This is a genomic window from Flavobacterium zepuense (genome assembly GCF_007097145.1).
Taxonomy (GTDB): Bacteria; Bacteroidota; Bacteroidia; order Flavobacteriales; family Flavobacteriaceae; genus Flavobacterium; species Flavobacterium zepuense.
Genome location: NZ_VJVZ01000001.1, coordinates 519,043 through 576,713, shown reverse-complemented (window position 1 = coordinate 576,713; position 57,671 = coordinate 519,043). Strand labels below are relative to the sequence as shown.

Genomic DNA, 57,671 nt, shown 5'->3' with positions numbered 1-57,671 from the left:
GGGGCTTTTGGTGCTGCTAACACCATCGCAAAAAGTCGTAAACGAGGTTAGCAAAGACAGTCAGAAAACATATAACTATGTTGCTGCCCAATTTAAAAAGCAATACGGCCTGGAATGGCTCAATCCTATTGGTTTTAATAATGCCTATGCCTTAATGATGCGCCGTGAACAAGCTGAAAAGCTGCATATTGTTACGATATCTGATTTAAAAGCGTACCTGAATAAAAAATAATTTGCTTACCATAGTATGGAATTTAATTTTGATGAAATAGTCAACCGCAAAAACACGAATGCCTTTAAATGGGATGCGCTTCCACCCGGCGATGTGCTGCCCATGTGGGTTGCCGATATGGATTTTAAAACCGCCTCGGCAATTATACAGGCACTTAGCGACAGGGTTGCGCACGGCGTTTTTGGCTATACCCAAACACCGCCACAGTTTTACAATGCCATAACCAACTGGTGGCAAAAAAGGCATGGCTTTACTATACAGCAGGACTGGATAGTGCCTGTTATGGGCGTGATACCTGCACTATCGGCCATTGTAAGGGCACTCACCCAAAAAGGCGATAAAGTAATAATACAGCCACCCGTATACAACCATTTTTATATAACGCTGGCCAATTGCGGCTGCGAAATTGTAGAAAATAACCTGTTGTACAATCATGGTGACTACAGTTTAGACCTCAACGATCTTGAAAATCAGGCATTCAACCCTGATGTAAAACTGCTTATACTCAGCAACCCGCATAATCCTGCGGGCAGGGTATGGACAAGGGAGGAACTGCAACAGGTTGCGGCTATCTGCCTCAAGCATAACGTAATTGTAATTTCAGATGAAATACATTCCGATCTTGTGTTAGATACTAACACCCACATTCCGTTTGCTTCGCTGGGCGAGGAACATAGTCAAAATTCTATTACACTGGCATCGCCTACAAAAACGTTTAACCTTGCGGGATTACAGGTAGGGTATTTGTTTACGCAGAACAGCGCGTTCATCAAGGCCGTAAATACCATCCTTGTTATGCAGGAAATCGAAATGCTTAGCCCCTTTGCCGTTGAGGCGCTTATTGCTGCCTACACGCAAGGAGAGGAGTGGCTTGAAGCACTAAAAACCTACCTGTATGACAACTATTTGTACCTAAAAGAGTTTGTAGCACAAAACATACCGGCGGTTACAGTAGCGCCTTTGCAGGGTACCTATCTTGTATGGGTGGATTGCAGCGCTTTGCAAAAAACATCGGTTAGCCTTGCCGAAGATTTATTGCAAAATAATAACCTTAAAGTAAATGCAGGCACCATGTATGGCGCTGCCGGAGAGGGTTTTATCAGAATAAATATTGCCTGCCCAAGGGCGCAGTTAAAAAAGGGTTTAATGAGGTTGAAAGCCGGCTTAACCTTACAGTAAATTCTTCATATCAATTTTTTTGTATACTCTTCTTTTACCGGCTTTTCTCGTGTACTTACAACAAGTAGTAACAACAAGATTTAAAGTATTAGCGATATTTCGCTAATACTTTAAATACCGCTAAATAAAAATTTTAAGCCTGTATAATTTATAATTTTTAAATAATTGTAAATTATATAGTTGTATTTTCAGTGTATTATAATTCTTACGTATTATGTTTGCGGCTTACAATTTGCATACCTAAAATTGCAGCTGCTAAACTATATTGTCAAATCATGATATTATATTTAATGTGCTAATAATTAGTAGTATATAATATATTTTTTGTTAACTTTAACACATACAACCTCCCCATCTAAAATGAAAACGTTAATCTGCCTGCTATTTATGTTTTTTGCTGCCCTGCCGGTAATGGGGCAATCTGGTATTTCTGCAGATTTAAAACAAAAGCATGCCACTCTCTTACAGGCTACGACCGATACCGCCAGGGTAAGCGCTTATGTAGATATTGGGCACAGGCATATACTTGAATCATACGATAAAAGAAATACCAAAGCATTAGACAGCGCAATTTATTATATGGGGCTGGCCGAAAAATTAAATAGTAACATAAACTTTAAAAAAGGGCAGGCTTACATTTACACTTTATCATCTCGCATTTACAAGGTAAAGGGACAGTTTGATAAGGCTGAAGAGCAGGCACAAAAAGCAGTTGATATCATTACACAAACGGGTACAAAAACAGAACAGGCAGATGCTTATACTTTTTTAGCGGCATCGGCGGTCGAGGTAAGAAAGCCTGCACAAAGTATTGTTTATTTTGAAATGGCCCGCAAGTATTACAAAGAATCAGGCAATAAGTTTGGCGAAGCTTCTGCGCTGCTGAATGTAGCTTACATGCGCAGTGCCGATGGTAAACTTGAACAAAGCATTACTGAACTGGAAGAATGCCTTGCTTTATTTAAATCTATAGATTACAAACAGATACAACGGGTTTATTCACTACTGGCTATTGCTAATAATAGACTGGGTAAATATGATAAAGCTTTAGAATATGGCTTGCAGGGTGTACGTGTTGTAGATGAACTGAATGATAAAGGTATGGCTACTGCCGAATTGTATAAGTTTATGGGCGTCATATATTCTAATCTTGGCGAACTGGATAAAACATATACATACTTCTCGAAAGCACTTGCTTTGGGAAAGAATTTTAATTACGAAGAGTTTGTTAGTGATGTAGAGGGCAGTCTTGTTACCGTACTTATACAACTTAAACGCTATAAGGAGGCGCAGGGATATCTTAAAAGCTTGGAAACTAAATATAAAAACTTGCGTCCTGGTGTAAAAGAGCAGGTAGTTGTAAACAGTATTAATGCTTACATGAACATAAAGAATTTTACTGCCGCTGCAAAATACCTGCCGGATGTGTATGAAATACTGGAAACCTTCCCAAAAACCGACTACAGGCGCTCACGTTACTATTCATTACTTTCTGATTATCACTTTAGGTCGGGTAACTACGATGAATCGCGTAAATGGATCACCGCCGACCAAAAGCTGAACGAAAAAATTAAAAACCCCGGCAGGCTACAGGAAATACACCATATGCTCTTTAGGCTCGATTCGGTAAAGTCTGATTATGAGTCATCTATCGCACACTTAAAAACACAACAGGCGTATAAAGATTCATTGTTCAGTTTAGAGAAAAGCGCTGCCATTAATAAGCTACAGATAGAATATGATACAGAAAAGAAGAATAAAGAGCTGTTAATCAAGGATAAAAGCAACCGACTACTAAAAAAGCAGGCCGAATTGCAGCAAAGCAGGCTGTCTCAGGCAACCTTAGTGCGCAATGTAAGCCTGGCAGGCATAGTGCTGCTGTTTGTAATTATAGGTTTTATTTACAGGCGCTACCTGCTTAACCAACGCATAAGGCGTGAAATCAACCTGAAAAACAGCACGTTACAAAGCCTGCTGAACGAAAAAGAGTGGCTGCTTAAGGAAATTCACCATAGGGTTAAGAACAACCTGCAAATTGTAATGAGCCTTTTAAACACCCAGTCGCATTTTTTAAGCGATGCCGCTGCAAAGGCCGCTATAAAGAATAGTCAGCACCGCATACACTCGATGTCGCTGATCCATAAAAAGTTATACCAGTCGGATAATGTGGTGAGCATCAACATGCAAGTGTATATAAATGAGCTTATTGAATACTTTAAGCAGTCGTTTGATACGGGTCAACGCATTCGTTTTGAGGCTGATATAGAGCCTATTGAGCTTAAAACATCTCAGGCGGTTCCGCTTGGGCTTATACTTAATGAGGCCATTATTAATGCTATTAAGCACGCTTTTCCTGCTGACAGAGAGGGGCTTATATCAATTACACTTAAAAATACATCGTTAAACAATGCAGTGCTAACCATTAAAGATAATGGTGTGGGTATGGATAGCAACCCGGATGATAAAACGCTGTCATCCCTGGGGTTAAAGCTTATAAATGGCTTTAGCGGAGAGCTTGATGGGCACCTGGCCTTTGTAAACAACAGCGGACTTACCATTTGCCTTGAATTTGGTATAAATAAAACGTTGGTTAAAGAGAATCTGGCCAAAGAAAGTGCATAAATAAAAGAACTTAACTATAAATATTATGAAAATTGCACTACAGATATTTTTAGTTTGCCTGTTTGCTACAGGTGCATGCAATGCACAGGCTACAGCGGAAAAATTGCTGAAAGAACTGCATGAAGAACTTCGTACAACGCAATCAGATACAGCAAAGGCAATGACACTTGTATATTTAGGTACACACCACATTCAGGATGCTTATTTTAAAAAAACACCCAATGCGCTGGATAGCGCTATGTTTTATGCTAAAAAAGCCGAAACGCTTGCAAATACTGTCAACTATAAAAAAGCGGTTGGTAAATGCTATATCATTTTTACCTGGGCACATAAAATAAAAGCAGAATATAACGCAGCTGAAAGCTATGCTAAAATGGCTGTTAGCTTATTTAATTCTATAGGCGACAAGGAGGCGCTTGGCGAAGCATATATGGCGCTTGCATTTAGCAAAGAGAGCATACGGCCTAAAGAAGAAAATATCCCTATCTATGAAAAGGCATACAACCGGTTTATGGAGGCAAACAGCTTTAGGCATGCGGGCGAGGCACAGCTTAGTATAGGTTATATTCATAATTTTCAGGGCAGGAAAGATGCTGCCTTAGTGGCATTTAATAAAGTTATTGAGCTATACGATAAAGCGGGTCATGGAGTAACCCAGCACGTTTACTCTCAAATAAGCGGTATTTACCAGGGTCAGGGTAACTACGAAAAAGCCTTAGAATACGGACTTAAAGGTATACGTATAGCCGAAAGCCTAAACGACAGGTCGGCCGCTACGGCCAATATATATTACCGTATGGGCACGATATATACCGAAGGTATTGACAGGCCGGAGGAAGCCTGCTTTTACCTTAAAAAGGCGCACGAAATTTTTAAGGAGCTTAATGAATCTATACTAAGCTGTAGCATAGAGGGTTGCCTGGCACAAACGCTTTTAGAGCTTAAGCGTAATAAGGAGGCACTTTATTATATAAAATTATTGGAGGATAAATGTAACCATTCTGATGAACAGGTAGCAATAGTAGCTGTTTTACGATGCCTGCAAACCTACACAGTCCTTAAAGATTTTAAAAATGCCGAAAAGTTTTTACCCAAGGCAGAGCAACTATTTAATCATCAATATTTTAAGCCTGTTGTGTGTTCCAGTCTGGCACAGTATTATCTATCTTCAAAAAATTATGACAAAGCCAGGTTTTATGCTAATGCTGAAATAGAAATATATACAACCATGAATAACCCGCTGGCGCTTGAGTATGCACACACCAGGCTCCATAAAATAGATTCTATACAGTCGCACTACCAGGCATCTTTATATCATTTAAAGAAGCAATATGCTTATGCTGATACAGTTAATAAAAAAACGGCGGGCAAAGAGATCGATCGTTTGTATGTTCAGCATGCGGCTGAAAAGAAAAAAACAGCACTCCTTTTACAGGATAAAAAGCAGCAGCTACTAAAAAGCCAGGCGCAATTGCAGGAAAGCAACCTTACTAAAGCTACCATTGTTAATGCCACCGGGTTTGGCTTGCTTGTGCTGCTTTTAATTATTGCCGGGTTAATTTACAGGCGATACCAGCTTAACCAACGAATTAGAGCCGAAATTAACCTGAAAAACAGTACGTTACAAAGCTTGCTGAATGAAAAAGAATGGCTGCTTAAAGAGATTCACCATAGGGTTAAGAACAACCTGCAAATTGTAATGAGCCTTTTAAATACCCAGTCGCATTTTTTAAGCGATGCCGCTGCAAAGGCCGCCATAAAGAACAGCCAGCACCGTATATATTCTATGTCGCTGATCCATAAAAAGTTATACCAGTCGGATAATGTGGTTAGCATCAATATGCAGGTGTATATAAATGAACTTATTGAATACTTTAAGCAGTCGTTTGATACCGGCCAACGCATTCGTTTTGAGGCTGATATAGAGCCTGTTGAGCTTAAAACATCTCAGGCAGTGCCATTAGGGCTTATACTAAATGAGGCCATAATAAATGCTATTAAGCATGCTTTTCCTGCTGATAGAGAGGGGCTTATATCTATTACCCTTAAAAATACATCGTTAAATAATGCGGTGCTAACCATTAAGGACAATGGTGTGGGAATGAGCGCTAACCCTGATGATAAAACACTGTCCTCCTTAGGTTTAAAACTTATAAGGGGCTTTAGCGGAAAGCTTAACGGGCACTTGGCCTTTGCAAACAATAACGGGCTTGCCATTTGCCTTAAATTTAGTATTTACAGCAAAATACCGGTTGAAGAAATACCACCGGAAAAGGTAAGTGCGTAACGAATTTTAACATTGATATTTCACTTTCGGACTTTAAGATTACACTAATTTAAACAATCAGCGCATGATAACCACCACTAACACATCTACCATGAAAGTGCTTATTGTAGAAGACCAGTTTATTGAGGCTTACGACCTGCAGCTCATCCTGGAAAAAGCAGGTTACCTTGTTACGGGTATAGCGCACTCGGTACTACAGGCAGAGGAAGCCATTGCCCGCGAAAGGCCGGATATTGTGTGCCTCGATATTTTTTTAGATGATAAAGAAACCGGTATAGACCTTGCTAAACGTTTAAAGGAAAAGCATATAGGATTTATTTACATTTCGGCAAACTCAGGTAAAAGCATATTAGATGAGGTTAAGATAACCCAGCCCTATGGTTTTATAATCAAACCGTTCAGGGATCAGGATGTGCTAACAACTTTAGAGATTGCAAGTTACAGGCACAGCCATAACGAAGCTATATTACAGCACGGGGCCGATGCGGTTAAGCAAAAAATAGCAGAGATTATTGCGGCAGGTACCACTAAGTGGGAAGATGCCCTGTTACAACTGGGATGTGCCCTGCAAACCCACATACCTTTTGATTATATGGATGCGGGTCATGCCACGGCAGTAAACAGCACGTATGATGTTACAGGCATCTTTAGGCGTAATGTTAGTGACTACACTATTATTGATGCCAAACGTTTTGCAGAGATAAGTATCTTTAGCCTTAACGAACTCGCGGATCTTAAAGAACAATCGGCAATGCTACAGGAACCAGCCTATTACAATGATAATGCTCTTATTGCGTTTTGCGCGCAGTCGCACATCCATAAGGTTATTATGCAGTCTTTCGGGTTAAAGTCGGCGTTGATGCTGCCTGTAACCTTGCCCAATGGTAAACACTATGCATTTACCTTTTATAGCAAACAACCTGATAGCTATACCCAGGCACATCTTGTAATTGCCGGCCAGCTTAAGGAAGCATTGGCTGGTTTTGCCGATGCCCGTTATACCGTTACCAATCATAAGCCAACCACCCTCCGCAAAATGACACCGCTTGTTGCTCCATCGTATCCCAAGCTGTTTGAAGAGATGGTGGGCAATAGTAAAAAAATGCTCTCGGTGTTTGATTATATTAAAAGGGTAGCCCCTTGCGATACATCGGTACTTATTTTGGGCGAAAGCGGTACAGGTAAAGAAAAAGTAGCCCACAGCATACACAAGCTTTCTACACGTATCGATAAGCCTTTTGTAGTGGTAAACTGCGGTGCGATACCTGATAACCTGGCCGAATCGATACTCTTTGGTCATGAAAAGGGTGCTTTTACCGGTGCGATAGATAGGAAAATAGGCAAGTTTGAAATGGCCAGTAACGGCACTATTTTTTTAGACGAAATTGCCGAAATGCCATTGAGCCTCCAGGTTAAACTATTGCGGGTGCTTCAGGAAAATGAGATTGAGCGGGTAGGAGGGCATTCGCCCATAAAAATAAACGCCAGGATTATTGCGGCTACCAATAAAAACCTGGAAGCTGAGGTTGCCGCAGGCCGTTTCAGGATGGATCTGTACTACCGCCTGCACGTTTTCCCTATTACCACACCTCCTTTAAGGGAACGTAAAGAGGATATACCCGATCTTACTTATCATTTTGTGGAAATGTACCGCAAAAAAATAGGCAGGAAGGAAATTACGCTTGCAGATAGTGTGCTGGAGCAGATAATGGCTTACGACTGGCCCGGTAACATAAGGCAATTGGAACACGTTATAGAGCGCAGCATATTGCTAACAGAAGGCACCCACATTAAAGAGGTGTACCTGCCCAAGCCCTATAAACCGGAAGTGGCCGAGAGTGCCGACCAGAAGTTTGAAACCAACGGATTGGTTAAAACAATTTACGAGAACGAGCGCGATTATATATGCTTCATCCTTAAAAAATGCAAAGGCAAAGTTTATGGTGCGGGTGGTGCGGCTGAATTGTTAGACCTGCCGCCATCCACATTAAATTCTAAAATTAAAAAGCTTGGTATCAAAATAAAAGCCTTTTAAATAGTGCCAATTGTAAAAAGTGAAATGCCCGCTACTACTGCGGGCATTTCGGGGGTAGAAAAGCAATTACAACTATAGGAACTATGATACTTTATTAAGCCAGTTGCTAATGTAACGGGCAACATTTTCCCAACCGGGCTGTGTAAGGGTGGCGTGGTTGCGGTTGGCCATCTCTACATACTCCAGCACCGATGCATTCTTTTTATACCGCTTATAAATACGGTTAATTAAATGCGGCGGTATGAGGTTATCCAGACTGCCGGATAGTAGTAGCAAAGGCGCGTGCTCTTTATCAAAATCTACTTTGGCAGCTGCTGTTAAACCTCCGCGTGCCACTCGTTTTGATTCCGGTATCGCATATTTTTCATACGCAATAAGCTGCTCATGTATGGGCATCTCATTCACGAACGAGTACTGAAAATCTTTAAAAGACATCAGCAGCGTGTTGTGCAGCGATGAGAACAGCCCCAATACCTTCCAGGTAGATTTTAAAAATGTAAACTCGTAGGGTATTATGCCCACTGGCGGTATGGGGTGCACCCCAACACCCGCCGAGCCCAGGCCGCGGTTTATTAATATCTGGGCAATAAGCCCACCCAGCGAGTGCCCTATTATAATAGGCTTTTCGGGTAGGTTTATAGCAAAGTTAGCATAGTGGTCTACCAGGTCTGTAAGGGTAAGATCTGCCAGGTCTACATCATAAGGCTGCCTTTCGCGCAGTACACGTGGCAGGTCATCTTTATAAGGCCAGGGAGGTGCGATGGCATGATAGCCCCGCTGCTCAAAATAATCAACCCAGCTGTCCCAGCAAATATGGCTTACAAAAGCCCCGGTTATAAATAGTATGGTTTTATTATTGGTAAGTTTCATGTTGTAGTAAATTATATCGGCTATTAACCGGGTTATTAGTACTATTTAACCGTGTAGGGTAATGAAAGGTTGCCGCTGGCAACCGAGTATACTTTGTAAACCCCAAGCATAGGCTTATCTCCACTGCCCATAGCTTCGCCCGCAGGGGCATCGCCGGTATCAACCATCATGTAGCAGGCAACGGCATCAAATTTAAAATCGGTCTTGTTGCTAATCCTGTAATCGGGCACTATAACCCTTATGCTGTTCTCTTTAGTAACTACATTATAACCGGGGCTGTCCATATACATTTCCATACCGGGATTGTTGGCAGGTAGTGTAACCTTTGGGTCGCCCTTTTTAAACTGTTTTACCGATAGCCCTCCACCCACACGTTTGTCTTCGTTAAGCACCACCCAATGCGGATGCCATATAACGCCATCGTTACTAAAGTTCCTGTCAAAATTTTCATCCCACATGGGGGTGTCATCAAAATCAGGGTGGGAGGTAAGTGCAAGCGCAACAATGCCTTCGGTATCACTAAACCCCACATCACCGGGTTTTAAGGTAGTAGGAAAAACATAGCCCAGTACCGGTGCTCCGTTTAATTTACCAACGCCCTTAGGGGTTGTAGCTCCGGCCTTGCCTTTAACTTTCATTTCCCAAACCGTTATGCCCAGCTCTTTGTTGCGTGTTATGGTAGCCGATTTTATCTGGAAATCTTCGTTATCATAACATTTGTCGCATGGCGGGATAGTGCTGTCAGAAGTAAGACTTAACGCTATATAGGCGATCATTATAAATAAGGTTTTCATAAGCAGGTGTTTAAGGTTAATTATCCCAGGTATTTTTTAAGTTCTGCCGCGGCCTGGTTAAACAATGCCTTGGTTTGCGGTATGTGTGCAAGGCCATTTAGTAGCCCAAAATCGTGTATTACATCATTATAGCGCACTGTTGTTACCTCAACCCCTGCTTCGCTAAGCTTGCGGCCATACGCCTCGCCTTCATCCCTTAAAATATCATTCTCGGCAACCTGTATCAACGTAGGCGGAAGCCCTTTTAGCTTTTTAAGGCTGGCCTGCAACGGCGATGCATACATCTGGTCCCTCTTTTCGGGCTCAATGTATTGGTTCCACATCCATTTCATTAGCGATGCCGTTAAAAAACGCTGCTCACCAAAAAGCTTGTATGATTCGGTTTCAAAATTGGCATTGGTAACCGGCCAAAAAAGTACCTGCACTTTAAACTCCGGCCCACAGTTTTCTTTAGCCATAAGCGCCGTTGCAGTAGCCAGGTTGCCACCGGCACTGTTGCCCACAATGCCCAGTTTGCTGCCATCTATATTAATTTCGGCGCCATGCAGCGCAAGCCATCGGGCCGCGGCATACACCTCGTTAAGGGGCTGTGGGTATTTAACCTCGGGGGCACGGCTGTACTCTACAAATACGCCGGTGTAGCCGGTAAGCACAGTAAGGTCGCGTACCATGCGTTTATGGGTAGGGTAGTCGCCCAGCACCCAGCCGCCGCCGTGTATAAACATAAAGGCGGGTGTAATACCGGTTTCGCCTTCCGGGCGAACAATATTAAGTTTAATGGTGTGCCCTTCAAACTCTATGGTTTTTTCAGATTCTTCAATGCCCGAAAGGTCTACCTCAGAGGCAGCCTGGGCACCTACAAGCACGTTTCGGGCATCAGGAACAGGTAACGACTCCAAAGGGGCACCGCCCGAATTAAGCGGTTTTAAAAATTCTTTTACCGCTGCCGACAAGTTAGGGTCGGAAGCATAATCTACAGTAGATTGTACAGTTGCACTCATAAATATGTGGTTTTAATAGTTATTACCGGTATTGGCTTAGCGCCGATAACAGTGCAGACTAAAAAAATGCCACATATTTAAGTGGTTGAAAATAAGTTATTTGTGGTGTTTTAGTGTAAAACTACCACAGTCAAATATCGCTAATTAGCGAATTTTTATTACTTTAAAACAGGGTAATAGTTATAGTGTAGAAGCGCTCAGCAACTTTTTATGGAGGATATAGCATGATACGCCCGCGCCCACACCAATAATACCCATAAACAGCCAGTTGGTGGCATAACCCCACCCGGAAATTATTTCCATGCCCACCTTTGCGCTCATAATATGCGCAAGGCTAAACGTCATGGTATACAGCGCCATGTACTGGCCTTCCTGCCCGCGTGGGGCACGCCCCAAAGCAAAGGAGTTAGAGAACGGAAAGCTGAACATCTCTGCCACAGTAAGCAGCAGCATGTTTATGGCCAGCACGCCCACCCAATTATTAATTAAAAGCACAAAAAACGAAAGTGCCATTAAGAAAGCGCCCCACATGATAATTTGCACTTTGGGTACATTTTTGCGTTCTAAGTACCCCACAATAGGCATCTCAAGGAAAAATATCATGATACCGTTAAACGACATAAGCAGCCCGGTGTGTACCTCGGTAAGGCTGTACCACTCTTTATGGTAAAGCGGCAGCGTAGTAAACAATTGAAAGAACACCATAGCGATGGTAAAACTGCTGAACAGGAACAGCATGAATGGCCCATCCTTAAATGGCGATGCCGGTAGCAGTTTTTCGGTAAGGTGTGGGTTTACCGGCTCCGGCTTTTTTTCTTTTACTAAGAGCCAAAAGATGATGATGGCTATAATGCAGGAGCCGCCGTCTATCCAAAAAAGGCCTTTGTAGCCTATGCCAACAATAATGAGTCCGCCCAGTGCCGGCCCGGCTGAAACCCCAAGGTTAATAGCCAGCCTAATAAGCGTCATGGCGCGGGTACGGTTTTCCGGCTTTGCATAGGTGCGTATGGATACGAACATGGCGGGTCGGAACATATCGGCTACCACCATGATACAGAACATGGCAATGCACAAACCGGTAAATGACGTTATTTGCTGAATCACGAAAAACATCAACCCGCTGGTAAACAGGCTAAAGACCATGATTTTGTAAAAGCCTATTTTATCTGATAATTTGCCGCCTATCCAGGAGCCTGCCATAGAACCGAAACCAAAGCATACCATTATCCATCCAACTTGTCCGTAGGTAAAGCCTAAATTTTCCTTTAAATATTTAGACAGGAACGGCAGCACCATAGTGCCCGACCTATTTATGAAGGTAATGATGGTAAGTATCCATACCTCGCGAGAAAATCCCCTGAAATTGTTTAAATAACGGTTAATGGCCTGCTGAAACATGGCGGTAGATTGGTTTTTTTACAAAGATAGTTATTAGGTTGCCTTATAGGTATAGTGTGTAATAGTTATTGCTATTTTTGTAAGATATACAACTCTATATTATGAATAAGATTATCACCACCCTTGCGCTTTTACTTTCGATAGTTACACAGGCGCAGGAATGCAGCCCCGAAGCCGCCAAAGCAGCACAGGACAAGCTGAACAGCGAATATGCCGATCCAATAGAATCGCCGCTTACCAAAGAAGACCTTAAAAAGTTTAAGCACCTTAACTTTTACGAACTGGATATGGATTTTTGCGTAACCGCCAAACTGGAGCGTACGCCAAACGAAAAGCCTTTCCAAATGGCTACTACTACGGCTCGTACTGCTACATCAAAAAAATATGGTACGCTGCATTTTACGTTAGAGGGTAAAGATTATAAACTGGATGTTTTTCAGGACCTTGACCTTATAAAAAAGGACGGGTTTAAAGATTACCTGTTCCTGCCGTTTACGGATGCGTCGTCCGGGCATGGCAGTTATTCGGGCGGGCGTTATATAGACCTGTGCGAACCTAAAGATAATGGCAAATTGATTACGATCGACTTTAACCAATCGTACAACCCGTACTGTGCCTATAATAAAAAGTATTCGTGCCCTATACCGCCGGAGCAAAATTATGTAGATGTTTTTATAAGGGCAGGGGTAAAAGCCTACCACGATTAAATTCAGTTACTTAGTAAAAGCAATAGCTACGGGCGTAAATGTTTGCAGCTATTTTTCTTTTTATTTGGTGCTTAATTTCTTTAATAGTTTGGTTATTATGTTTTTAGGTAGTTTTTTGCTTACAGAAAACTTAACATTGGCGCATCTTTTAAATGATTAAATTTGATGATGTTAATTTTACAATTATTTAATACTAACGAAAGGCGTATAGATACTTTTCAGTAGTATTTTGTATATAATCAAATTAAAAATATAAATACACAACTATGAATCAGCCCCAAAAAAGCGAACAGGAAGTCACTCCGGAAACTCCTGAAACAAACGCAACCACGGAAACTACTACAACTGAAACCACTCCTGCTCCCGAAGCTGCTAAACCGGCTCCTGCACGTACCCGTACAAGAACTGCTGCCACTACAGCTAAGGCCCCTGCTGCACCAAAAGCTCCTGTAACTAAGGCGGCCCCTGCGGCTAAAGCCCCTGCAAGAAAGCCTGCTACGCCTAAAGCTGCACCTGCTGCTGCAGAGCAAACTGCGCCTGTAACTGAAGCTAAAGAAGAAGCTCCGGTAAATGAAGCGCCTGCTACTGCTGAGGTTAAAGCCGACAAGAAAGACAAAAAGTCTAAAGAAAAAGATAAAGCAAAGGCTAAAGCGCTAAAAGAAAAAGACAGGAAAAAAGCCAAAGCTAAAAAGGAGAAAGATAAAGAAAAGGCTAAAAAAGCTAAAGCTAAAAGAAAGGATAAAGCCAAAAAGCAAAAAGCTAAAGATAAAGCCAAAGCTAAAAAAACAGCTAAAGCCAAAAAGAAAAAACAGGCTAAAAAGAAAGCTACTAAAAAGAAAAAATAAGAATTTGTCCTGACTTTTCTGAAAAGGAAAAGTTACAATACATTCTACAAAAACAAAACCCCAAAGCATCACAAACTTTGGGGTTTATTGTTTCCTGTTTAGAGGACAAAGTATTTGAATAACAATTATAAATCCGTAATTATTATACTGCCAGGGCAGTGGCATCCTTTTCGGTAAGTACGTTTATTAAAATAAACGAACGTTCTCCCTGGTTGCCTTCTTCTAATGCTTTTAGGTTGGCAAGGGTAATGTTACCGGTAAGGTAGCCCGAATCGTGATTGGTATAAGCTTCTTCAATAGTATTAAAGTGGAGCTTTAACGCTTCCGATTCTTCTTTTTTATGGCGAAGTAAAACTTTAAGTTCTACATCATTGGTAAGGGTAAGGTTCTCTTCCCTGTATATCTTTTTGTACTCGTAACGGTAATCATAGCTTAGCGCCGAAATATCCGACAGTACTGCCGATGCCGTAGGATACGAGCCTGCACCGCGCCCCACAAAAAAGTGGGTATCGGCAAAGCTGGTCTTGGTTATCATGCCGTTAAACACATCGTCTACATTAAATAAACGGTCTTCTGGCGTTACAAACTTTGGTATTACAAAAGCCGAGAGTGTACCATCGGTACCTTTATAAGCCTGGGCAACCAGTTTTATCTTAAGGCCTTTTTCCTTTGCATATTTCAATTCAAGGTCACCAATATTATTGATGCCAATGTTAAACAGCTCCTCCGGCCTGGCAATGTAACCAAAGGCGTGCGCCAGTAGTATCAGCAGCTTGTATTTGGCATCAAAACCACCCGTATCTAATATTGGGTTGCTTTCGGCAAAACCAAGATCCTGCGCCTGTTTAAGGGCCTGCTCGTAGCTAAGGTTCTCGGCAAAAGTTTTGGTAAGTATGTAATTGGTACTACCGTTTACAATACCTTCTATAGACTCCAGCAAATCGTTATCATAATACTCTTCCAGGTTACGTATAATTGGCATACTGGCACAGGCCGCCGCCTCATACAATAACGGAACGTTGTATTCTTTTTGCAGTTGCAGCAGCTCGGTAAAATGCTCTGCAACCATTTTTTTATTGGCAGATACTACCGCTTTACCTTTTTTAAGTGCCGCAGATACTATCTCAAAAGCCGCATCGGCATCATCAATAAGTTCTACAACCACATTAATTTCGGGGTCGTTTAGTATATCATCTTTATCAAAGGTAAAATTCTCGGCACCTATGGTGCGTTCCTTATTTTTATCCCTAACACAAATATTCTTAATGTTTGCCCTTAGGGCAGGTGTTTTTTGCAGTACTTCATACAGGCCATGCCCCACTACGCCAAACCCAAAGAGGCCTATATTTAAATTTTTTCTCGACATTGTAAATCTACTTAAACAGTTACAGAAGTTTTATCAGCATTGGCAGTTACAGCGGCAGCAATAGCCTGTTGTAAGTCTGCAATAAGGTCATCGGCATCCTCAAGGCCTACAGAAAGGCGGATAAGGCTATCGGTAACACCGGCTGAGTAACGTTTTTCTGCCGGGATAGATTTATGGGTCATTTCGCATGGCAGGCAGCAAAGGCTCTTAACACCGCCAAGGCTCTCGGCAAGTTTAAATAATTTAGTACCCGATACTATTTGAGAAGCAAGGTCTTTATCATCAATAACAAGGTCAAACGTTACAACACCGCCAAAGTATTTTTGCTGTTTTTTAGCAATTTCGTGGTTGTGGTGCGTAGGTAGCCCTGGGTAATAAACGTTTTTGATCAGTTTTTCTGTAAGAAGGTATTCAGCAACTTTCTGGGCATTTTCGGCATGTTGCTTAATACGAAGTACAAGGGTTTCGATACCGCGGATAACCAACCAGCTATCAAATGGCCCAAGTATAGCGCCCGATGCGTTTTGTATAAATTTTATCTTGTCGCCAAGTTCTTGTGTAGATGTTACTACAAGGCCGGCAATAAGGTCGCTGTGTCCTGATATGTATTTAGTAGCGCTGTGTACCACAATATCGGCACCAAGGTCAAGCGGTTTTTGTGCAATTGGCGATGCGAATGTGTTATCTACGCAAAGCAGTATATCGTTAGCTTTTGCAATTTGAGCAATAGCCCTGATGTCAGATATTTTAAGGGTAGGGTTGGTTGGGCTCTCTATCCAGATAAGTTTGGTTTTATCGGTAACAGCGTCAGCCACGTTTTGTGCATTGGTGGTATCTACATATTTAATGCTGATGCCAAATTTTTGGTACACATGGGTAAACAAACGGAAAGCACCGCCGTAAATATCATCTACCGCAATAACTTCGTCGCCCGATGATAGTAGTTTAATAACAGCATCTATAGCTGCAAGTCCGCTTGCAAACGCATAACCGTTTGTACCGTTCTCTAATTGGGCAATAGTATCTTCTAATACTTTACGGGTAGGGTTGTTGCTTCGTGCATAATCGTATCCTTTGTGTACGCCCGGAGCATCCTGTACAAATGTAGATGTTTGGTAAATAGGCACCGAAATACTTCCGGTTAATGGATCGATAGGTAGGTTGTTCAGGATTTTTGTAGACTCTTGCATTTCTTTTTGTGATTTAAAATTGTTAAACTTTCATTCAGTTAAAAACTATCCTAAACCAGGCATCGGGAAATGCATAAAAACAAAATGCCTTCCCGACAAGTCAGAAAGGCATATAATATATTTTGATGTATTATAAACTTTTTCTAAACTTATCTATCCTTTGCTTTCGCAAAGGTTGAATGTGGCACCTTACTCCGGGTTAGCGGGCAGGTTGCCAAGACGTCATAGGGTCAATTCCCTCGGTCTTTCTGGATAAGAATAATCTTTTAAAGAACTTGCAGCAAAGGTACGGTACAATAAATTTAATTTCCAAATAAAATTTTATAATTATTTAAAATAATTTTTAAGTAGCTTTTATTCAGTGTTTTAAAAAGGTTGAAATTTCAGATTAAAATGGTTTAGCTAACGTATATCTGTGATATTGTAATGATAACAATGGCGCAAAGAGCTAAAATAATCCCAACGTAATTTAGCTTGCTAAGCTTTTCTTTAAAGATAAAAATGCCCGCCATGCTGCCCAAAACAATTACCCCCATATTCATTGATGCAAACACTGTAGACGGATTTTCAGCGAAAGCCTGATGCGCTTTTAGGTAAAAAAAGATGTTACCAAAATTAAAGATGCCCACAAGCGCGCCGAAGGCAAAGTTGATAGTGCTGACCTTTATCTGCTTAAAAACAACCTCATAAATAACAGCAAGAAGCATTATTACCAATGCACCCGAAAAAACTATGAACAGCGAGGTAGCAAAACCTATAGTACTTGTTATAGCTATTTCTTTAAATAAAACATCTATAGTGCCAAAACCAAAGAGTACAAGGGCGGGGTACAGCCAGTCGCGGCCTTCTTCTTTAGTTCCTTTTTTGTAAAGTATCAGCAAAATGGCAGGGAAACCCACGGCAAGCCCGGCAAGCTTAATAGCATTAAAATCTTCTTTAAAAATAAACCATGCAGCAAGTATCGGGATAAAAAGTGATAGCCTTTGGGCGGCATCGGTACGTACAATACCTACATGCTTAATAGATTGGGCAAGTAAAAGAAAAATGGATGGCAGCAATACCATTAGCGGTACATATACTACCCACGGCGCACCGGCGTTAAGTTGCGAGATCTCGGTTAACAGCTGCGGGCTAAAAAACAGGTAGCAAAGCAGTATCGTAAAAACGTAATTCCACATTACAATTTGCGTAGTGCAGGCGGCAAACTTACGGGTGGTTTTAAAGAGCACTCCTACTGCAACACTGCATATTATGCTTAAAATAAGATAGATCATTTTATAAAATTATGATGCAAAAATAAATGTTTTGTGGTAGCTTTCTTATTTAATGTTGAGTAAACGGAGCAGAAATCTGTGAATAATCGATAAACGGTACAACAAACTTTAGTAAACTTAAATACCCATTGCCCCATATTACGTAAATTTGGATAGTTTTACGATTTACATTGCTATTATGAAAAAGATTTTACTACTTGTTATAGTATTTACCTGCGGCGTTGCCAATGCGCAGCAGGATGCGTGGGTGTATTTTACCGATAAGCCTGATGCAGCCTTTTACCTTGCCAATCCGCTTGAGATGCTTACCCAAAAAGCGCTAAACAGGCGTGCGGCCCAAAATATTGCTTTAGATGATAAAGATGTGCCCATACACCAGGATTATATAGATGGTGTAACCAATGCTACGGGTATAGAGGTTATGGCAAAAAGCAAGTGGCTTAATGCCCTGCACGTGCGCGGAACGCAGTCAAATATAGCTGCATTAAGCAATCTGTCATTTGTTCAAAGTATCGATTTTGCCAGTAATACGATTGCTGATGTTAACCTGAGGCCTGCTGCCCCGCATAAAATATCTGAAACTGCTAAAACAGCCGATACCCAGGCAAATTTTGCTTACGGGCAATCGTCTACTCAGGTGCAAATGCTTAACGGCCACCTGTTGCACCAGGATGATTATACCGGTACCGGAATGACCATTGCGGTATTGGATGCCGGTTTTCCTGGAGTTGATACGGCTTTTCCTTTCCAGAGGCTGCATGATAACAACCTGATATTAGGGGGTTATAACTATGTGAGCCAAAATGAGAATTTTTATAGCGGTGGCGATCATGGTACATCGGTACTTTCTACCATGGGAGGTTATGTGGAAGACCAACTGGTGGGCAGCGCACCCGATGCTTTTTACTACCTGTTTGTAACCGAAGATGTGTTTGGCGAAAACCCTGTTGAAGAATCGTATTGGGTGGAGGCCGCCGAAGCTGCCGACAGCCTGGGGGTTGATGTTATAAATACCTCACTTGGCTATTTTGCGTATGATAATCCTAACTACAGCTACAGTTATAGCGACATGGACGGGCAAACTGCCTTTATAAGCCGCGGTATGAATGTTGCCTTTAGCCGTGGTATGATATGTGTAACATCGGCAGGTAATTCTGGGGGTACAAGCGAGCCCCATATTGCTGCCCCGGGCGATGCTCCCGGTAGTTTTACCATAGGCGCGGTTACCAGTTCTGAACAAATTACAGGGTTTAGCTCTATAGGCCCGTCGTTTGATGGCCGCATTAAACCCGATGTTATGGCTATGGGCCAAAGTGCCGTAATATCTACCACCGGCGGAACCATTAGTACTGCTAACGGTACCTCGTTTTCCAGCCCTATAACAGCAGGGTTGGTGGCCTGTTTTTGGCAGGCAGTGCCAAACAAGACCAATGCCGAGATAGTGCAACTTATAAAAGAATCGGCCGATAGGTATAACAACCCTGATAACCAGTACGGCTATGGTATCCCTGATTTTGCACTGGCACTTGCTTTGCAAATTCCTAATGTGGTTAAGCCATCTTTTGTTTTATATCCTAACCCTTCTCAAAACCTTGTTAATATTGTTTTCCCTGATGCTGCCGTGCAAAATGCCACAGTAACCCTTTTTAATAATTTAGGGCAGGTAGTATGGGAGCAAACGGTTACTGCTGCAAAGCCTGACTTTTCGTTGCAAAACCTTGCAGAGGGGATTTACAGTTACACCATAAGTGGTGCTAACCAATCGCAATCAGGCAGGCTGGTAAAGGAGTAAATCCTACTTCATTTTTTAGACAATCATATAATTTTAGATGAACAAAATTACCCAACTTTTTAATATACAATACCCTGTTATACAGGCCGGAATGATATGGGCCAGCGGCTACAAACTGGCAAGTGCCGTGAGCAACGCGGGCGGGCTGGGCATTATTGGTGCCGGCTCTATGTACCCTGATGTGTTAAGGGAACACATACAAAAATGTAAAAAAGCAACCGATAAACCTTTTGGGGTTAACGTACCCATGCTGTACCCCAACATTGAAGAAATAATGCAGATTATTGTTGATGAGGGGGTGAAAATTGTATTTACATCGGCGGGGAACCCTAAAACGTGGACCTCCTTTTTAAAAGAAAAAGGTATTACCGTGGTGCATGTGGTTAGCAGCGTTAAATTTGCCCTAAAGGCCCAGGAGGCCGGCGTAGATGCCGTAGTGGCCGAGGGGTTTGAAGCCGGTGGGCACAACGGCCGCGAGGAAACCACCACCTTTACCCTGATACCTATGGTTAAAGAAAAGCTTACGGTTCCGCTTATTGCTGCTGGTGGTATTGCTACCGGCAGGGGCATGCTGGCGGCGATGGTGCTGGGTGCTGATGGCGTGCAGATAGGGAGCAGGTTTGCAGCTTCGGTAGAGTCGTCATCACATGAAAAGTTTAAGCAGGCAATTGTTAATGCGCAAGATGGCGATACCCACGTAACGCTAAAAGAACTCGCCCCGGTGCGCCTGATTAAAAATAAGTTCTTTCATGATGTGGTTGCGTTATATGCAACATCGCCCACACCGGATGACCTTAAAGCGCTCTTAGGGCGTGCCCGCGCTAAAAAAGGTATGTTTGAAGGCGACCTTGAAGAAGGTGAGCTTGAGATAGGCCAGATTGCTGGACTTATAAACGACATTAAACCGGCAGGAGATATTTTACGCGAAATTATTGCCGACTTTGAAGCGGCTAAGCAGGAGGTACCTGCATTGTGAGTTTAGGGTTAGGAGTTACTCTTCTACAACAGTTATCAGCAAGTCGCTGTTAAACATTGCAGCAGGCGATATTACCTTTTCATTTTTTGGGATGTTGTTGCCGTAACGCTCCTTGAGTTTTTGCTGTACTGCCGGATGCGAAAGGTCAAATTCGCCAAGGGTTTGCAGGTGTCCAATTGCTACACCCGCGCCTTCTTTATAGATTTTCCATATCAGTTCAGAGCAATAAATCTTATCATCGCTCCATTCAAAATACAGGTCGTAGTCTTTATCTGCAAAGGTTTTGCCTACGACCTTCATTTTTTGTAGGGTGGCTTCAGTAAGTGTTTTATCAGCATCTTTAAGGCGCTTTACAACGTAGTGACCGTCTTTACCACGTGCTATCCATTGGTTTAGCGGTGTAGCTTTAACGGGCTGTATGGCTTCAAAAACAAAATAATCGTTACCCTCTTTATATACAATTCCGCAATGCGAGTACTTACTTTTGGTAGCCAGTTGTATGGCCTGGCTTTGCGCCGATGTTGAGGTTTGGAAGATAAGGTCGCCATTATGTAGCGCCGTTGTATCTAACGCCGGTGCTTGCTTACAGCCAATCAGGCAATAAATAACCAGTAAGAATATTGAAACTTTCATGGTGTTATTTTAATGTGTTGATATACTCCTTATAACCGCTTTTTTCATATACCTCTTTAATAGGCATTGTGTAAATGTCCTTCCATGAATCTTTGCCATGCTTCTGCACATAAAAGTCGATTATCCTGTACCCCAGCCAGTAATTAAGTGATTGGGGTGCATCGGGGAATAATTTAAACTTCTCGTTTCGAAGTAATGGGTTATCTCCGCTTTCATCCATAAAATAGGGCAGGCATTTGGTAAAGATTTCCTTTTCGTGCTGCATGTACCAATCCCAGTCTGCCTTCGTCATATTCTCTACCGCTTCTTCGGGAGTAATCGTGTTATCAAAAAATACGCGTGTAAAATAGCAGGCGAAGCCTTCATCTATGGTTTGTGCCAATGCTGTGTTAGTAAGCGGGTCTTTTTTGCGGTGAGGCTCATACGCCAGGTGGTTTAACTCATGCGGAATACCTTTTTCAATCGCATACTTTATATCATAATCGGTGTTGTTGAGCTCTAAGGCAAACTCGTCGGCTTCGCAGCCCCCAAACCCTATACCCTGAATGGGAGTAAATAAGATACTCATTTTTGCCGCAGGCTTATACGGAACCAGTGCGCTGAATTTTTTGAGGTTAGTGGTAAGAAGTGAATCGAGGTTTAGCGCCATGATTATAGCTGCCCGTTCGTCTAAAAACTTTTTGTTTTGAGGGTACAACGTTTTATTCCACTCTACCATGCCATTGACCGTATTAAATTTAGAAGCATTTTCATCGCCAAAGATCATCCCGTAGCAATTATCCCATAACGCCTGATGCGGTTTGTAGACTTTATTAATAATGGTCAGGCTGTCGTATTTACCATTTTGGTGGGCCAATATCTGGTTTTTAAAGGCAAAATATATGGTGATGCCGTCTGCCTTAATACTGTCCGGCAGCTTGCTAACCTTTTCTGTAAATGCTATGGGTTTTTTTAGTGACTGACCTTTGCAGGAAGCGAAAGCCACAATTAGGGCCAATGATAAGAGAACCAATTTCATTTATAGTAATTTGACCACAAGATATAAAAAAAGCACCTGATGTACAGGTGCCTCAAAATATTTTAGGTTTGCTGTTTAAAATTTGTTTTCAACCTCTGCTGCCTGTAGCATCAGGTAATGCAAATCGGTGTTTTTTACAAAAGGCTTAAGCAATTCGCTGCCGGGGCCAAACATGGCAAGGTTAACATAATCAGCGCTATGCTCCATGCTTATCCACCCAATCGAATTGTTTTTTTGCTGAATTTGGGCAAATGCCTTAAACGGAACTTTTTTATAATTATAGAGTCCGCCCTCGTCTTTATGAAGCCCGTCATAATAACTTAAAACGGTTTTAGCATCCTCTTCGGATAGTGTTTTGCCGTTAGCCATTTCCACCAGTTCGCGCACTTTAGCAACGGTAAAATCAGGCTTAATGGTATTTAGTATCCACTCGTTAGTATGGGTATATTTCTGGATGCTGTCAAAATTATCATTGGCATCTTTACCGTATATAATGCCGGGGTTGGCGTTACCATGATCGGTAGTAATAATTACAAGCGTTTCTTTGTCTTTTTCGGCAAAATCTATGGCTACCTTAACGGCTTCATCAAAAGCCACCTGATCGTATAGCAAAGCGCCAACATCGTTAGCGTGTGCGCCCCAGTCTACCTTACCGCCCTCTATTTGCAATACAAAACCGTTCTTGCTGCCTATCATGTGGTCGATAGCTTTTTGAGCCATTTCGGCAAGGGTAGGGGTAGCACTTTCCAGCGCTGCATCGTTTTTACGGTCGATGCTATAGGGTAGGGCATCTTCGCCAAAAACACCTAAAACCGGCTTATTGGCAGTAGATGATAGCATTTCCTGCCTTGTTTTAACCACTTGCCACCCTTTAGCCTTGTAGGCGGCATACATATCGGTTTTATCTTTGCGGGATTGTGCATTAAAATATTTATCGCCGCCGCCCATCATAATATCAAAACCAAGGGCCAGATAGTCCTGGGCAATGTCTTCCTGCGCGTTACGGCTGTCGTTAGTTACACAAAAGCCTGCCGGCGTAGCGTGGGTAATGGGTACTGTAGTAACGCAGCCCGCCATCTTGCCTGCCTTTTTAAACTTTTGCCATATGGGCATGTGCTTTTCGCCGTTAGGGCCTATGTTGAGCACGCCGTTTTTTACACGAACACCGCCACCCCAAGATGAACTCCCTGCCGATGAATCGGTTACTATAGAGCTGGCCGAAGCGGTATCCATAAGGGCATGCGTAACTTTTTGGTCTTTATACAACTGAAGCCAGTTAGAGCCTTTACCATTTTTGCGGTTAAGATACAGGTCGGCCATGTTAAGCGTGCCGGTGCTCATACCATCGCTAACCATAAAGATTATGTTCTTTGCTTTTTTATTCTTGTTTAGGTCGGTAGCATTTAAAATCGCGGCACTGCCCTCAAAAGGGTTAAGCAGGCCTGCGCCTAAAGTAAAAAGCGACCCGTTGCGGAAAAACTTTCTCCTGTTCATTAGTAATTATAGTTTGCCCAAAGTTAAAAACTATAATTGTTTTACATGTTAACGGATCATTATAAATATTAACTCCAGTCCTTAAATCTTCTTATAAATCAAAAAATGTAATCAACAAAAAACCCGCTTATTGCTAAGCGGGTTATTTTATGTAAGTAAGATATAAATATATTGTTTGACGAACGTTTTTTTATTTAACCTGGTTTACGATAGCTTCAAAAGCTGTAGGGTGGTTAGCAGCAAGATCGGCAAGAACTTTACGGTTCAATTCGATGTTTGCAGCTTTAACTTTACCCATAAACTGAGAGTAGCTCATACCATACTGCCTTGCACCAGCGTTGATACGCATGATCCATAAAGCACGGAAGTTTCTCTTTTTTTGTTTTCTATCGCGGTAAGCATAAACCATTGCTTTTTCTACCGCATTTTTGGCTACTGTCCAAACGTTTTTACGTCTTCCAAAGAAACCTTTGGCTTGCTTCATTACCTTTTTTCTTCGGGCTCTTGAAGCTACTGAATTTACTGATCTTGGCATAATTTTAATGTGTTTTGTAGCAGGCGCTCTGCATTTTGCAAAGACTTATTGGCCGTACTCCAGGGTTATTAATTTGTTTTAACCGAAACAGCTTCCCGGTTAAGGGTAAAGAATTATATAATCCTTAATTGCTGTTTAACGCTCTTCTCATCTGTTGGGTGTACCAATGTAGAGTGTGTTAGAGCTAATTTACGCTTTTTAGATTTTTTAGTCAGGATGTGACTTTTAAAAGCGTGTTTTCTTTTAATCTTTCCTGAGCCAGTAACTTTAAAACGTTTCTTGGCGCTGGATTTGGTTTTCATTTTAGGCATTTTCTTCCTGTATTTAATTTATTCTTACTTACTTTTATTTTTAGTCATAAAGTCTAAAGTCGTAAAGTGGCAGGCCCGCTGTGGGACTTTTAACTTTAAGACCTTAGACTTTAAAGACTTTGCAATCTCTGTTATGCTTTCTTTTTCTTAGGGGCAATGAACATAATCATCCTTTTACCCTCAAGAACCGGCATTGCCTCTACTTTGCCCCACTCTTCAAGATCAGTAGCAAGTTTTAGCAATAATATCTGGCCTTGCTCTTTATAGATGATAGAGCGTCCTTTAAAGAATACAAAAGCTTTTAGCTTAGAGCCTTCTTTAAGGAATTTCTCTGCATTTTTACGTTTAAAGTCGTAATCGTGCTCATCGGTCTGAGGGCCAAAACGAATTTCTTTAACCACAATTTGAGTAGACTTTGCCTTAAGCATCTTGTCTCTTTTCTTTTGCTCGTAAAGAAACTTTTTGTAATCCATGATTTTGCAAACAGGCGGCTCGGCATTGGGAGAGATCTCCACAAGGTCCAGCTCAAATCCTTCTGCCATTTGCAGTGCCTGCGAAGTTTTGTAAACTCCGGGCTCTACGTTTTCTCCCACAAGCCTTACTTCGGGTACGCGGATGGCATTGTTAGTCCTGTGCGCATCTTTTTTTTCTACTCGAGGCTGAAAGCCTCTGTTGTTTCTTATAGCTATGGCTTTAAAATTTTAAGTTAAACTTGAAATGTTTTTAATGTTTTGTCTATTTCTTCCTGTACAAGTACAGCAAATTCTTCAACGGTCATGTTTTGGTTGCTCTTACCTGCATCGCCATGACGACGTACAGAAATCGTACCATTTTTCTCTTCTTCCTCACCCACAATAAGCATAAACGGGGTTTTTTGCACTTCGGCTTCCCTGATTTTTTTGCCTATTGTTTCGTTTCGGTTATCAATTGTGGCGCGAATTTCGTGATTTTCCAGCAACTGTAAAACTTTTTTAGCATAATTTTCATATTTCTCACTAAGAGACAGTATGATAGCCTGCTCCGGCATTAGCCAAAGCGGAAAGTTTCCGGCTGTGTTTTCCAGCAAAATCGCTATAAAGCGCTCCATAGAACCAAACGGTGCACGGTGAATCATTACCGGGCGGTGCAGCTCGTTATCAGAGCCTTTGTATGTTAAATCAAAACGCTCCGGCAGGTTATAATCTACCTGAATGGTACCCAGCTGCCATTGGCGGCCCAGGGCATCCTTAACCATAAAGTCTAACTTAGGGCCGTAAAAAGCCGCTTCGCCATACTCTACCACTGTGTTGAGGCCTTTATCGCGGGCAGCGTTAATAATGGCATTCTCTGCTTTTTCCCAGTTTTCGTCGCTCCCTATGTATTTATCGCGGTTTTCTTTGTCGCGAAGCGATACCTGTGCACTAAAGTTATCAAAACCAAGCGAGCCAAATACATACAGTACAAGGTCGATCACTTTTTTAAACTCTTCGTCTAACTGATCGGGCGTACAAAAAATGTGCGCATCATCCTGAGTAAACCCACGAACGCGGGTAAGCCCGTGAAGCTCACCACTTTGCTCATAACGGTAAACGGTACCAAACTCGGCATAACGTTTAGGCAGGTCTTTATAAGACCACGGCTTGGTATTGTAAATTTCGCAGTGGTGCGGACAGTTCATTGGCTTTAGCAAAAACTCCTCGCCCTCGTTAGGGGTATGGATGGGCTGAAAACTATCAGCGCCGTATTTAGCATAGTGGCCTGATGTTACATATAATTCTTTCTGGCCTATGTGCGGTGTAACCACCTGCTCATACCCGGCTTTCTTTTGTGCTTTTTTCAAGAACTGCTCCAGGCGGTCGCGAAGTGCAGCACCCTTAGGCAGCCATAACGGAAGGCCCTGACCCACTTTTTGCGAAAACGCAAACAAGTCAAGCTCCTTGCCCAACTTACGGTGATCGCGGCGTTTAGCTTCTTCCAAAAGCTCCAGGTATTCGGTTAAGTCCTTTTGTTTAGGGAAGGTAATACCGTACACGCGGGTAAGCTGCTTGTTCTTTTCGTCACCGCGCCAGTAGGCACCGGCAACGCTCATAACCTTCATTGCTTTGATGATACCGGTGTTAGGTATGTGCCCACCGCGGCAAAGATCGGTAAAGGTAGCGTGGTCGCAGAAGGTGATAGTACCATCTTCAAGGTTCTCGATCAACTCTACTTTATAAGGATTGTTTTCGGCCTTGTACATAGCAAGCGCCTCAGCCTTAGAGGCCGATCGCATGGTGAATTCATATTTTCCGCGGGCAATTTCCAGCACACGGTCTTCAATAGCTTTAAAATCTTTATCGGTAATTACGTTGTCGCCAAAATCAACGTCGTAATAAAAACCATTTTCAATCGCGGGGCCAATAGTTAGCTTAACGCCCGGGTACAGCTCCTGAAGGGCCTGTGCCAAAACGTGCGAACTGCTGTGCCAAAATGCTTTTTTGCCCTCTTTATCGTTCCAGGTAAATAGTACTAAAGCGCCGTCGGTAGTAAGTGGGGTTTTCGTTTCAACTGTGGTACCATTAAAAGATGCAGAAATCACGTTTCTTGCTAATCCTTCACTAATGCTCATGGCAACGTCATGGGGAGTAACCCCAGAGTCAAACTGTTTAACCGAACCGTCCGGCAATGTAATATTTATCATTATTAAAAATTTATAGTGTGCAAAGATACGCTATTAACCCTACACAAACAAGGGCATTTACAGGCAAAATTTTGCTTGTTTTTTGTTGCGGGTTTTGGGTTGGGAGTTGCGGGTTTTGGAGGGTTGCGGGTTGCCAGTTGCGAGTTGTCTATTGTTTTTTTTGGGAGATGCGACCGTGCTATCGATTTTAGAGCTTTTGTTTATTTTTAAACCCGATAATTGGAATTGTACTCTGTGATATCGGGTTTATAAGTGTTTTATTATCAATGCATTACAATTATTCGCTTGATATGACTTTCAAATCGATGTTGGCCATGATTTTCAAATGGTTTGCAGTGACCGCTAATAAATCCAAGATAGAGTTAGAAACATGTTGTTTCGAAAAACCTGGTTGAACAATAAATATTCTAAATTTAATGGGTTTATGGTTTTTTACAATGTTTAAAATGTTTTCTAATTCATTAATATCTCCCTTTTCTAATCTTGTTTGGCCTACTGATTGTTTCTTCAATTCTCTTTTCAGTAAATGATTTATAAGTTCTTTATTTTCTCTAAAATACCAATTCAGCGATTTTTGTGTTTGTCCACAAACCTGATATAAATTATTTATATCATTTGAAACAACACCATTTATTGCGAATTTGAGATGGTATAAGTCAACTTCAATTTCATTTATATTATTTTTTATTGCTACAATATCGGCAATTTCTCCTTTGTTATCATCATTATATATAATGTCAAATTTGTTATTATCATTTTTTAAATATGTGACAAATGCATATTGTATTGAGGTTAATACTCTTGGGTGAAATCCAATTGACTCACGATTTAAATCAACTCCATCCCATGAAATTGTTGAGATATTTTCTTTTGGGAATCTAAGTATATCTTCGTTAAATTCAATATATTCATCGCCATCTAGGATTGAATTATTGACAAATCCAATTCTAGGAGGGAATTGATGAAAAAATTCTGTTGCATCGATAGTTTTATTACCATATGTAACCCTGCAAAGTACATTTGATAACTTTTCAATTGCAAAATCTTCGTCCGTAAGGTTAATCTTAAATAATATATCTGAATTTTCGGTAGATAAAGAAAATTTCAACTCTCCATTATCTGTCGGGTTCACTAAAGCCAATTCGCAATTAGCCAAATCAAATTTATCGCCAGAAATTTGAAATTCAAATCTACTTTCTATTTCTTTATACATTAATGGAGCCCAATCAACATAATATGGGAAAAATAATGGTCTCGTTGAAATTTTTTTTGGTTCTAAAGTACCTTTCAATACTTCATTTGGATCGATGCTTTCATCAATTAATTTCTTTCCTATATCCTTAAACCATACTGTGAGCTCTTGCATATTGCCTCTTAAATATGACCATATTCTGCCCTTACGAGAGCAGCCAATTGAGATTTTTTCTCCATCTCTGTGTCCTACACCAAAGATGTTGTTTTTTATATTAGAATTTATATCTGCTGAACTTAGTGAAGCACGGATATTGCCACCATAGTACGATTGGAAGCTAATGTCTTTACCTTGACCTCTTCGTAATCCAACGTTGTAAAGCATTAATCTTTTAACTTCATAAAACACTCTAAATACATTAATGCCTGATAATAGTGTGGCGTCATTATCAGTTACCGCACTTGCTAACTTTTCGTAATTACCATTTTTTTCAGATGAATGTATAAAGAGCAGGTTTTGTACTGTATCCCAATGGATAATAAAGATGTCCCATTCAATATTATAAATATCACTAAAAGTTCCCCAGTTGACGTTATGCCTACTACCCAACAGAATTACCAATGTTTTATTCTCTCTGTTAAGACTGAAAAATTTATGATCATATTGATCATAATTACTTATCCCTGCTTCAAAGTTATTAGGAAACCATGTATTACTCTCTTTTTTATATACAACAGTACTAAAAGGAGGAGAAATATTCTGAAAAGGAATTTTCGACTCTTCTAAATCGGAAAATCCATGTAAAAAAGTTTGAAGGTCCACCTGCTGTTGTGTTGCTTGTAAACTTAAAGAAGGTAATATAGTATTCCAATTTGAATCTTTTGAATAAAGTAAACTTAATTCATCATTAATACCGTCTTGAACTAGATTGGCGATAAAACTTGCATTTCCTAAATTGCTATCTCTACTAGTTCTGGTAAAGCGTCCTGCGAACTGTAGCGTAATTGGTAGACTTTTTCTAATATCGTGAAATGCTGCTATTTTAAGTTCGGGTAAATCAAAGCCCTCTCCTAACATATCTACACATACTATTATTCTGTGTTTCTTATTAACTATGTCTTCTCTTACAACATTTAAATTGGGAATTTTAGAATGGATTAGTACAGGTTCTAAATCTGGAAATTGAGAATATATACTAAAAACCCTTTCTGCTCTTTTATGATTTAGGCATCTAGCCATTAGTATATGATTATAACCATTTGCTATGTCTGCTCTCAATTTTTCGACAGCCTTATCCGCAATTTTTATATCAGCTAAGGTCCTGTCATATTCTCTGATTGGTAAAAAATCAATTTCTTTAAAATAGCCTTGATCTTGGGCGTCCTTTAGAGAAAAATTATAAATTATTTTGCCGTCTAATATTTTGCCGTCATTTCTAAACGGTGTAGCAGTAAATTGTATTACTTTATTTTTATCAAAATAGCTTATAAGTTTATTCCATTCTGTAGCTTTTGAATGATGGGCTTCATCAATAAAAAGATGTGAACATAAATCAGACATAACAATTTTTTCCTCATGAAAGCTACCAGAGACAATATCCATTGTGCTTACTATTACATTACATTTTTGGAAAAAAGAATTTAAATGGTTAGCATCGCTAAACTTTTTATTCAATATACCAACAATAGGATTTATTGTATCGTTCGAGACATTGCCATTTTGTTTTAATAATCCTAAACTTATAAATTTATTAGCCAATTGAGTTCTAAGGGAATCCGAAGGAACCGTTATTAGAAGCTTCGAACATTTGTTTGCGATTAGCACTGATAACATTGTTTCAGTTTTACCCGTACCAGTTGGCAAAACAATAGTACCAATATCATCTGCATTTGTAAAGTGGCCTAGAATTTTATGGATAGCACCAATCTGAGGTTTTCTCAATCCGCGTATATTTTCCGCTAAATCTTCTTCCTTGAAATTAAAGCAGCCATTCCAATTATTAACTATATCTTGAGGTAGATAACTGCTAAGTTTTGGATGCTTTATCCATTGTTTAATATGAAGAATGTTATTATTAATGTCTTCCTGTGATGGAAGCCTTTTAGATAGTAAGATATAATCGCCATCAGGAGTAATATCTTTATTTTTGATTATTATATAAGTTAAGCCATTCGCCTCAATATTTACTTGGCTCCGGCTCCTGCTAACAGTATATGATTCTAAGATTAATTTATTATCAATTAGGTGAACAATATTGTTTCCATGAAATTTTTCTTCAATTCTTAGAGCAGGTAATTCAATCATCATAAAATATTTAGCTCAATAAAATTACCCATTTTAAAGCATCAATCAATACCCATTAGTGGGTATTTTTTAGTAAATTTTAACAAATATAAAATCTATCCTTATACCTTGTATCTTGCAATGACAAGCGTTACGCAGCATCAGCGAAAATCCATAACTTTGTTATGCACTAACAAAACACAATGCCACAACCGCACCCCACCATACTACCCTCTGCATTAGATTTTTTAAAACAACTGCAACAAAACAACAACCGCGACTGGTTTAATGCCCATAAGGATACGTTTATTATTGCTCAGGATAGCATTGGCGCCTTTGCCGAGGCCGTGCTTGCCGAACTTAACACTACCGATGTGATTGAGACGCCCAGCGGCAAAAAGAGCCAGCAGCGCATATACCGCGACACACGCTTTTCGGGCGATAAAACGCCCTACAAACACTACTGGGGTGGCGGTTTTACAAGGGCTACGCCGCAGCGCAGGGGCGGGTACTACTACCATATAGAGGGTGGGGGCAATACGTTTGTGGCAGGGGCATTTTGGTCGCCCAGTGCGGCCGACCTGAAGCTCATCCGCAAAGATATTGACTATGATGCCCAGCCGTTGCGCGATATTATTAACAGCAAGGTGTTTAAGGATAACTTTGGCACCCTGCAGGGCGAACAGCTTAAAAGCATGCCCAAAGGCTATCCGGTTACGCACCCGGCTATCGACCTGCTGCGGTATAAGCAGTTCTTAGTTATAAAACGCTTTACCGACGCCGAGGTGCTGAGCCCTAACTTTGTTGCCCTCGCCAGCCAGGCATACAGGGATATGCGTCCGTTTTTAGATTATATGAGCGAGGTGCTTTATAATGGCGGCGATTTGGGGTAGAGGAAGGGCTGCGTTTTTCCATTTCGACCGTAGGGAGAAATCTCAATCTAAATTCTCCTAAAATTTAGAGATGCTTCCTTCGTCAGCATGACAAAAAAATTGCCTGAAAAACTTTCTCAAATTTTAAGAGCGCTCAAAATTAAAATTGAGGTTTGGGTCAGTAAAAATATACCGATCGGTATAAAATGCGAATTTTCAAAAATCAGTTTTTTAAAATATACCGACCGGTATAAAACAAGGGTATTATGCCATCTGCAAATGCAAAAATGCGCTACAAATGAGCGCATTTTTTTGGTAAAATTATAGCGTAACTCAAAGTCCAAAAGTGAAATATTAAGCACTTTTTTGCCTAAAAAGCTACTTTTTAAACACACTATCGGGATTTTCTAAATTATCCAGTTTTTGGATGAATTCGGCAGGCAATAAACTAAGCCCATACTGGTAGGAAGCGTTCATCCAACCAAAGCCGCTCATCGTAATGTACGCAAAATCAGTACCTACGTTGCCGTATTCGGCTGTAACCTTCTGTGTTGCGTTAACCACGTCGTACTTTTCGGGTATGGTACCGTTATAGTCAACCGCGTTTTGGGTAATTGTCCATAACCATCTGTAAATTAGCTCTCTGGCTTCAGTTTCGTAGCCGTAATCTATGAGGCCTTTCCATAAAAGCATCTGGTGCGGGGCCCAGCCATTGGGGTAATCCCACTGACGCTGCACGTTATTTAGGGCATATTTTTCTAACGATGCCTTGCTGCTGCCCAGTATACCGCCCTGTGCCTTAAGGTCTTGCATTAATATAGGCACCATGCAAGCCGCCTCCTGCTGTGTTGCCAGGCCTGCCCACAGCACAAAAAAGTTAGTAGCCGACATAAAATCGGTCCGCTCGCCGGTTTTAACGTTATAATCAAAGAAACAGCCTGCTTTTTCATCCCATAAGTATTTGCGCATGAGTAGTTTACGGGTTTCAGCCTTCTCATGAAAGTAGGCAGCGGTGTATGTTTTGCCATTGGCAGTAAAGCCCTGCTTAAAATAGGTGCTAATTAAGAACTCAAAGTCACGTTCATACTTGTATAACAGGGAGTTAACATCGACACAATTCAAGTCCGCCGCCTTATTATCAAGCCTCCAGGAGGTGTCGTGGCCGCTTTCGCGAAGGGTACGGTCGTGCACAAAATAACGGTCTAATGATGCACTTTTAATGGTACCGGTTTTATATTTCGACTCAAATTCTGCTTCGGTAACACCATGTTTATCAGCGTGTTCCTGTAGTATTTCCTTAAAGTGGCCGGCCTCAGTTTCGGGCGGAATGCCAATACCATCGGCGTAATAGCGATTAAGGCCGGTTTCCGGCGTGTAGCGTTTGCCCTGCATCCATACCTGTTCATACTCTTTAATGCTAACTGCCAGGTTTTCAGCCAGCCAGTCTTTATCTTTAACCGGCATGGCGTGGTACACCTCGCGCACAAAGCTGGACATAAATGGCGGCTGCGTGCGGGTTAGGTAGTAGGAACGGTTGGCATTCAGTATCTTACCATAGTATTTTATCTGGTAAGCAAAGTTATCTACCATGCCTTTAGCAAGGTCGTAGCGGTGGTCTAACAGCAGGCCAATGCCTTCAAAATAGCTATCCCACCCGTACATTTCGTTAAAGCGCCCACCAGGTACTACAAAAGGCACACCTTTGCCGTTTTCTATCCTAAGTGACAGTATACCAGGCTTATCATTAATAGATTTTACATATTCTGATGTGATCTCCCTGGGTAAAACAACCACGTCAAGCCCCGGGAATTTGGCTTTCAACCCATTAAAGTAGGCCTGGCCCACGGCATCATCATAAGGTACGTAAATGCGCTCCTGCTTGTCGTGCATCTTGTCGTCGCCCATAATGCGGGCAAGGCCATCTTCGTCTATCGTACGGGTAAGGTCGTCCCAAAACTGCGTGTGTATACGGCGTGTAATTCGCTCAGCAGGAGGCTCCTGTATTTGCCTGAGGCTTATAAGCAGCGATTCGTTATTGGCATTTTTGGCGATGGCCAGCTCTTGTAAAAGGTTGCTTATGTAATAGGTGTTGCGCAGTATAACCGTGTCACCCTTAGTACTTAACAAAAAATAATCCTTGTTAGGTGGAGCATCGTCTTTGGTTATCCGTTTATCGCCATCGGTGTCAAACCCAACAAGCAGGTCGTGCATTGTGGCTTCTACAGGGAGTTCAAATACTATCTGGCTTTCTATAAATTTGTTGCTGCAACTCATAAGCATTGTACCTGAAATGACTGTAATCAGCAGTATAACAGGCTTTTTTATTTTGGGGTTAACTGTAAACATCTTCTTCGAGGTGTGGTAACTTAATCATAAAAATACTACTTTATGTTTATTTTAGATGCAGCAATGGCGGGGGTTAACATTAGTTTAGCATGGCTGACTTACATTTCATACCTTAGCATTATGAACCCAACCTTTTTTAAAACCCAGGCCGACTTTAGGCAATGGCTAACCCATAACCATAACAAAGATAAAGAGTTACTGGTGGGCTTTTATAAAACGGGTACAGGTAAGGAGAGCATTACGTGGCCACAATCGGTAGATCAGGCGTTGTGCTTTGGCTGGATAGACGGAGTGCGAAAATCAATAGATGCCGAAAGCTACACCATACGCTTTACACCCAGAAAAACTAATAGTATGTGGAGTGCAATAAACATTGATAAGATGGAGAGCCTGATTGCCCTAAAACTTGTTAAGCCTGAGGGGCTTGCGGCTTTTGAAAAGCGCACCGAGAACAAATCACGCATCTACTCGCACGAGCAAAAGGATGTTGCAAAGCTGCCGCCTGATATGGAGGCTGAGTTTAAAGCCAATACCATTGCATGGGATTTTTTCACCACGCAGGCACCATCGTATCAAAAGGTTATACTGCATTGGATAACATCAGCCAAGCAGGAAAAGACTCGTTTACAGCGCTTTGAAAAACTAATACATGCCAGTACAGAAGGTAAAAGAATTCAATAATTAATAAAAGTAGCGTAAAGCTTACAATTTATTTACTTATATTTGAGTTATACCTTATAACAACCAATTAAATTACAATCATTTATGAAGAAGCCATTCAGAGTTTTAGCACTGGCAGCCATTGCAGCCAGCTTTGCATTTACCATGCCGTTTAAAAAAGATGCCAAACAAATTAATGTGGTTATAGATGCCGGCCACGGCGCTAAAGATCATGGTGCAAATATTGATGGCTTTACCGAAAAACAGCTTACTGATGCTGTTGCCGAGAAGATAAGCCAACTTAATAACAGCGAGGACGTTGTAATACATTTTACACGTGTTGAAGACAACTTTGTATCGTTAGAGGATAGGGTAAAGGCAATTAACGCGCTAAACCCTGACCTAATGCTTTCGCTTCATGTTAATTATGCTAAAGGTGATACAAAGTCAGGTATGGAATTTTTTGTAAGTGAGCAGTCTAATGCTTATCAAAAATCGGCTGAGTATGCCGAGATATTATCTGATAAATTTGAAAATCAGAAGTTTAAAGTAAGTGAAGTGCTTAAGGCACCTTTCTTTATACTTAAAAAAGTTAATGCTCCCGCTGTACATTTTGAGATGGGCTACCTTAGCAATGCAACCGACAGGAATTACCTAACCAGCGAGAAAGGGCAGGAGCAAATTGCTGCTACAGTGCTTGATTTTATTAAGGAAATTAAATAACCCCCGATGGCAAAAGAGCAAAACTATAAAAACCACATACGGTTTTACCCACCACACCACTTTATTTTTTACCCGGTAATGCTGCTTTGCATGGTAGGTTGTGCTATACATGCCTGGCAAACAGGCTATAACCCGGTATGGATTGCCCTTGGTATTGCCTTTGCCTGTATTACCTGGGTGGCGTATATGCTGCGCCAGCATTATGCATTAACGCTTCAAAACCGCATTGTACTTATGGAGTTGCGGTACCGGTATTTTGTTGTTACCGGCCAGCGTTTGGAACCTCTTGAAGCACAACTTGCCGAAGGCCAGCTTTTTGCACTGCGATTTGCGCCTGATGATGAGTTACCCGCTTTAGCCCAAAAGGCCATTGCAGAAAATTTATCGCCCAATGCCATAAAGCGTTCTGTACAGACTTGGAAAGCCGACCATAGGAGGGTTTAGCTGGATAACATTCTGATTTAGAAACAAAAGAGGGATAGCATATTTGCTATCCCTCTTAATTTGGATTAGGTTCTGAACTAAGAATAATTCGTACGTCTAACCCATTTATTCGTCATCTCCGGGGTCGCTCCACCTAAAGCGGCTGTCGCCCCTGTTATATTCGCTATGGTCGCTATCAATATAGTCGCCTGCTGCCGCGTCGCGGTGCTCATCATAAAAATCATATCGTGATGATGATTTATAGTCTAACGTATCATCAAAATATCTGCTTGATGTGCCACGAAGTACAGAGTCATTAGCATCCCAGTCGTTATCATCGGTTCCCTGGTTAGTTGTAGGTGCAATGTCTTCGTCACCAGTCCAGCTATCTTCATCGCCGGTATAATTTTTAGCGTTGTTCCTGTCGTCGCTGTAACGGGCAGGGTCGCGGTCTTCAATACGGTTAGCGTTGCTTTTGGCAAAACTTTGGTTAACATTCCAGTTAGAGTCCATCTCATCTACATTATTATCATCATGGCGGCTATTTTTTGTAAAATTGCCGGCCTTTGGGTTTCTATCTGTGTGCATAATATAGTAGTTTTTAGTTGAGTCAATAAATTAATACTCGCGCTTCTTTTCAGAAGTATCACCATCCTGAATTTTCTGCGGTGTTTTTGTAGCCGATGTTTTCTTGGCGGCACCTGCCTCAGCAGTATGCATTGATTTTTTCAGCTCTTTACTATCGCCATCTTTCAGGTCCTTACCGCTTGTTGCCTTGGGGGCAGGGGTTTGTTTTTTATCTAATGCCATTGTGTTTATGGTTGGTTATAATACAAAGGTCGGGCATGTTAAAGGCTGAGGCATAGCCAATTAACACGGTTTTAATAAGGAGAGTACTATAATTGATAATTTTATTTATAAATAATTGATTATTAGGTTTTTATGTATGGTTGTTACTATTGTTTTGTAAAAGTTTAACAAATAATTCACGTTCCCGGCTTTTACAAAAGCACCAATACTCACTAAATTAGAGGAGGCTTAATAAGTGATTACTCATAAAAATTAGCTTAATACGCTTAAACACAATTAAATATTTACACACTACCAAAATTATGGCAACAAGACACTGGGTACTGGATCCCGCACACTCCGATATACAATTTAAGATAAGGCATCTTGTAATTTCTACCGTATCAGGAACATTTAATGTATTTTCTGGAAGGTTTGTAACACCGCAGCACGACGATTTTAGTGAGGCTTACTTTACTTTGCTTATAGATGTTTACAGTATTGATACCAATAACCGCGACAGGGATGAGCACTTAAAATCGCCCGACTTTTTTAATGCCGATGCATTTCCGCAAATTGAGTTTCTCTCTACATCATTTGTACATATTGAAGGCGACAAGCATGAACTTACGGGCGACCTTACCATTAAAGGAATTACGAGGCAGGTAACACTCGAAGCGCTTTTTGGCGGAGAGGCAAAAGACGGTTTTGGCATACAAAGGGCGGGTTTTGAGATTACCGGTACCATAAACCGTAACGATTTTGGAATTCATGCCAGCGATGTTACCGAGGCCGGTGGCCTTGTTTTAGGGGAAGATATTAAACTGCATGCTAATTTGCAGTTTACTAATGAAGTAGATTAGACTGAAAGACTGAAAGTCGAAAGGCTAAAGAGATTCTTGGTAAAGAATTTAAATGCGGATTTTAACTCCGTTTTTCACGTCCTGTCATTGCGAGCGAAATGCAATGTAGCGCGGCAATCTCATCATTTGTATTGATGTAGGAATACTTCGTCAATTCGGGCAAAGTTTTAGTGTGATGTGCTTCTCAAGCTCCACCCGTAATGACAGTACTGGAAAATTGTTTTGAAGATTATTCCGAATCCCCAAAATGCGTATTGCCACGCACTTTTTTATTGTCCGGGTTATCGTTATCATATCGGCCTTTCTCGGTATCCGAATTAAAATCACGGTTCTCGGCAGTTTCTATATCCTCAGCTTCGCTGGTGGTACCGCGGCTTTTGCTTTTGCCATCGCTGCTTTCGCCCGAAAGGCTGTCAACTGCCGGTGCTTTCTTTTCATCAACATCGCGGGCACGCTGCTCGGTTGCTACGCTGCCGTCTTTTCTTTTTTCCAGTTCGGCGTCAAGTTTATCTTTACTTGGGTCGTAGTTTTTAGGCAGGTTCTCGCCGCTAAAACCCTCGTTCTTAGAACTGGTTTTTTCGGCGTTATTAATTTTTTTATCACCTAAGTCTTTTGGGTCGTCTGTTCCTGATGCCATAATATATTGTTTTATTACCTAAAGTTTAAAATAAAATTGTAGTGCGAATTCACAATGCTGTTTACCGTTGCCTCTAAAGAGGTATCAAGCCCCGTGTAGCCCTCCTTAAGTTTCCCTTCGGATGTAAAATAGTCCGGCAGCTTATATTGTAGCAGCGAGTTACTATCACCATAAATATCATTAACCGTAAAAACCAGCGTGTAGCGGTTTTGGCTAAAGGTTATCTTCATACTGTAACGTATACGGTGTTCAAAAGCCTCACCCCGCTCACGGTAGTAAAAGGCATTCTTTTTAAATGCCGAAATGGTTATGGAGTTTTCGGTGATATCGCTGGCATCAAAGCCCCTGTCTTCTTTTAAGCCCCGGTTGTTGTACTCTGATGCCCATGCTTTTGTAACCTCAATAAGTTTCTCGTTTGGTGTAGCGGGTATACTTACTTCAATAGGGTTAAAGCCACGCGGGGTTAGCTCAATCTTAGGAGGCTGTGCCCGGGCAAGGGTGGTAAACAGCAGTAAAAAAGCGTATAGTTTAAGCATGGTTACGCTTTTTTAAGGGCTTTTTCAAATTCCTCCTGTATGCGGCCGTTGCTAACCAAAAATGGCTTTTTATCAATGGTAATATTAATATCGTCGCCATTAATGGTATACGAACCCTCAAAGCTGCCCACGGGGGTACTGCCTTCAAATTTACCCTGTTGTTCATTACCATCAAGTTTGCCTTTAGTACCTACGGTGCTTCTTATTTTATCAAGTAATTCGGCCTTATTGCCGGGATAGCTTACTTTAAACTGATTGCTCATAACGTATTATTTTATTGTTGTATAGTAAATATACCCACTATAAAATAAAATGATGTTTAGCTTTTGTTAAAGGTATTATGGTTTTACTACAAACCCGCCCTTATCTTTATCAAAAACTATATTGGCATCGTTAAAAAGAGTGTCGAACACATTGTTGTTTATAAGGTTTTGAGGGGTGTCCTGCACAACAGTTTGCGGTGTCATTACAATAATTTGGTCACTTAGTTGTAATGCCAAATCCAGATCGTGGGTAGAGTATAGTATGCATTTATTAGCCTCCTGGGCCAGTTTTTTAAGCAGGCGCAGCAGGTTTACCTTATGCAGCAGGTCTAAATGAGTGGTAGGTTCGTCTAATATTATAAGCGGGGTATCCTGAGCGAGGGCACGGGCTATCAGCACCTTTTGCAGCTGGCCGTCGCTTATTTCAAAGTGCTTTTTATGTGAAAGATGCGCCGTTTGTGTAAGCTCCAGCGCCCGGTTTACTTTTGCTAAGTCTTCATCGGATAAACTCCCCAGCCAGTTAGTATACGGCTGCCTACCCAGTGCTACCAACTCAAAAACCGTCAGGTTACTTGGCGGAAGGCTTTCTGTTAAAACGATGCTGAGGTTTTGCGCAAGGTCTGCCGCGCTGTACTCGGCTACAGCCTTATTATTTAAAAGTACGCTGCCGCTTAAAGGCTGTTGGATTCCCGTTAACGTTCGCAATAGTGTGGATTTACCAATGCCATTGGCACCAATAAGTGCAGTAAGGCTCCCGGTTTTTAAGTCGATGTTTATGCCGCTTGCAATGGCAGATGCCTGCTTTTTAGCCGTGTAGCCTATGCTGAGGTTGGTTGCCTGTAGTAATGTGGTGCGGTTTTGCATAGCCGGTTAATTAAAAATTCCTTTACGTTTGCCAAGTAAAAGTGCAATAACCACGGGTGCACCTACAATACTGGTTATTGCATTTATTGGTAGTACAAAAGAGCTGCCGGGTAATTGTGTAAAAATATCACACAGCAGCAGCAATACCCCGCCACACAGCAGCGTTGCCCAAAACAACAACCTGTGATTACTGGTTTTAAACAATAATTTTGCCATGTGCGGCACTACGAGGCCTACAAAGGCAATGGGGCCAGCAAAAGCCGTTATACAGCCTGTAAGCAGGCTGGTTGCCAGGATTATGATAAAACGCGTTTGAGTAAAATTGATACCCATGCTTTTGGCATAGCGTTCGCCCAATAGTAGCGCATCTAAAGGTTTTATGCAGAGTGCCGAAAGCACCAGCCCCACAAGCGTTACCAGCGCTAAGATTATGATGTTGCCCCAACTCAGGTTGCCTAAGCTGCCTAACGACCAAAAGGTATACTTTTGTAACTGTTCGGCGGTGCTAAAGTAAGTAAGCACCCCAACAATGGCACCGGCAAAGCTCGTAAACATAAGGCCGATTATAAGTATCGCCATAGTGTCGCGCAGGCGTTGTGCAACCGCTAAAACGGCCATTAATACAATAAAACTGCCAATGGTAGATGCCAGTACTATACCGTAAGACGACAGGAAAAAGCCTGCCATAGCACCCGGTAGCACAGCCGACCCTAATATTAAAAAAGCCACACCCAGGCTTGCGCCAGATGATAACCCCAATACATCGGGCCCGGCAAGCGGGTTGCGGAAAAGCGTTTGCATCAATAGCCCGCTAACCGATAGCCCCATGCCTACCAGCAACGCTGTAATGGCTTTAGGCAGCCTGTAGTTTAGGATGATGTACTGCCAGGTGGTTTTAGAGGCTTCTTCGCCGGTAAGGCTTTGCAATACATCCTGCAACGGTATTTTAACCGATCCTAAACTAATATTAGCCAGAAACAGCAACACAAGGGTAATGCCTAACAGGATAAAAAGCGCTATGTTGCGTTGCGTGTACTGCACGTTTATTGTAGTTTTTGAAAGTAATTTAATTGGTAACCCGGCAGTAATTCCGGGTGGAAAATGTAGATCAGGTCTTTTAAAACAAGGTCGGGGCGGTTGGGTGCCATCTCAAAATAAATAAGCCCGCCGGTTTTGCCTTTCTTAACACTGTACGAATATACCTCTTTGTTTTTAAACGATTTAAACTGCGCATAATGAGGGTTGGCATCGGTCATTTCTTTTAACGATGTAAACTGGCTTGGGCCTATCCAGATATCGGCGTTCTGGGCTTTATCCAAAACTGTTTCTAAAGACAGGCTCAGGCTGCCTATACCTACCGCATCAGCCCATAGGTAGTTAGCACCGGCATCTTTTAAAAATAACGAACCCCAACTGCCGCCCTGCGGCATAAACCACTGGTCCTGGTAAATGGCCCCGGCCATAGCCGTAGGCTTTTTTGTAACGCTTTTGGTTAGTGCAAGCGCATCATTATAGTCTTTTTCTATTTGAGAGAACAGTTTGTCAGCCTCGGCATCCTTTGCGTAAAGCGCACCAAAGAATTTTATCCACTCGGCTTTACCAAGCGGCGATTGCTCTGTCCAGTCGCCATTGTACAATACTTTTAGTCGGCTTTGCTCTAACGCGGTAAGTGTTTTGTTAGTACTATTAATGCCAAAAGCCACCACGGCACCGGGGTTAATGTCTATAACTATCTCGGTATTTAGGCTTTCGTTAGCACCGGCTTCTTTAACTTTGCCGCTGTCAATCAGTACTCGTGTTTTTTCAGATGATATATACTCCGTACCCGGAAAACCCACCAACGTGCTCTCTACGCCCAGCATTTCCAGCGAGGGTATGTGCGTGGTTGAGGTTACAATAACCGATGTTAACGGAACCGGAATTATAGTAAACTGCTTTAAACTATCAGGCACAACAGCGCCTTTTTGCTGCATTACATACGTAAAGCTTTGCTTGGCATCGGGCCATGGCTCGGTAACTTTAACCACGGTAATACCATCATACTTAAATATTTGCAGGCCTTTAGCGTGCTTAACCGCATTGAGTACCGGTTGGGCCTTTGCCTGTGGTGCCTGCGGGTCATTTTTACACCCTGCAACTGCCAATAGTGCAATAAAAAGAATGAAATAGAGCTTTCTCATAAATAAAATTCAGCAGATGCAAATGTATAAATTAAATAATTCAATATATCTTTGTGCCTCACTTAAGGTTGTGCTGCGCGCGTTGCGCCACACATTAAAAGGGAATCGGGTGTAAATGCCCGGGCTGTTCCCGCAACTGTAAGCTTATCCCTTTTGGGAGGCTGTTGTTAACTGCATGCCACTGCGGCGTTTAGCGCGCGGGAAGGTAAACAACAGTACGCAAGCCAGGAGACCTGCCTTAAGCGGTAACTAATAACAAACCCTCGGGAAAAGGGTTTAGTGATTATGACGCTGAAAAAACTGCTCTTACCGCTATTGCTGATGCTGTGCCAAACCCTTTTGGCGCAAAAGGATAGTATTGTACAGCTTAAAGAAGTTATTATTACCGATACTCAATTACAAAACTTTTCGGGCACGCAATCGGTGCAAACCATAAACGATTCGGTCATCAATACCAACGCCGCATCGTTAACCTCACTTTTAAACTACAACACCGTTATTTATTTTAAAGAGAACGGTTTGGGCATGGTATCGTCGCCATCTTTTAGAGGCACTACGGCACAGCAAACTGCCGTGATATGGAACGGCATCAACATTAACTCACAGCTTAACGGCCAAACCGACTTTAACACCATTACCACCCGTGATTTTAATTCGGTTACGGTTAGGGCAGGGGGCGGCAGCGTTATTTACGGCAGCAGCGCTATAGGGGGCAGCATCCATTTAAATAACCAGGTTAGCTTTGGGCAAAAGTTTACCAATGAGTTCAGGATTAACTACGGCAGCTATAACACACATGGATATCACTACAATACCAATATCGCGACAGATGACTTCAGCGCCTCGGTTAGCGTTACCCGCAACAGCTCGGACAATGATTACGGTTATGCCGATGGCGGTACCAACCTTAACGGGCAGTACTACAACACCAGCGTTAACGCCGTGGCCGCTTATAAGCTTAACGACAAGAATCGGCTGACGTTGTACAGCTACCTTTTTGATGGCGAAAGACACTTTTCGCTCATATTCCCGTCGGAAGTTAAAACCAAATACCGCGATGCCAACAACCGTAACATGCTGGAGTGGGCGGCTAACTACGGTAAATTTACCTCTAAACTTAAAGCAGCCTTTTTACAAGAAGAGTATAAGTACTATCCAAATATAGAGAACCCCGGCTTTACTTACGGTAGGGTAGAATCGGTTATCGCTAAGTACGACCTGCTTTTTAAGACCGGGGAGAAATTTAAGATCAATACCGTTTTTGATTTTATGCAAAACAAGGGCTTTGGCAGCGACATTATAAACAAAACACGCCATATAGGTGGTGCGAGCGTTCTTGCTACCCACAACCTGACCGACAGGTTTATGTATGAAGCCGGGCTTAGAAAAGAAGCGACGGGTAATTATGAGAGTCCGTTATTGTATTCCGCAGGTGTAAAGTTTAAAGCAGCCGATTTTTACACGGTAAAGCTCAATACCTCTAAAAACTTCAGGATACCTACGTTTAACGACCTGTACTGGCAGGATGGAGGTAATAGTGAGCTAAAACCGGAAACCTCCTGGCAAGCTGAGTTAGGCAATGCTTTTAGCTTCGGCAACCTGAATTTTAGCCTCACAGGATATTACATAAAACTGACCGATATGCTGCGCTGGGTACCTACCGGCGGCGTGTGGCGCCCCATGAATACCGATAAAGTTACCACCAGCGGGGTTGAGGTTATAGCAGCCTACAAAAAAGTCTTCGGCAGGCATGTGGTTGAGGTAAACGGAACCTATGGCTACACCAGCTCTAAGGATGAAACTACCGATAAGCAGCTCATTTATGTACCGTACCATAAAGGTACAGCAGGGTTGTCGTATGGGTTTAAAAAGTTTTCGGCGTATGCCCAGCTGTTGTATAACGGCGAGGTTTTTACCCGTACCGATAATGATTCCCGCTACAATATAGATAGTTACACTACGGCCAATGCCGGTGTGGCTTATAACTTTGGAAAAACCAACACCTACACCTACACCCTGGGCGCACAGGTTTTAAACCTTGCCGATACCGATTGTGTAAGTGTAGACAGCAGGCCTTTGCCCGGCCGCAATTATAGTATGTACTTAACAATTAAATTTTAATATATGAATTTTAAAAAATACCTGATAGCCCTTACAGCCTCGGCAGTGTTAGTATCGTGTAGCAGCGATGATGACAGCGGCACACCTGCGGTAAGCCAGGCTTTTGATAATGGTACTTTTGTATTGAACGAGGGTAACAGTAATGTATCGTCGGCATCGGTAACCTTTATTGCCGATGACGGTACGGTACAGCAGGATATTTACAACACCGTAAATCCGGGAAAACCGGGGTTAGGGTCGTACTTACAGTCGATGTTTTTTACCGATGACCTTGCGTTTATTATCTCAGGATCGGCAAATAAAGTAACTGTGGTAAACCGCCATACGTTTGAGTTTGTGGCCAATGTAGATACTAATTTTAGCAGCCCGCGGTATGGTGTGGTTGCCAATGGTAAAGCATATATTACCAATTATGCCGACTTCAATATAGGTAACGATGATTTCCTTACGGTTATAAACCTAACAGATTATTCTACAAGTAAAATACCGCTTAACAACTGGTCGGAAAAAATAACCGAAGAGAACGGCAAGCTGTATATTTTTAATGGCTTTTACGGTAACGGTACATCGGTAACTGTGTTTAACCCGACAAATAATTCGGTTGAGAATACTATTGCATTGGGCGACTCTCCCAACTCTTTTGATGAGGAAGATGGTATACTGTATGTTTTAGGCGATAGCAAACTCATCAAAATTAACCTTGGTACAAACAGCGTTACCTCTGCTATCAATCTGCCGGAAAATTTACAAGGTTCAGCCCATCTTACAGTAGAAGATAACAAGATCTACTTTACAAACGGAACATCGGTTTACAGCATGGCTTTAAATGCTACTGCTGCACCTGCTGCGCCGTTGTTTAGTTATACATCAACATCTCCTTATGGCGGTATGTATGGCTTTAATGTGGAAGATGATAAAATTTACGTAGCAGAAGGTGGTGATTTTGCTTCCGACAGCGAAGTATACACCTATTCACTAACAGGTACACTTTTAAATACTTATGAGGCCGGTGTAGGGCCTAACGGATTTTACTTTAACTAACTTTAAACTTAATATATAATGAAAAAAATTACTTTTCTGGCCATCGCACTAACGGCCTTTGGGTTTGGTGCAAAAGCACAAACATTCTCTGAAGGTGTATTTGTACTGAATGAAGGCGCTTTTGGCGCTAACAATGCATCCCTGTCATATATATCTGAAGCAGGAGTACTTCAAAATGATGTATATGCAGGTGCAAATGGTAATGCTGTTTTAGGCGACACGGCTCAAAGTATGGGCTTTAATGGCGAGTATGCTTATGTGGTGCTTAACGCCTCCAATAAAGTAGAAATTGTAAATGCCTCTACATTAGTACACGTTGCTGCTGTAACCACGGGCCTTGATAACCCACGTTATATTGCTTTTTACGGTACTAACGCCTACGTTACTTGTTGGGGTGATGCTTTAGATACTACCGATGATTATGTTGCAGTAATAAGCCTTGCTGATAACACGGTAACTTCTACCATTCCGGTTGTTGAAGGCCCTGAAAAAATTATTGAAGAAGATGGTGTACTTTATGTAGCCCACAAAGGCGGCTATGGTTTTGGTAATTCGGTTTCGGTAATCAATGCAGAAACCAATACAGTTACCCAATCGCTTGAGGTTGGTTTTGTACCATCATCTATAGTTGAAGAAGACGGTTATTTATACGTTTTATGTGAGGGTAAACCGTCTTGGGCCGATGAAGAAACACCGGGCGTATTTTATGTGTTTGATATAGAAGACGACTATTTATCATTACTTGTGTCTAATTTCTCGGGTACAGAGCACCCTTCTAACCTGCAGGTAGATGGCAATAACTTTTATTATACGCTCGATTCAAATATTTACCATGCAACGGCTGCTGATACAACACCACCAACCGAGCCTTTTATTGTTCTTGAAGAGCAGGGAGTATATGGTGTATACGGTTTTGCTCTAATTGATGATAAGATATATGTGGGCGATGCAGGCGATTTTGTATCTGCCGGTAAGGTATATATATATGATACTGATGGCGAACTGCTTGACGATTATACTGTAGGCCTTTTACCTAATGGCTTTTACGAAGCTCCTGAGGCTACTACAGGCGTTAAAGATATTGCTGCTTTAAACGTAAGCGTTTATCCTAATCCAACATCAGATGTGCTATATGTTAACACAACCGATGCTGCGGATGTAACTATTTACGACCTTGCTGGCAGAACGGTTACGTCGGTAAATTACACCAACAGCGGCATCAACGTTTCCGGCCTGCAAAAAGGCACTTACCTTGTTGAGGTAGTTGCGGGCAACGCTAAAACGGTTAAAAAGGTAGTGATACAATAATACCATGAGGCAATTACTATTTATACTGCTTGCTTCGGCTACGGCCAGCGCACAGCTATCCTATCCGCCGGATGCCGATACTGCGGGTACTACGGCCATACCGCAGGACAGCAACACGTTTGTAGCGTGGGCTACGGAAGTAACGGTGCAAAGAGGCTATGTGCAAATATCAGACCCTACAATAGAGTTTGAAGGGAGCAACATGGCTACTTATGGCACACCCGATGATGCCATAGGTATACCGGGCAGTGGCGCTTTAAGCCTGGGCGACGCAGGTACTGCTATTGCTACTTTTGCAGCCCCCATTACTAACGGCGACGGTTTTGATTTTGCCGTGTTTGAAAATGGCAGCAATACCTTCTTAGAACTGGCTTTTGTTGAGGTAAGTTCTGATGGGGTTAACTACTTTAGGTTTCCGGCACACAGCGAAACGCAAACCAATACATCTTTGGGTGGCTTTGGCCTGCTGGATGCCCGTAACCTAAACAATCTTGCCGGTAAATACAGAGTGGGGTACGGCACTCCGTTTGACCTAAGCGATGTACCCGATAATGCCCTGCTTAACAAAAACCAGGTAACCCATATTAAGATAGTAGATGTTGTGGGTAGTTTAGATCCTGCCTATGCCACGTATGATAGCTTAGGCAACAAAGTTAACGATCCGTACCCAACGCCGTTTAATACCAGCGGATTCGACCTTACGGGTATCGGTGTTATTAACGAGGGTGTTTTGGCTGTAAAAGAGGTTGAGGGAATGCAATTAAGTGTTTATCCCATCCCTGCCAGTACGGTGCTAAACATTAAAACCAATCTTACTGATACGGTATACGTAACCATTTATGATGTTGCTTCCCGATTGGTGTACAGTGCCCAAATGCAGGGCAGTACGCAGATAGACCTTACCGCATTTACTGCCGGGGTTTACTTTGTACATAGCACAGCTAACGGTAAAACAGCGGTAAAGCAAATTGTAGTTAACAGGTAAATTATTATTTTTTTAGATAGAAGCAGCTCCGTATTTCGGAGCTGTTTTTGTTTATGATGATAGGAAAATGATCGTTTATCAAACGCTTTCTCATTTAGGCTAACTAAACCCTCGTTTAGGCTAAACGCAGTATAGAGTATATCCTGACCTTTGTTATGTTATTAATTTAAAACAAAAATTATGTCAGATACAAATGCAAAATCAGGTTCTAAGGTATGGTTTATAACAGGTTCTTCGAGAGGTTTTGGCCGCGTTTGGGCCGATGCCGCACTAAAGCGTGGCGATAGAGTTGCCGCTACCGCGCGCAACCTGGATAGTATTGCCGACCTTAAAGAAAAATACGGTGACAATGTACTAACACTGGAGCTTGACGTTACAAATACAACACAGGTTAAATCGGCGGTAGAGCAGGCCCATGCACACTTCGGCAGGCTTGATATTGTTCTAAACAACGCGGGGTATTCGCTTGTAGCCACTATAGAGGAGGCCACCTCAGATGATGTAAAAGCAATGTACGAAACTAATATTTTTGGACCACTTGCCGTTATACAGGCAGCATTGCCGTTGCTACGCAAACAGGGCTACGGTCACATATTGGGTACATCCAGTAACCTGGGCCATGTAACGCTGCCCGTTATTGGGTATTATGCATCATCTAAATGGGCGTTTGAGGCCATACACGAAAGCCTTGCAATAGAGGTTGCCGCTTTTGGCATTAAAGTAACTATTATAGAGCCCGGCGCTTATGCAACCGAGTTCGGTAGCCAGGAGTCGTTGAAATTCTCTGAAGGTATGGATATTTATACCGACTTTAAAAACCAGTTTTTTGGCAGCCTTGGCGAATTAAAACGTGGCGACCCGAATGCCACGCCTGATGCTGTATTTAAAGTTGTAGATGCAGAAAATCCGCCTTTGCGTTTCTTTTTAGGTAGTGAATGCCTGCCATGGGTAAAGAAAGCTTATGGCGAGCGCCTGGCAGAGTGGGAACAGTGGGGTGATGTATCTAATTCAGCACAAGGTAACTAAATATTAAATAACAGGATAACCGGTAAAGCATTATCGGTTATCTTTGTAATAAATCTTTCAATATGAAAAAGGAAGAAACCATCCCTCAAAATTTTGGCTCGCTAACAGAGGCTGCACGTGCGTTTGGCCTTGCACAGCCCCAGCATCCGTTAATAACCCTTATTGATAGTGAAAGCAATAAGGTTGTAGAAAGTATGGTGCATGAGGCCCACGTGCTTAACTTTTACAAAATTTCTTATAAGCCTATGCTTAGTGGCAGGGTAAAATATGGGCAGGACTACTACGATTTTGATCAGGGAGGGCTATTGTTTGCAGCTCCCAACCAAATTATTGGCCCCGATGTAGGTGGTAACGGGAAGGTTTGTTCGCTTTATACGCTGCTTATTCACCCCGATTTTTTATTGTCTTACCCTTTAGCCATTAAAATCAAACAGTACGGTTTCTTTTCGTACTCGGCTAACGAGGCGCTGCATTTATCAGATAAGGAAAAGGAAACCATCATCTCGCTATTCAAAATAATAGAAGAAGAGTTAAACAGCAGGATAGACGATTTTAGCCAGGATGTTGTTATTTCTCAAATAGAACTATTGCTTAACTATGCCAACAGGTTTTACAAGCGGCAGTTTATTACCCGCAAAGCGGTAAACCATAGCCTGCTTCAAAACATGGAAGAAATACTTGATGAGCATTTTAATAGCGAAAAATATTCGGGGCAGGGAATACCCACCGTGCAGTACCTCGCCGAAAGATTAAATATCTCATCAAGCTATCTTAGCGATATGTTACGCTCCCTTACCGGGCAAAATGCACAGCAGCACATACATAATAAATTGGTTGAAAAAGCTAAGGAAAAATTATCGGCCACAAATTTATCTGTAAGCGAAGTTGCTTATGAGTTAGGTTTTGAGCATCCCCAGTCTTTTAGCAAGTTCTTTAAAACAAAAACAAAACTGTCGCCTTTAGAGTTTAGGCAGTCTTTTAATTAATTTATGCGCCAATACGTTCTTTTTGCAACATGATAACCTTACCGGGGTGTTTTTGTACATAGCTGTAAATTAACTGCATAATGTATTGGTTGCTCCTGTATTGGGTAACATAACTTTTAACGTCTGACAGATTCGTAAAACCAATATTACCTTCAATATAGCCCATACCATAAAAGTGGCCGTCTTCTACCCATATACAGCTGCGCTCATCGGTATAGCGGCCCTTATCTACAATAGCAAAACTGGGTTTATTAGTTTGGATAAAATCAATAGCCTTTTCAACTTTGCTGTTATGATGCGCAACATCAGGTATATTAGCGAAGTCAGTGTTTTTCACGGCTTCTGTCTCTGCAGATGTACAGTATTTACAAAAACGCTGGTCAATTTCAAATTGTTGGGCCAGGCTTCGTAATAAATCTATACCATCGTTTAAATTACTAAAAACCTCTATACCCGCCTGAAATTTATTTAGTTTGCCAACGGCCAGATAACGGTAACCGTTGCGGGCTTCATACTCATAAATGCCAAATTTTGCCTCAAACCGTTTTAAGGCCCTGTTATATGTTGGCCACAGCTTTTTAATTTCAGTACATTCCAGCAATAGTGCTATTAGCTCGGTTGCACAAACTTCAAAAGAGATGCTGTGTATATCGCGTAAAAAATGCTGCCGTTGTGGTGTAATTTTATGCCCGCTAAAATGCGATGCCACACGCTTTTTTAAGTTAACAGCCTTGCCCACATAAACAACCTTTTTTACCTGGTTGTAAAAGTAATATACACCTGGTTTTTCGGGCAATTGTTCAAAATCTTCAGGCGGAAGGTTAGGCGGCAGGCGCTGGTCATGCGCTGTTTTCTTAACCATTTTTATTAAGTGCCCTTCAGTATCCCACTCTAATAATCGCGAAAATAATATAGCAGTAGCATCGGCATCGCCGCCTGCACGGTGGCGTTGTTCTAAAACAATATCTAACGATTTGCAAAGATTGCCAAGGCTGTAGGATGCAAAGCCCGGCTTTATTTTTCTTGATGCGCGAACGGTGCAAAGTTTTGGTGCGGTCCATTTAAAACCCGCTTCTTCAAGCTGATGGCGTACAAAGGAGTAATCAAAGTTAACGTTGTGTGCTACAAAAACACGCCCTGTAAGCATCGCTACTATTTTTTCAGCTACGTCATCAAAAATGGGGGCACTGCGCACCATCTCATTATTAATGCCGGTAAGTGCGGATATGGGCAGCGGGATATCTTTTTGCGGATTAACAAGCGTTTCCCAACGTTCGGTAACACACATTCCGTTGTGGATTATGATGCAAATTTCGGTAATGCGGCTGCCACTGGCATTGCCGCCTGTTGTTTCAATATCTACTATTGCATACTCCTGGTTTCTCATCAATTATATAACGTTGCCGGTACAGCTATATTTTTTATTTTGATGCAAAGTTAAGGAGATATTTGTGCTGTTTACAAGAAGATATGCTTATAAATTATACCCATAAATGATACTACAGTATTGCCTTACAGTAATGTAAGCGGTTATTAACGGTTAGATTCCAGTTTTTTTATTTCGTCGTTTATAGCTTTTAATGAGAGTAATATTGGCATCCAAACTATGGGTAAGACAAATACGGGTACAAACAAAATGGGTTTTGCTTTAAGATAAACCAGTGTGCAAATTGCTAAAAGCATTAATACACCAAAACCAATTATAACGCCTTTTAGCAGCGATTTTTTTTTGTTTAGCTCAGGCAGGCTTAATTCAGATAGTTTCTTCATATTAATAATTTTAAGAGCAATATTAATCATTATTTATTGGGAAAGAAAGGCCAAATGCCGCCGCTCCTGAAAATTGATCTACAGCATCATGATAGTAATATGTAAATTTAACCTCTACTTTGTGCCTACGGCCTAAAGCAAGACCTACTGTAAACGGAATATGTAAGAGCACACCATCTTTTTTTAAATTGGTATATTCAGTATGAGTTTCAAATGAGCCTATAGACATACCAACACCAGACTCAATAAATGGGGCTACGTAAGGTATAGGTGCTACTAAACGAATTTTTGCGCCCAGTAAGGCAGCGTTAGATTTAATGCTTAAGCCTTGTATCTCGTCTTCATCAGATTCTCCCGAAGCTATTATCAACCCCGCATACGGCCTTACGCCAAACCAGGTACGCGGTGCCCAAACATATTCTGCCTGTGCGTAAAAACCGGAGCCGTCTATCTCAGATTCGTCGTTTGGCGCTACTATGCCCAATCCCACAGATGCATTTATAAACTCACCGGTGTTGGGTTGTGCATAAATACGGTTAAATACTGTTCCTGAAAATAAAATTACAAATAAATAAAAATACAGTCTGCTCATTTGATATTGATTTAGCAGCAAACATACTACTTATAGATAAATATTTTTTGTTTTTGATATTAAATTGGCTTAACCAACGGAGGTACACTTTTCGATGAAGATTTTGATTGCGAAATAACAACTGTTTAGCAATAATTGCCGCCATTGTTGGTGACTACAAATATGCAGGAAGAGCCTGCTCAAAATTAAATAGGATGAAAACCAATAAAAAATCCAGAAGTAGTTTCAGCTACTTCTGGATAAAACTTACTAACCTCTGTATTAATTTAGGGTTATAGGTTATTTAGCTTAAGCTAATTCTGGCGGTTTATATATACCCATCCGGTTTTAGCTTCGCCATTATTACGGTTTACTACATAATAATAGGTTCCGGTAGGCAGTTCATCGCCGTTTGATGCCTGTCCGTGCCACTGGTTAGTATAATTAGCTGCATTATATACCTCTTTGCCATAACGGTTAAAGATGCTTACCCTTTTAACGTCTAACCCTGTAAGGTCAAAATCGTCATTAAAGCCATCTCCATTAGGTGAAATACCTTTTGGTATATCGCAGGTTGTAGAAAGCACTTCGTACTGCTTAGTGCCGGTGCATCCTTCTGCGGTAGTAACTGTAACGGTGTACGTACCCGGTTCAATAACCTCAAATTTATTTTCTGAAGCTGTAAAGCCCTGAGGCCCAGTCCATGAATAGGCAGCGGTTTCCAAATCAAAAGATCCGTTTTCATCAATGGCTGCGAGCATGTATATATCGTCTTCACAACCCTCGGTAAAGGCAATTGCCACAGCATCATTGTTTTTTACAACCACGATGTTTTTAGTAACACTACAACCATTAAGGGTTACGGTAACGGCATAGGTACCAAAGTCGATACCTTCAAGCACAGGCCCGCTGCCATCTACAGGTGTGCCGTTAAGCGACCATGAATAGGTTGCGGCAGCCTGGTCAAAATTCTGGGCAACTACTGTTACATCTATCATTGCGGCGCTACATGCATTTACAGGTGCGCTCAGCGAAAATTGCGGTAACGGATTAATGGTAACTATAAAATTGCTTTCGGCAGTACAGCCTGCTGCGTTTTGTGCCAACACATAAATGGTTTGACTGCTGCTGATAGTTTCACCGGCGTTGAGGGTTATACCTCCGCCATTTGGCAGGGTATGGTACGTATTGCCGGCAGAAAGTGCCGGTAAAATATAACTTTCGCAAGCGGTAGCGTCGGCAATTTCATCTACAGGCGGTGCCGGTATTGCCGTAACGGTTACAGTTTTGGTAGTAACACAGCCATGATTGTTTACGGTAACGGTATAGACACCTGCACTTGTAATTGTAAGGTTAGCTGTGGTATCGGTAAGCGGCTGGCTGTCTCTTGTCCATGTGTAGGTAACATCAAGCGGGTCATAATTTACAGGAACAACGGTAATTGTACCCGTAGCAGCGGTACACAGCCCTGTAATATCGTTAACGGTAAACTCAGGTATATTGTGTACGGATATTGTAAACGACTTAATACCGTAACACTGTATAGTTGTATCATAGATCCTTACGTAAATGGTTTGCACCCCCTGCGTAGCATTTTGATAGGTTAGCGGTAGTGCTCCCGTGTTGTTTTGTGCGGCATCATGTGTAAGGTGGTAAGACACCTCATAAGGGCCTGTGGTAGTACCCTGAACGATTGCAATAGTGCTTACCGAAAAGTCAAACTGGGCAAAGCCGTCGTTATCGCAGGCAGTTAGGTTTTCAGGGTTACCTGTAACGCTTTCTACCGAAGGGTAGAATTCTATAACAACACTATCCTGTGCCAAGGCACAAGTATCGCCTTCGGCTATTACCTGCACGGCATAGGTGCCCGGCTGCGTTATGGTAAGTGTGGCATTGGTTTCGCCGGTAAGGATTTCGCCATCGCGTGTCCATATAAAATCATAGTCATCTGCATTCAGGCCTGTAGTAATGGTATGTTCGCCATTGGCACAAACTGCAGTGTTAGTGCTCACTAAAAGGTCAGGGCCTAAATCAACCTCTACGCTAATTTCTGCCTTGCCTATAAATACCCCCGAATCGCCATAGCTACCCCCGGTCCAGTCGGCAACTACCAGTTTAAGGTGGTATTGTTCGTTAGGATTTAAATCGGCCTTTGCTTTAAGCGGCACGGTATGGCCGTTAAAATTGATAGGAGTATTGTTTTCTAAACCATTGCCTTCATTGTATTCATCAAAATAGCCTTCGTTTTGGGCATCGCAAATAAAATTACCTACGGCAGCATTCCTTATCGAAGTTACGCCTACAGGAGTGTTGGTATCGGGTACCACGGCCATGTTAGTCGTGTTGCCGTTGCTATCGGTAAGTAAAAAGGCAAATGCGAACGAGTTAAAACATTGTACTGAGCCCGGCCCGTACTGTTCTGATGCGAAAATAAAATCAAAGCTCAGTTGCGTGCCTTTAGGTACAAAATCAAACTCCAGCGTTGTTGCCATATAGGATGGCCCTACAGATCCCGATGTTCCCTGAAAACCCGCCTGAGCCATGCTGGTATTAAGATCGGCATCGCCATCCCACAACCACCATTCGTGCAGTAAATTGCCATAACCATCGCCATAATTAGGGCCTACAGTTTTAGTAACATCCCCGGTTGTTAATGCGATACCTTCCGGCAGCATAAAATCAGATTGATTCTGGCTAAAATAACCTATCCCGGTTGTACTTAAGCCATGCTCCGGGCCCGATGATGCTACTACATTGCTTATATCGGTGCACGCAGTATCCATAAACAGGTCAGTAATTAGTTGTGTATTTGTATATTGTGTGGTACTCACAGCAATTGGCTGATCTGGTGTTCTTATGCATACATTAAATGATGTATCCTGAGGTGCAGCGGTATATGGGGTAAACACCCTTATCCAATAGGTTTGCCCTATAACAAGCTCACGCAGCACTTTTGGTACAGCGCCTGCATAATAACATTCCCCTAATTGGACTAAATTGCTGCAATTTCCGCTATATAGGCCATACATTAATGAGGTTTCCGACCCCACAATATCGGTGATAAACAGGGTATGCGTGGTAGCCGTGGCTGTAAACTTAAACCATACATCATCATTATCTGCCTGTGTGTCGGATATGTTACAGTCGGATACAGATGACGATGCTGTTGCTCCTTTTACGGTCCCTGCTGTCGAATTTGTACACAATGCTGTGGTATTTACGGGTACATTTAATGCACCTGCACAATTGTCGTTAACGGGAAGCGTAACAAAGTTGCCGGGATCTGACCAGATGCTGCTATCGGTACTGCTACACACCGCTTTTACATAGACCTGGTAGTTAGTAGAGGGCTGTAACGGGCTGCCATCGGGCAATTGTGTAATAGTAAAAGGATTTGTATTTGCAGGGATCCCGCTACCGGTAGGTATTGCTCCGCCTGCCGGCTGAACAAAAATTTCCCAGTTTGTTTCGTTACCGCCCTGCGGCCAGGATAGCGTTACAGCGCCCTGGTTTATACTTGTTGTTACAGGTATGCCGGGTTCAGAACAGGTAGGTATATTTTCTACCACAATATTATCTATGGTAATGTCCGGGCCAAAATCAAGCCCGGGTGTAACCTGCCATGCCAGGTATACTGTGCCGGTGTAATTGGCTAACGATACAATTTCTTTAACATAGGCTGTATTGGTATAATTTTGGCCAGGCACGATAACCTCTGTAAAATCTTCAGGGTCTTTTTGTGTGGTAGACAGCATTACTTTAAAACCTGCCGAACCATAATTAACCTTGTGATGATATTTTAACCTTTGGTTACCGTTTAATGTTATTGGCGGAGAAATAAGCCAGTCATTAGGTAATGCACTTGTTGAAAGCGTGGCCGCCTGATCGCCTTCATAGGGGCCTGACCACGGATAATCAGTATTCCATGAATTCCAGTCAAAGTTGGCATTTACAATTTGCCAGCAGTCTTCTGTCGTAGACTGGCTGTTGAAGCCTTCATAAAAAGGTATTGAGTTAGGCCCACAGCCAGTTGTAAAACGGTAAGGCCCTGCCCATGTACTGCTGTTTAGCGCATCGCACACCGAACGTACATAATATTCATATTGGGTTGAAGTTAAAAGCCCAGTTTTATTGAATGATGTTGCCGATGCTGTTTCGCCCACTGTAGCTGCCGTAGGTACTGGGCCATTTGCAGGCTGAACTACTACCTGCCATGAACTTTCGGTATCGCCCTGCAGCCATGATAATATGGCAGCATTCCAAGATATATTATTAGCGGTCAGGTCAATTGGCTCAGCACACGCAACCTGTGTATTAATGCGTACGTTATCTATAATTAACTGGTCGGCGGCTACAGTACCCTGTGGTATGTACCAGGCTATGTACGTAGTGCCGGCAGGTAAATTAGAAAGATTAATTGTTTTTTCTACAAAAGTGGTGTTGTAATAGGTGGTTAGCGGCGCTAATTCTGTAGTAAAATCCTCGGGGGCTATACCCGTGGTAGATACCATTATTTTAAACGGGACAGGATTATTGGCTGTTTTAAAATGGAATTTTAAATACTCATTACCCGTTAATATTATACCGGGAGAGATAAGCATATCGTTATTTGCAAAGGCGTAGCCGGAGTCAAAGCGTGCGGCTTCATCTCCCTCAAACGTATCATATATATAATCAAGGTTCCATGTAAAGCTGTCGTTATTTGAGTTTAGTACCGTCCAGCAATTTTGTGTGGAAGAGTTGGAGTTAAAGCCCTCATAAAACGGCGCCGGAAGCGCATCGCACAGGGTGGTAAAATAAAGTGGCCCTTCCCATTCGCTGCCCAGGCCGGTATCGCAATTTGCCCTTACATAAAATTTGTACTGGGTATTTGGCTGTAAGCCGCCCGCAATATAAGGTAGTGTACCGGTATAATTTTGGCCGGTTCCTGTAAACCCTTCCTCTAAGGGCAGCACTGCAACATCCCATGAGGCAGGTGCAACAGTACTTTCCCAACTTAGTTTAGATGATGTAGTGGTGTAGGGCTGGGCGCTTAAATTTGCAGGAGGTAAGCATTGCTCTGCAACGAGTACATTATCTATATCCCAGCGGTCGCCCTGATTGCCCTGCATTACAAAAGCTATATAAACTGTTTCGCCTTCATAAATTGTTGGTAGGGTTATTATCTTTTCCGTCCAGTTTAACTGTGTAGGGTTCATTTCCAGTTCGGTAAATGATGCAAGCTCAGTATAGTTTTCAACAGCAGTCTGGGCAGTGGTACCTATAGTTGTAGATATCATTACTTTATACTGTGTACCCTGGTCGGCATTAAAAAACAGTTTAGAAAAAAACCGCAGCTGGCCATTTTGTGGCACTACGAATGATTTTGTTACCAGCCAGTCGCTGGTGGTAGTTTCAGGAGCAACAGCTTCACGGTCCAGGTAAGCGGCGTGTGTGCCCAGGTAAGCCGGCTGTGCATCGCTGCCGCTGGCATGTAACCATGTTTTAGCCGGGCCTGCAAGGTTAATAATAGCCCAGCCATCAGGGCCACCGCTGCCAGGATTTGTAGCAGGCGTTGTCCAGGAACCTTCAAAGGTTTCAAGAGGCAATCCCTGCGCATTACCATTTAAGGATAGCAATGCCAAAAGAATTAGTGAATAGATTTTTTTCATGTTCTGCATTTAGTTTTTGACCAATAATCTGGAGTAGGAATTATTGGGTTAGTGAAGCGATTTTAATGCAACATTAACTAAAAATTAAAGCAAAATTTTTATTGTGTAGTTAAAGTGAGGAGCAAATAACGTGACAAATAGAGACAATTTGTACGACATTTAATATTTAAATGCTTGATATATAGTCAAATAATTCCACATCTTTAGGAATTTCCATTTTTGCGGTAATACGCTCTTTTCTCTTGCGTGCAGCAACCAATGTTATGTTAAGTATGTATGCAATCTCCTTAGTGCTCAGGTTCATGTACACATAAGCAATAAAGCGAGTATCGTTTGCGCTGAGGCCGGGATGCAGCTCTTTTA

49 protein-coding genes and 2 riboswitches (2 of these 51 only partly in view) are annotated in these 57,671 nt (G+C 41.9%); of the genes, 20 read left to right on the top strand and 29 right to left on the bottom strand.

From position 1 onward, the window contains the following. From FMM05_RS02470 to FMM05_RS02450, 5 genes are all read left to right on the top strand, one after another. A protein-coding gene (locus FMM05_RS02470) for an ABC transporter permease/substrate-binding protein (RefSeq protein WP_143371753.1) crosses the window boundary here: on the top strand, nucleotides 1-232 show its 3' portion. Its footprint begins 1,337 nt before the window's first position; 232 of the gene's 1,569 nt are visible here — the last part of the coding sequence; the start codon falls outside the window, past its left edge; it ends in the stop codon at nucleotides 230-232. Between the two features lie 15 nt (nucleotides 233-247). Further along, nucleotides 248-1,411 (top strand): MalY/PatB family protein, encoded by a 1,164-nt coding sequence (locus FMM05_RS02465; protein WP_143371752.1) that lies wholly within the window; start codon nucleotides 248-250, stop codon nucleotides 1,409-1,411. A 360-nt stretch (nucleotides 1,412-1,771) separates the two neighbouring features. Next, nucleotides 1,772-4,033 (top strand): tetratricopeptide repeat-containing sensor histidine kinase, encoded by a 2,262-nt coding sequence (locus tag FMM05_RS02460; protein ID WP_143371751.1) that lies wholly within the window; start codon nucleotides 1,772-1,774, stop codon nucleotides 4,031-4,033. Between the two features lie 25 nt (nucleotides 4,034-4,058). Then, complete coding sequence (locus FMM05_RS02455) at nucleotides 4,059-6,320, top strand: tetratricopeptide repeat-containing sensor histidine kinase (RefSeq protein ID WP_143371750.1); 2,262 nt, start codon at nucleotides 4,059-4,061, stop codon at nucleotides 6,318-6,320. Between the two features lie 64 nt (nucleotides 6,321-6,384). Then, on the top strand, nucleotides 6,385-8,355 hold the full coding sequence (locus FMM05_RS02450) for a sigma 54-interacting response regulator (RefSeq protein ID WP_235894342.1): 1,971 nt from the start codon (nucleotides 6,385-6,387) through the stop codon (nucleotides 8,353-8,355). An 81-nt stretch (nucleotides 8,356-8,436) separates the two neighbouring features. Here the strand turns inward: FMM05_RS02450 and FMM05_RS02445 are convergent, their stop codons facing one another. From FMM05_RS02445 to FMM05_RS02430, 4 genes are all read right to left on the bottom strand, one after another. After that, nucleotides 8,437-9,225 (bottom strand): alpha/beta hydrolase, encoded by a 789-nt coding sequence (locus FMM05_RS02445; RefSeq protein ID WP_143371749.1) that lies wholly within the window; start codon nucleotides 9,223-9,225, stop codon nucleotides 8,437-8,439. Between the two features lie 41 nt (nucleotides 9,226-9,266). Further along, nucleotides 9,267-10,019, bottom strand: coding sequence for a hypothetical protein (locus FMM05_RS02440; RefSeq protein WP_143371748.1), 753 nt, complete (start codon nucleotides 10,017-10,019; stop codon nucleotides 9,267-9,269). 20 nt (nucleotides 10,020-10,039) lie between these two features. Beyond that, entirely contained in the window at nucleotides 10,040-11,020 is a 981-nt protein-coding gene (locus FMM05_RS02435; protein ID WP_143371747.1) for an alpha/beta hydrolase, read from the bottom strand. Between the two features lie 180 nt (nucleotides 11,021-11,200). Further along, a complete protein-coding gene (locus tag FMM05_RS02430) occupies nucleotides 11,201-12,418 on the bottom strand; it encodes an MDR family MFS transporter (protein WP_143371746.1) in 1,218 nt (405 codons plus the stop codon). A gap of 101 nt (nucleotides 12,419-12,519) precedes the next feature. Here FMM05_RS02430 and FMM05_RS02425 point away from each other — a divergent pair, with 101 nt between their 5' ends. Then, nucleotides 12,520-13,125: a DUF1684 domain-containing protein gene (locus FMM05_RS02425; RefSeq protein WP_143371745.1), complete on the top strand. Its 606-nt coding sequence runs from the start codon at nucleotides 12,520-12,522 to the stop codon at nucleotides 13,123-13,125. A gap of 266 nt (nucleotides 13,126-13,391) precedes the next feature. Next, a complete protein-coding gene (locus FMM05_RS20920) occupies nucleotides 13,392-13,970 on the top strand; it encodes a hypothetical protein (RefSeq protein ID WP_185965489.1) in 579 nt (192 codons plus the stop codon). A gap of 142 nt (nucleotides 13,971-14,112) precedes the next feature. Here FMM05_RS20920 and FMM05_RS02410 read toward each other — a convergent pair whose 3' ends face one another. From FMM05_RS02410 to FMM05_RS02400, 3 genes are all read right to left on the bottom strand, one after another. Continuing rightward, on the bottom strand, nucleotides 14,113-15,336 hold the full coding sequence (locus tag FMM05_RS02410) for a homoserine dehydrogenase (RefSeq protein ID WP_143371742.1): 1,224 nt from the start codon (nucleotides 15,334-15,336) through the stop codon (nucleotides 14,113-14,115). A gap of 11 nt (nucleotides 15,337-15,347) precedes the next feature. Continuing rightward, a complete protein-coding gene (locus FMM05_RS02405) occupies nucleotides 15,348-16,526 on the bottom strand; it encodes a trans-sulfuration enzyme family protein (protein WP_143371741.1) in 1,179 nt (392 codons plus the stop codon). Nucleotides 16,527-16,672: 146 nt separating this feature from the next. Continuing rightward, a riboswitch (SAM riboswitch) is annotated at nucleotides 16,673-16,785 on the bottom strand. A 139-nt stretch (nucleotides 16,786-16,924) separates the two neighbouring features. Continuing rightward, nucleotides 16,925-17,800 carry an EamA/RhaT family transporter gene (locus tag FMM05_RS02400; RefSeq protein ID WP_143371740.1) on the bottom strand — a complete coding sequence of 292 codons (876 nt, stop codon included), beginning with the start codon at nucleotides 17,798-17,800 and terminating at the stop codon, nucleotides 16,925-16,927. 178 nt (nucleotides 17,801-17,978) lie between these two features. Here FMM05_RS02400 and FMM05_RS02395 point away from each other — a divergent pair, with 178 nt between their 5' ends. Together FMM05_RS02395 and FMM05_RS02390 are read left to right on the top strand one after the other, a co-directional pair. Further along, nucleotides 17,979-19,592 (top strand): S8 family serine peptidase, encoded by a 1,614-nt coding sequence (locus FMM05_RS02395; RefSeq protein WP_143371739.1) that lies wholly within the window; start codon nucleotides 17,979-17,981, stop codon nucleotides 19,590-19,592. Between the two features lie 37 nt (nucleotides 19,593-19,629). Continuing rightward, on the top strand, nucleotides 19,630-20,568 hold the full coding sequence (locus tag FMM05_RS02390; protein WP_143371738.1) for an NAD(P)H-dependent flavin oxidoreductase: 939 nt from the start codon (nucleotides 19,630-19,632) through the stop codon (nucleotides 20,566-20,568). Between the two features lie 15 nt (nucleotides 20,569-20,583). On the opposite strand, the gene FMM05_RS02385 is transcribed toward FMM05_RS02390, so the two are convergent. The 8 genes from FMM05_RS02385 to FMM05_RS02350 all read right to left on the bottom strand — a co-directional run bounded on the left by FMM05_RS02385 (nucleotide 20,584) and on the right by FMM05_RS02350 (nucleotide 30,717). Then, the gene (locus tag FMM05_RS02385; RefSeq protein ID WP_143371737.1) at nucleotides 20,584-21,201 is read right to left on the bottom strand and encodes a YiiX family permuted papain-like enzyme; all 618 of its coding nucleotides are present in this window, start codon (nucleotides 21,199-21,201) and stop codon (nucleotides 20,584-20,586) included. 4 nt (nucleotides 21,202-21,205) lie between these two features. Continuing rightward, on the bottom strand, nucleotides 21,206-22,219 hold the full coding sequence (locus FMM05_RS02380; protein WP_143371736.1) for a gliding motility protein GldB-related protein: 1,014 nt from the start codon (nucleotides 22,217-22,219) through the stop codon (nucleotides 21,206-21,208). Between the two features lie 75 nt (nucleotides 22,220-22,294). Next, on the bottom strand, nucleotides 22,295-23,713 hold the full coding sequence (locus tag FMM05_RS02375; protein ID WP_143371735.1) for an alkaline phosphatase: 1,419 nt from the start codon (nucleotides 23,711-23,713) through the stop codon (nucleotides 22,295-22,297). A 190-nt stretch (nucleotides 23,714-23,903) separates the two neighbouring features. Next, nucleotides 23,904-24,248 (bottom strand): 50S ribosomal protein L20, encoded by a 345-nt coding sequence (rplT, locus tag FMM05_RS02370; RefSeq protein WP_143371734.1) that lies wholly within the window; start codon nucleotides 24,246-24,248, stop codon nucleotides 23,904-23,906. Between the two features lie 113 nt (nucleotides 24,249-24,361). After that, the gene (gene rpmI, locus FMM05_RS02365; protein ID WP_143371733.1) at nucleotides 24,362-24,559 is read right to left on the bottom strand and encodes a 50S ribosomal protein L35; all 198 of its coding nucleotides are present in this window, start codon (nucleotides 24,557-24,559) and stop codon (nucleotides 24,362-24,364) included. 131 nt (nucleotides 24,560-24,690) lie between these two features. Next, a complete protein-coding gene (gene infC, locus FMM05_RS02360) occupies nucleotides 24,691-25,242 on the bottom strand; it encodes a translation initiation factor IF-3 (protein ID WP_143371732.1) in 552 nt (183 codons plus the stop codon). A 23-nt stretch (nucleotides 25,243-25,265) separates the two neighbouring features. After that, entirely contained in the window at nucleotides 25,266-27,218 is a 1,953-nt protein-coding gene (thrS, locus tag FMM05_RS02355) for a threonine--tRNA ligase (protein WP_143371731.1), read from the bottom strand. 277 nt (nucleotides 27,219-27,495) lie between these two features. Further along, nucleotides 27,496-30,717, bottom strand: a complete 3,222-nt coding sequence (locus FMM05_RS02350; protein WP_143371730.1) for a DEAD/DEAH box helicase — start codon at nucleotides 30,715-30,717, stop codon at nucleotides 27,496-27,498. 179 nt (nucleotides 30,718-30,896) lie between these two features. Here FMM05_RS02350 and FMM05_RS02345 point away from each other — a divergent pair, with 179 nt between their 5' ends. Continuing rightward, nucleotides 30,897-31,586 (top strand): DUF2461 domain-containing protein, encoded by a 690-nt coding sequence (locus FMM05_RS02345; protein ID WP_143371729.1) that lies wholly within the window; start codon nucleotides 30,897-30,899, stop codon nucleotides 31,584-31,586. Nucleotides 31,587-31,943: 357 nt separating this feature from the next. Here the strand turns inward: FMM05_RS02345 and FMM05_RS02340 are convergent, their stop codons facing one another. Beyond that, on the bottom strand, nucleotides 31,944-33,911 hold the full coding sequence (locus tag FMM05_RS02340; protein WP_143371728.1) for a trehalase family glycosidase: 1,968 nt from the start codon (nucleotides 33,909-33,911) through the stop codon (nucleotides 31,944-31,946). Nucleotides 33,912-34,031: 120 nt separating this feature from the next. Between FMM05_RS02340 and FMM05_RS02335 the strand changes: the two genes are divergently transcribed. The 3 genes from FMM05_RS02335 to FMM05_RS02325 all read left to right on the top strand — a co-directional run bounded on the left by FMM05_RS02335 (nucleotide 34,032) and on the right by FMM05_RS02325 (nucleotide 35,738). Beyond that, the gene (locus FMM05_RS02335; RefSeq protein ID WP_143371834.1) at nucleotides 34,032-34,592 is read left to right on the top strand and encodes a YdeI/OmpD-associated family protein; all 561 of its coding nucleotides are present in this window, start codon (nucleotides 34,032-34,034) and stop codon (nucleotides 34,590-34,592) included. A gap of 84 nt (nucleotides 34,593-34,676) precedes the next feature. Next, nucleotides 34,677-35,294: an N-acetylmuramoyl-L-alanine amidase gene (locus tag FMM05_RS02330; RefSeq protein ID WP_143371727.1), complete on the top strand. Its 618-nt coding sequence runs from the start codon at nucleotides 34,677-34,679 to the stop codon at nucleotides 35,292-35,294. 6 nt (nucleotides 35,295-35,300) lie between these two features. Continuing rightward, nucleotides 35,301-35,738: a DUF6526 family protein gene (locus FMM05_RS02325; protein ID WP_143371726.1), complete on the top strand. Its 438-nt coding sequence runs from the start codon at nucleotides 35,301-35,303 to the stop codon at nucleotides 35,736-35,738. Between the two features lie 105 nt (nucleotides 35,739-35,843). Here FMM05_RS02325 and FMM05_RS02320 read toward each other — a convergent pair whose 3' ends face one another. Further along, nucleotides 35,844-36,305 (bottom strand): hypothetical protein, encoded by a 462-nt coding sequence (locus FMM05_RS02320; RefSeq protein ID WP_143371725.1) that lies wholly within the window; start codon nucleotides 36,303-36,305, stop codon nucleotides 35,844-35,846. 30 nt (nucleotides 36,306-36,335) lie between these two features. Continuing rightward, nucleotides 36,336-36,527: a hypothetical protein gene (locus tag FMM05_RS02315; RefSeq protein WP_143371724.1), complete on the bottom strand. Its 192-nt coding sequence runs from the start codon at nucleotides 36,525-36,527 to the stop codon at nucleotides 36,336-36,338. 302 nt (nucleotides 36,528-36,829) lie between these two features. Between FMM05_RS02315 and FMM05_RS02310 the strand changes: the two genes are divergently transcribed. Next, nucleotides 36,830-37,369 carry a YceI family protein gene (locus FMM05_RS02310; RefSeq protein ID WP_143371723.1) on the top strand — a complete coding sequence of 180 codons (540 nt, stop codon included), beginning with the start codon at nucleotides 36,830-36,832 and terminating at the stop codon, nucleotides 37,367-37,369. Nucleotides 37,370-37,598: 229 nt separating this feature from the next. On the opposite strand, the gene FMM05_RS02305 is transcribed toward FMM05_RS02310, so the two are convergent. The 6 genes from FMM05_RS02305 to FMM05_RS02280 all read right to left on the bottom strand — a co-directional run bounded on the left by FMM05_RS02305 (nucleotide 37,599) and on the right by FMM05_RS02280 (nucleotide 41,849). Next, nucleotides 37,599-38,006, bottom strand: a complete 408-nt coding sequence (locus FMM05_RS02305; RefSeq protein WP_143371722.1) for a hypothetical protein — start codon at nucleotides 38,004-38,006, stop codon at nucleotides 37,599-37,601. 14 nt (nucleotides 38,007-38,020) lie between these two features. Further along, nucleotides 38,021-38,542, bottom strand: a complete 522-nt coding sequence (locus FMM05_RS02300) for a hypothetical protein (RefSeq protein ID WP_143371721.1) — start codon at nucleotides 38,540-38,542, stop codon at nucleotides 38,021-38,023. Between the two features lie 2 nt (nucleotides 38,543-38,544). Then, on the bottom strand, nucleotides 38,545-38,805 hold the full coding sequence (locus tag FMM05_RS02295) for a lipocalin/fatty acid-binding family protein (RefSeq protein WP_143371720.1): 261 nt from the start codon (nucleotides 38,803-38,805) through the stop codon (nucleotides 38,545-38,547). Nucleotides 38,806-38,880: 75 nt separating this feature from the next. Further along, on the bottom strand, nucleotides 38,881-39,669 hold the full coding sequence (locus FMM05_RS02290) for an ABC transporter ATP-binding protein (protein ID WP_143371719.1): 789 nt from the start codon (nucleotides 39,667-39,669) through the stop codon (nucleotides 38,881-38,883). 6 nt (nucleotides 39,670-39,675) lie between these two features. After that, on the bottom strand, nucleotides 39,676-40,710 hold the full coding sequence (locus FMM05_RS02285; protein ID WP_143371718.1) for an iron ABC transporter permease: 1,035 nt from the start codon (nucleotides 40,708-40,710) through the stop codon (nucleotides 39,676-39,678). Nucleotides 40,711-40,712: 2 nt separating this feature from the next. Then, the gene (locus tag FMM05_RS02280) at nucleotides 40,713-41,849 is read right to left on the bottom strand and encodes an ABC transporter substrate-binding protein (RefSeq protein ID WP_143371717.1); all 1,137 of its coding nucleotides are present in this window, start codon (nucleotides 41,847-41,849) and stop codon (nucleotides 40,713-40,715) included. A 48-nt stretch (nucleotides 41,850-41,897) separates the two neighbouring features. Continuing rightward, nucleotides 41,898-42,104: riboswitch (cobalamin riboswitch) on the top strand. Between the two features lie 30 nt (nucleotides 42,105-42,134). Between FMM05_RS02280 and FMM05_RS02275 the strand changes: the two genes are divergently transcribed. The 6 genes from FMM05_RS02275 (at nucleotide 42,135) to FMM05_RS02250 (ending at nucleotide 49,316) form a co-directional block, all read left to right on the top strand. Further along, nucleotides 42,135-43,970 (top strand): TonB-dependent receptor plug domain-containing protein, encoded by a 1,836-nt coding sequence (locus tag FMM05_RS02275; RefSeq protein ID WP_143371716.1) that lies wholly within the window; start codon nucleotides 42,135-42,137, stop codon nucleotides 43,968-43,970. Nucleotides 43,971-43,973: 3 nt separating this feature from the next. Next, nucleotides 43,974-45,011 carry a DUF5074 domain-containing protein gene (locus FMM05_RS02270; RefSeq protein WP_143371715.1) on the top strand — a complete coding sequence of 346 codons (1,038 nt, stop codon included), beginning with the start codon at nucleotides 43,974-43,976 and terminating at the stop codon, nucleotides 45,009-45,011. Nucleotides 45,012-45,029: 18 nt separating this feature from the next. Then, entirely contained in the window at nucleotides 45,030-46,319 is a 1,290-nt protein-coding gene (locus tag FMM05_RS02265; RefSeq protein ID WP_143371714.1) for a T9SS type A sorting domain-containing protein, read from the top strand. A 4-nt stretch (nucleotides 46,320-46,323) separates the two neighbouring features. Then, nucleotides 46,324-47,304 carry a T9SS type A sorting domain-containing protein gene (locus tag FMM05_RS02260; RefSeq protein ID WP_143371713.1) on the top strand — a complete coding sequence of 327 codons (981 nt, stop codon included), beginning with the start codon at nucleotides 46,324-46,326 and terminating at the stop codon, nucleotides 47,302-47,304. 180 nt (nucleotides 47,305-47,484) lie between these two features. Then, on the top strand, nucleotides 47,485-48,330 hold the full coding sequence (locus FMM05_RS02255; protein WP_143371712.1) for an SDR family NAD(P)-dependent oxidoreductase: 846 nt from the start codon (nucleotides 47,485-47,487) through the stop codon (nucleotides 48,328-48,330). A gap of 62 nt (nucleotides 48,331-48,392) precedes the next feature. Beyond that, on the top strand, nucleotides 48,393-49,316 hold the full coding sequence (locus FMM05_RS02250; RefSeq protein ID WP_143371711.1) for a helix-turn-helix domain-containing protein: 924 nt from the start codon (nucleotides 48,393-48,395) through the stop codon (nucleotides 49,314-49,316). A 1-nt stretch (nucleotide 49,317) separates the two neighbouring features. On the opposite strand, the gene FMM05_RS02245 is transcribed toward FMM05_RS02250, so the two are convergent. The 5 genes from FMM05_RS02245 to FMM05_RS02225 form a co-directional block, all read right to left on the bottom strand. Continuing rightward, nucleotides 49,318-50,703 carry an exonuclease domain-containing protein gene (locus FMM05_RS02245; protein WP_143371710.1) on the bottom strand — a complete coding sequence of 462 codons (1,386 nt, stop codon included), beginning with the start codon at nucleotides 50,701-50,703 and terminating at the stop codon, nucleotides 49,318-49,320. Between the two features lie 146 nt (nucleotides 50,704-50,849). Next, nucleotides 50,850-51,086: a hypothetical protein gene (locus tag FMM05_RS02240; RefSeq protein WP_143371709.1), complete on the bottom strand. Its 237-nt coding sequence runs from the start codon at nucleotides 51,084-51,086 to the stop codon at nucleotides 50,850-50,852. 22 nt (nucleotides 51,087-51,108) lie between these two features. Beyond that, the gene (locus FMM05_RS02235) at nucleotides 51,109-51,678 is read right to left on the bottom strand and encodes a hypothetical protein (RefSeq protein WP_143371708.1); all 570 of its coding nucleotides are present in this window, start codon (nucleotides 51,676-51,678) and stop codon (nucleotides 51,109-51,111) included. A gap of 293 nt (nucleotides 51,679-51,971) precedes the next feature. Beyond that, on the bottom strand, nucleotides 51,972-57,308 hold the full coding sequence (locus tag FMM05_RS02230) for a choice-of-anchor J domain-containing protein (protein WP_185965488.1): 5,337 nt from the start codon (nucleotides 57,306-57,308) through the stop codon (nucleotides 51,972-51,974). 166 nt (nucleotides 57,309-57,474) lie between these two features. Then, nucleotides 57,475-57,671: the end of a tetratricopeptide repeat protein gene (locus tag FMM05_RS02225; protein WP_143371706.1), read on the bottom strand. 1,441 nt of this gene lie beyond the right edge of the window; 197 of the gene's 1,638 nt are visible here — the last part of the coding sequence; its start codon lies off the right edge, out of view — the gene reads right to left on this strand; it ends in the stop codon at nucleotides 57,475-57,477.

Bases quoted from the DNA above. Each gene is read 5' to 3' on its own strand.
- FMM05_RS02240 (WP_143371709.1), bottom strand. From the start codon at position 51,086: ATGAAGAAACTATCTGAATTAAGCCTGCCTGAGCTAAACAAAAAAAAA.
- FMM05_RS02255 (WP_143371712.1), top strand. From the start codon at position 47,485: ATGTCAGATACAAATGCAAAATCAGGTTCTAAGGTATGGTTTATAACA.
- FMM05_RS02450 (WP_235894342.1), top strand. From the start codon at position 6,385: ATGATAACCACCACTAACACATCTACCATGAAAGTGCTTATTGTAGAA.
- FMM05_RS02265 (WP_143371714.1), top strand. From the start codon at position 45,030: ATGAAAAAAATTACTTTTCTGGCCATCGCACTAACGGCCTTTGGGTTT.
- FMM05_RS02380 (WP_143371736.1), bottom strand. From the start codon at position 22,219: ATGAAATTGGTTCTCTTATCATTGGCCCTAATTGTGGCTTTCGCTTCC.
- FMM05_RS02430 (WP_143371746.1), bottom strand. From the start codon at position 12,418: ATGTTTCAGCAGGCCATTAACCGTTATTTAAACAATTTCAGGGGATTT.
- FMM05_RS02310 (WP_143371723.1), top strand. From the start codon at position 36,830: ATGGCAACAAGACACTGGGTACTGGATCCCGCACACTCCGATATACAA.
- FMM05_RS02305 (WP_143371722.1), bottom strand. From the start codon at position 38,006: ATGGCATCAGGAACAGACGACCCAAAAGACTTAGGTGATAAAAAAATT.
- FMM05_RS02395 (WP_143371739.1), top strand. From the start codon at position 17,979: ATGAAAAAGATTTTACTACTTGTTATAGTATTTACCTGCGGCGTTGCC.
- FMM05_RS02335 (WP_143371834.1), top strand. From the start codon at position 34,032: ATGAACCCAACCTTTTTTAAAACCCAGGCCGACTTTAGGCAATGGCTA.
- FMM05_RS02280 (WP_143371717.1), bottom strand. From the start codon at position 41,849: ATGAGAAAGCTCTATTTCATTCTTTTTATTGCACTATTGGCAGTTGCA.
- FMM05_RS02250 (WP_143371711.1), top strand. From the start codon at position 48,393: ATGAAAAAGGAAGAAACCATCCCTCAAAATTTTGGCTCGCTAACAGAG.
- FMM05_RS20920 (WP_185965489.1), top strand. From the start codon at position 13,392: ATGAATCAGCCCCAAAAAAGCGAACAGGAAGTCACTCCGGAAACTCCT.
- FMM05_RS02245 (WP_143371710.1), bottom strand. From the start codon at position 50,703: ATGAGAAACCAGGAGTATGCAATAGTAGATATTGAAACAACAGGCGGC.
- FMM05_RS02465 (WP_143371752.1), top strand. From the start codon at position 248: ATGGAATTTAATTTTGATGAAATAGTCAACCGCAAAAACACGAATGCC.
- FMM05_RS02435 (WP_143371747.1), bottom strand. From the start codon at position 11,020: ATGAGTGCAACTGTACAATCTACTGTAGATTATGCTTCCGACCCTAAC.
- FMM05_RS02400 (WP_143371740.1), bottom strand. From the start codon at position 17,800: ATGATCTATCTTATTTTAAGCATAATATGCAGTGTTGCAGTAGGAGTG.
- thrS (WP_143371731.1), bottom strand. From the start codon at position 27,218: ATGATAAATATTACATTGCCGGACGGTTCGGTTAAACAGTTTGACTCT.
- rplT (WP_143371734.1), bottom strand. From the start codon at position 24,248: ATGCCAAGATCAGTAAATTCAGTAGCTTCAAGAGCCCGAAGAAAAAAG.
- FMM05_RS02260 (WP_143371713.1), top strand. From the start codon at position 46,324: ATGAGGCAATTACTATTTATACTGCTTGCTTCGGCTACGGCCAGCGCA.
- FMM05_RS02300 (WP_143371721.1), bottom strand. From the start codon at position 38,542: ATGCTTAAACTATACGCTTTTTTACTGCTGTTTACCACCCTTGCCCGG.
- rpmI (WP_143371733.1), bottom strand. From the start codon at position 24,559: ATGCCTAAAATGAAAACCAAATCCAGCGCCAAGAAACGTTTTAAAGTT.
- FMM05_RS02455 (WP_143371750.1), top strand. From the start codon at position 4,059: ATGAAAATTGCACTACAGATATTTTTAGTTTGCCTGTTTGCTACAGGT.
- FMM05_RS02445 (WP_143371749.1), bottom strand. From the start codon at position 9,225: ATGAAACTTACCAATAATAAAACCATACTATTTATAACCGGGGCTTTT.
- FMM05_RS02385 (WP_143371737.1), bottom strand. From the start codon at position 21,201: ATGAAAGTTTCAATATTCTTACTGGTTATTTATTGCCTGATTGGCTGT.
- FMM05_RS02295 (WP_143371720.1), bottom strand. From the start codon at position 38,805: ATGAGCAATCAGTTTAAAGTAAGCTATCCCGGCAATAAGGCCGAATTA.
- FMM05_RS02390 (WP_143371738.1), top strand. From the start codon at position 19,630: ATGAACAAAATTACCCAACTTTTTAATATACAATACCCTGTTATACAG.
- FMM05_RS02345 (WP_143371729.1), top strand. From the start codon at position 30,897: ATGCCACAACCGCACCCCACCATACTACCCTCTGCATTAGATTTTTTA.
- FMM05_RS02230 (WP_185965488.1), bottom strand. From the start codon at position 57,308: ATGAAAAAAATCTATTCACTAATTCTTTTGGCATTGCTATCCTTAAAT.
- FMM05_RS02275 (WP_143371716.1), top strand. From the start codon at position 42,135: ATGACGCTGAAAAAACTGCTCTTACCGCTATTGCTGATGCTGTGCCAA.
- FMM05_RS02270 (WP_143371715.1), top strand. From the start codon at position 43,974: ATGAATTTTAAAAAATACCTGATAGCCCTTACAGCCTCGGCAGTGTTA.
- FMM05_RS02375 (WP_143371735.1), bottom strand. From the start codon at position 23,713: ATGAACAGGAGAAAGTTTTTCCGCAACGGGTCGCTTTTTACTTTAGGC.
- FMM05_RS02350 (WP_143371730.1), bottom strand. From the start codon at position 30,717: ATGATGATTGAATTACCTGCTCTAAGAATTGAAGAAAAATTTCATGGA.
- FMM05_RS02330 (WP_143371727.1), top strand. From the start codon at position 34,677: ATGAAGAAGCCATTCAGAGTTTTAGCACTGGCAGCCATTGCAGCCAGC.
- FMM05_RS02325 (WP_143371726.1), top strand. From the start codon at position 35,301: ATGGCAAAAGAGCAAAACTATAAAAACCACATACGGTTTTACCCACCA.
- FMM05_RS02425 (WP_143371745.1), top strand. From the start codon at position 12,520: ATGAATAAGATTATCACCACCCTTGCGCTTTTACTTTCGATAGTTACA.
- FMM05_RS02290 (WP_143371719.1), bottom strand. From the start codon at position 39,669: ATGCAAAACCGCACCACATTACTACAGGCAACCAACCTCAGCATAGGC.
- FMM05_RS02235 (WP_143371708.1), bottom strand. From the start codon at position 51,678: ATGAGCAGACTGTATTTTTATTTATTTGTAATTTTATTTTCAGGAACA.
- FMM05_RS02405 (WP_143371741.1), bottom strand. From the start codon at position 16,526: ATGCAAGAGTCTACAAAAATCCTGAACAACCTACCTATCGATCCATTA.
- FMM05_RS02410 (WP_143371742.1), bottom strand. From the start codon at position 15,336: ATGTCGAGAAAAAATTTAAATATAGGCCTCTTTGGGTTTGGCGTAGTG.
- FMM05_RS02440 (WP_143371748.1), bottom strand. From the start codon at position 10,019: ATGAAAACCTTATTTATAATGATCGCCTATATAGCGTTAAGTCTTACT.
- FMM05_RS02340 (WP_143371728.1), bottom strand. From the start codon at position 33,911: ATGTTTACAGTTAACCCCAAAATAAAAAAGCCTGTTATACTGCTGATT.
- FMM05_RS02315 (WP_143371724.1), bottom strand. From the start codon at position 36,527: ATGGCATTAGATAAAAAACAAACCCCTGCCCCCAAGGCAACAAGCGGT.
- FMM05_RS02320 (WP_143371725.1), bottom strand. From the start codon at position 36,305: ATGCACACAGATAGAAACCCAAAGGCCGGCAATTTTACAAAAAATAGC.
- FMM05_RS02460 (WP_143371751.1), top strand. From the start codon at position 1,772: ATGAAAACGTTAATCTGCCTGCTATTTATGTTTTTTGCTGCCCTGCCG.